This is a genomic window from Streptomyces corchorusii (genome assembly GCF_001514055.1).
Lineage (GTDB): Bacteria > Actinomycetota > Actinomycetes > Streptomycetales > Streptomycetaceae > Streptomyces > Streptomyces olivaceoviridis.
The window spans coordinates 158790-207102 of record NZ_KQ948367.1 but is presented as its reverse complement, the minus strand read 5'-3'; the positions used below and the strand labels follow the sequence as shown (position 1 = coordinate 207102).

At 71.9% G+C, this 48313-nt stretch carries 41 protein-coding genes and 1 pseudogene; 22 read left to right on the top strand and 20 right to left on the bottom strand.

Annotated features, from left to right (window positions below; translation table 11 throughout):
• Window position 1: 1 nt before the first annotated feature.
• Together AQJ11_RS35555 and AQJ11_RS35550 are read right to left on the bottom strand one after the other, a co-directional pair.
• Window positions 2–1111 carry a trypsin-like serine peptidase gene (locus AQJ11_RS35555; protein WP_059265997.1) on the bottom strand — a complete coding sequence of 370 codons (1110 nt, stop codon included), beginning with the start codon at window positions 1109–1111 and terminating at the stop codon, window positions 2–4.
• Window positions 1112–1456: 345 nt separating this feature from the next.
• Window positions 1457–1660, bottom strand: a complete 204-nt coding sequence (locus AQJ11_RS35550) for a hypothetical protein (RefSeq protein ID WP_244218517.1) — start codon at window positions 1658–1660, stop codon at window positions 1457–1459.
• Window positions 1661–1878: 218 nt separating this feature from the next.
• Between AQJ11_RS35550 and AQJ11_RS35545 the strand changes: the two genes are divergently transcribed.
• From AQJ11_RS35545 to AQJ11_RS35535, 3 genes are all read left to right on the top strand, one after another.
• Window positions 1879–3198: an MFS transporter gene (locus AQJ11_RS35545; protein WP_059265995.1), complete on the top strand. Its 1320-nt coding sequence runs from the start codon at window positions 1879–1881 to the stop codon at window positions 3196–3198.
• A gap of 189 nt (window positions 3199–3387) precedes the next feature.
• On the top strand, window positions 3388–4188 hold the full coding sequence (locus AQJ11_RS35540; RefSeq protein ID WP_059265994.1) for an SDR family NAD(P)-dependent oxidoreductase: 801 nt from the start codon (window positions 3388–3390) through the stop codon (window positions 4186–4188).
• A 207-nt stretch (window positions 4189–4395) separates the two neighbouring features.
• Entirely contained in the window at window positions 4396–5196 is an 801-nt protein-coding gene (locus AQJ11_RS35535; RefSeq protein ID WP_059265993.1) for an SDR family NAD(P)-dependent oxidoreductase, read from the top strand.
• Window positions 5197–5619: 423 nt separating this feature from the next.
• Here the strand turns inward: AQJ11_RS35535 and AQJ11_RS35530 are convergent, their stop codons facing one another.
• Complete coding sequence (locus tag AQJ11_RS35530; RefSeq protein ID WP_059265992.1) at window positions 5620–5862, bottom strand: hypothetical protein; 243 nt, start codon at window positions 5860–5862, stop codon at window positions 5620–5622.
• A 155-nt stretch (window positions 5863–6017) separates the two neighbouring features.
• Window positions 6018–6881, bottom strand: a complete 864-nt coding sequence (locus AQJ11_RS35525; RefSeq protein ID WP_059265991.1) for an isocitrate lyase/PEP mutase family protein — start codon at window positions 6879–6881, stop codon at window positions 6018–6020.
• A gap of 307 nt (window positions 6882–7188) precedes the next feature.
• Between AQJ11_RS35525 and AQJ11_RS47085 the strand changes: the two are divergent.
• Together AQJ11_RS47085 and AQJ11_RS35520 are read left to right on the top strand one after the other, a co-directional pair.
• A pseudogene (locus AQJ11_RS47085) lies at window positions 7189–7341 on the top strand (TetR/AcrR family transcriptional regulator); the annotation flags it as partial.
• 314 nt (window positions 7342–7655) lie between these two features.
• A complete protein-coding gene (locus AQJ11_RS35520; RefSeq protein WP_059265990.1) occupies window positions 7656–8582 on the top strand; it encodes an SDR family NAD(P)-dependent oxidoreductase in 927 nt (308 codons plus the stop codon).
• Between the two features lie 331 nt (window positions 8583–8913).
• Here AQJ11_RS35520 and AQJ11_RS35515 read toward each other — a convergent pair whose 3' ends face one another.
• The 4 genes from AQJ11_RS35515 to AQJ11_RS35500 form a co-directional block, all read right to left on the bottom strand.
• The gene (locus AQJ11_RS35515; protein ID WP_237281297.1) at window positions 8914–9525 is read right to left on the bottom strand and encodes a TetR/AcrR family transcriptional regulator; all 612 of its coding nucleotides are present in this window, start codon (window positions 9523–9525) and stop codon (window positions 8914–8916) included.
• Between the two features lie 124 nt (window positions 9526–9649).
• Window positions 9650–10144 carry a MarR family winged helix-turn-helix transcriptional regulator gene (locus AQJ11_RS35510; RefSeq protein ID WP_059265989.1) on the bottom strand — a complete coding sequence of 165 codons (495 nt, stop codon included), beginning with the start codon at window positions 10142–10144 and terminating at the stop codon, window positions 9650–9652.
• 175 nt (window positions 10145–10319) lie between these two features.
• Window positions 10320–13334: a glycosyl hydrolase gene (locus tag AQJ11_RS35505; protein ID WP_059265988.1), complete on the bottom strand. Its 3015-nt coding sequence runs from the start codon at window positions 13332–13334 to the stop codon at window positions 10320–10322.
• Between the two features lie 436 nt (window positions 13335–13770).
• Window positions 13771–14034 (bottom strand): hypothetical protein, encoded by a 264-nt coding sequence (locus tag AQJ11_RS35500; protein ID WP_059265987.1) that lies wholly within the window; start codon window positions 14032–14034, stop codon window positions 13771–13773.
• Between the two features lie 408 nt (window positions 14035–14442).
• Here AQJ11_RS35500 and AQJ11_RS52525 point away from each other — a divergent pair, with 408 nt between their 5' ends.
• Window positions 14443–14616: a hypothetical protein gene (locus AQJ11_RS52525; RefSeq protein ID WP_341846311.1), complete on the top strand. Its 174-nt coding sequence runs from the start codon at window positions 14443–14445 to the stop codon at window positions 14614–14616.
• 53 nt (window positions 14617–14669) lie between these two features.
• On the opposite strand, the gene AQJ11_RS35495 is transcribed toward AQJ11_RS52525, so the two are convergent.
• Window positions 14670–15296: a TetR/AcrR family transcriptional regulator gene (locus AQJ11_RS35495; RefSeq protein WP_208616696.1), complete on the bottom strand. Its 627-nt coding sequence runs from the start codon at window positions 15294–15296 to the stop codon at window positions 14670–14672.
• 168 nt (window positions 15297–15464) lie between these two features.
• Here AQJ11_RS35495 and AQJ11_RS35490 point away from each other — a divergent pair, with 168 nt between their 5' ends.
• Together AQJ11_RS35490 and AQJ11_RS35485 are read left to right on the top strand one after the other, a co-directional pair.
• Entirely contained in the window at window positions 15465–16427 is a 963-nt protein-coding gene (locus AQJ11_RS35490; RefSeq protein ID WP_059265986.1) for a zinc-binding dehydrogenase, read from the top strand.
• Between the two features lie 102 nt (window positions 16428–16529).
• A complete protein-coding gene (locus AQJ11_RS35485; RefSeq protein ID WP_059265985.1) occupies window positions 16530–17543 on the top strand; it encodes a hypothetical protein in 1014 nt (337 codons plus the stop codon).
• A 43-nt stretch (window positions 17544–17586) separates the two neighbouring features.
• Here the strand turns inward: AQJ11_RS35485 and kdgD are convergent, their stop codons facing one another.
• Together kdgD and AQJ11_RS35475 are read right to left on the bottom strand one after the other, a co-directional pair.
• Entirely contained in the window at window positions 17587–18513 is a 927-nt protein-coding gene (kdgD, locus tag AQJ11_RS35480; RefSeq protein WP_059265984.1) for a 5-dehydro-4-deoxyglucarate dehydratase, read from the bottom strand.
• Window positions 18514–18846: 333 nt separating this feature from the next.
• Window positions 18847–20028: an L-talarate/galactarate dehydratase gene (locus AQJ11_RS35475; RefSeq protein ID WP_058085027.1), complete on the bottom strand. Its 1182-nt coding sequence runs from the start codon at window positions 20026–20028 to the stop codon at window positions 18847–18849.
• Between the two features lie 357 nt (window positions 20029–20385).
• Here AQJ11_RS35475 and AQJ11_RS35470 point away from each other — a divergent pair, with 357 nt between their 5' ends.
• Window positions 20386–21264, top strand: a complete 879-nt coding sequence (locus AQJ11_RS35470; RefSeq protein WP_014669559.1) for a LysR substrate-binding domain-containing protein — start codon at window positions 20386–20388, stop codon at window positions 21262–21264.
• Between the two features lie 199 nt (window positions 21265–21463).
• On the top strand, window positions 21464–22861 hold the full coding sequence (locus tag AQJ11_RS35465; RefSeq protein WP_059265983.1) for an MFS transporter: 1398 nt from the start codon (window positions 21464–21466) through the stop codon (window positions 22859–22861).
• Window positions 22862–22953: 92 nt separating this feature from the next.
• Here the strand turns inward: AQJ11_RS35465 and AQJ11_RS51665 are convergent, their stop codons facing one another.
• The gene (locus AQJ11_RS51665; protein WP_244218515.1) at window positions 22954–23667 is read right to left on the bottom strand and encodes a phosphotransferase; all 714 of its coding nucleotides are present in this window, start codon (window positions 23665–23667) and stop codon (window positions 22954–22956) included.
• Between the two features lie 43 nt (window positions 23668–23710).
• Window positions 23711–24820: a hypothetical protein gene (locus tag AQJ11_RS35455; protein ID WP_059266015.1), complete on the bottom strand. Its 1110-nt coding sequence runs from the start codon at window positions 24818–24820 to the stop codon at window positions 23711–23713.
• 189 nt (window positions 24821–25009) lie between these two features.
• Between AQJ11_RS35455 and AQJ11_RS35450 the strand changes: the two genes are divergently transcribed.
• Complete coding sequence (locus AQJ11_RS35450) at window positions 25010–25654, top strand: HAD family hydrolase (protein ID WP_014669555.1); 645 nt, start codon at window positions 25010–25012, stop codon at window positions 25652–25654.
• Between the two features lie 308 nt (window positions 25655–25962).
• Here the strand turns inward: AQJ11_RS35450 and AQJ11_RS35445 are convergent, their stop codons facing one another.
• Both AQJ11_RS35445 and AQJ11_RS35440 read right to left on the bottom strand, forming a co-directional pair.
• Window positions 25963–27423: a sensor histidine kinase gene (locus AQJ11_RS35445; RefSeq protein WP_059265982.1), complete on the bottom strand. Its 1461-nt coding sequence runs from the start codon at window positions 27421–27423 to the stop codon at window positions 25963–25965.
• Window positions 27420–28181 (bottom strand): response regulator transcription factor, encoded by a 762-nt coding sequence (locus AQJ11_RS35440; protein ID WP_059265981.1) that lies wholly within the window; start codon window positions 28179–28181, stop codon window positions 27420–27422. The genes AQJ11_RS35445 and AQJ11_RS35440 overlap by 4 nt, the downstream gene beginning before the upstream one ends.
• Before the next feature lie 408 nt (window positions 28182–28589).
• On the opposite strand from AQJ11_RS35440, the gene AQJ11_RS35435 reads away from it, so the two are divergent.
• From AQJ11_RS35435 to AQJ11_RS35420, 4 genes are read left to right on the top strand one after another with little or no spacing between them, the layout of a single operon-like run.
• On the top strand, window positions 28590–30164 hold the full coding sequence (locus AQJ11_RS35435) for an IucA/IucC family protein (protein ID WP_059265980.1): 1575 nt from the start codon (window positions 28590–28592) through the stop codon (window positions 30162–30164).
• 37 nt (window positions 30165–30201) lie between these two features.
• A complete protein-coding gene (locus tag AQJ11_RS35430) occupies window positions 30202–31896 on the top strand; it encodes an IucA/IucC family protein (protein WP_059265979.1) in 1695 nt (564 codons plus the stop codon).
• Window positions 31893–33119, top strand: coding sequence for a type III PLP-dependent enzyme (locus AQJ11_RS35425; RefSeq protein WP_059265978.1), 1227 nt, complete (start codon window positions 31893–31895; stop codon window positions 33117–33119). The genes AQJ11_RS35430 and AQJ11_RS35425 overlap by 4 nt, the downstream gene beginning before the upstream one ends.
• Entirely contained in the window at window positions 33116–34402 is a 1287-nt protein-coding gene (locus tag AQJ11_RS35420) for an MFS transporter (protein ID WP_244218514.1), read from the top strand. The genes AQJ11_RS35425 and AQJ11_RS35420 overlap by 4 nt, the downstream gene beginning before the upstream one ends.
• A 54-nt stretch (window positions 34403–34456) precedes the next feature.
• On the opposite strand, the gene AQJ11_RS35415 is transcribed toward AQJ11_RS35420, so the two are convergent.
• Window positions 34457–34657: a hypothetical protein gene (locus tag AQJ11_RS35415; RefSeq protein ID WP_059265977.1), complete on the bottom strand. Its 201-nt coding sequence runs from the start codon at window positions 34655–34657 to the stop codon at window positions 34457–34459.
• 136 nt (window positions 34658–34793) lie between these two features.
• Here AQJ11_RS35415 and AQJ11_RS35410 point away from each other — a divergent pair, with 136 nt between their 5' ends.
• Together AQJ11_RS35410 and AQJ11_RS35405 are read left to right on the top strand one after the other, a co-directional pair.
• Window positions 34794–35111 carry a hypothetical protein gene (locus AQJ11_RS35410; RefSeq protein ID WP_159061739.1) on the top strand — a complete coding sequence of 106 codons (318 nt, stop codon included), beginning with the start codon at window positions 34794–34796 and terminating at the stop codon, window positions 35109–35111.
• 74 nt (window positions 35112–35185) lie between these two features.
• Window positions 35186–35743 (top strand): hypothetical protein, encoded by a 558-nt coding sequence (locus AQJ11_RS35405; RefSeq protein ID WP_014669545.1) that lies wholly within the window; start codon window positions 35186–35188, stop codon window positions 35741–35743.
• 125 nt (window positions 35744–35868) lie between these two features.
• On the opposite strand, the gene AQJ11_RS35400 is transcribed toward AQJ11_RS35405, so the two are convergent.
• Together AQJ11_RS35400 and AQJ11_RS47070 are read right to left on the bottom strand one after the other, a co-directional pair.
• The gene (locus tag AQJ11_RS35400) at window positions 35869–36780 is read right to left on the bottom strand and encodes a helix-turn-helix domain-containing protein (RefSeq protein WP_059265975.1); all 912 of its coding nucleotides are present in this window, start codon (window positions 36778–36780) and stop codon (window positions 35869–35871) included.
• A gap of 35 nt (window positions 36781–36815) precedes the next feature.
• Window positions 36816–37556 (bottom strand): peptidoglycan-binding protein, encoded by a 741-nt coding sequence (locus AQJ11_RS47070; protein WP_159061738.1) that lies wholly within the window; start codon window positions 37554–37556, stop codon window positions 36816–36818.
• 590 nt (window positions 37557–38146) lie between these two features.
• On the opposite strand from AQJ11_RS47070, the gene AQJ11_RS35390 reads away from it, so the two are divergent.
• The 5 genes from AQJ11_RS35390 to AQJ11_RS49430 all read left to right on the top strand — a co-directional run bounded on the left by AQJ11_RS35390 (window position 38147) and on the right by AQJ11_RS49430 (window position 43948).
• A complete protein-coding gene (locus AQJ11_RS35390) occupies window positions 38147–39142 on the top strand; it encodes a peptidoglycan-binding domain-containing protein (RefSeq protein ID WP_244218513.1) in 996 nt (331 codons plus the stop codon).
• Between the two features lie 161 nt (window positions 39143–39303).
• Window positions 39304–39720, top strand: a complete 417-nt coding sequence (locus tag AQJ11_RS35385) for a DUF2690 domain-containing protein (protein WP_059265974.1) — start codon at window positions 39304–39306, stop codon at window positions 39718–39720.
• A gap of 363 nt (window positions 39721–40083) precedes the next feature.
• On the top strand, window positions 40084–41367 hold the full coding sequence (locus tag AQJ11_RS35380; RefSeq protein ID WP_079082545.1) for an MATE family efflux transporter: 1284 nt from the start codon (window positions 40084–40086) through the stop codon (window positions 41365–41367).
• A 353-nt stretch (window positions 41368–41720) separates the two neighbouring features.
• Window positions 41721–43643, top strand: coding sequence for a P-loop ATPase, Sll1717 family (locus AQJ11_RS35375; protein WP_059265973.1), 1923 nt, complete (start codon window positions 41721–41723; stop codon window positions 43641–43643).
• A gap of 62 nt (window positions 43644–43705) precedes the next feature.
• Window positions 43706–43948 carry a hypothetical protein gene (locus AQJ11_RS49430; protein WP_159061737.1) on the top strand — a complete coding sequence of 81 codons (243 nt, stop codon included), beginning with the start codon at window positions 43706–43708 and terminating at the stop codon, window positions 43946–43948.
• Here AQJ11_RS49430 and AQJ11_RS35370 read toward each other — a convergent pair.
• On the bottom strand, window positions 43896–47696 hold the full coding sequence (locus tag AQJ11_RS35370) for a serine/threonine-protein kinase (RefSeq protein WP_059265972.1): 3801 nt from the start codon (window positions 47694–47696) through the stop codon (window positions 43896–43898). The two genes, AQJ11_RS49430 and AQJ11_RS35370, sit on opposite strands and share 53 nt — an antisense overlap.
• Window positions 47697–47775: 79 nt before the next feature.
• A partial coding sequence (locus AQJ11_RS35365) for an LLM class flavin-dependent oxidoreductase (RefSeq protein ID WP_159061736.1) occupies window positions 47776–48313 on the bottom strand: 538 nt, incomplete at its 5' end.

Below are 48313 nucleotides of genomic sequence, written 5' to 3'. Positions count from 1 at the left end.
GCTAGCGCGACTGCGCCCAGTCGTAGAGGCGGTGGGCGCTGTCGCCGAACCGTGTGGCGTAGAGCGTGGGGGTCTGCCCGCCCGCGAGTTCCTCGTCGGTGGTGGTGACGCCCACGACGGTGCCGGTGCCGGTGCGGGTGTCGAAGTGGGCCAGGTGCGGGCCACCGCTCGACCCGGCTGACATGTCGCAGCCTTCACCCCACAGCAGGGGGACCTCGGGACCGGGGTGGCTCGTGCCCGCGCAGTGGATCATGCGGGATCCGACGTACTTGTCCCCGGGATCGTTGAGTCCGTAGTCCGGGTACCCGAAGGCGTGGACGAACTCGTCCTCGACGGGCCGGCCGAATCCGATGCGCTGGCTTCCGGTGACGTCCTCGATCGGGCGCCCCCCGGCGGCGGGGTTCGCCACGAGAAGTCCCGTGTCGTAGCCGGCGGCAGCCACGTCCGACGATCCCGTGGTGTCCGGATCGGCGTCCCAGCGGGACGAGGTGGCCATGGTCCTGATGGTGAAGCCGCCGAGCGGTTTCGTTCCGTTGCGATAGCCGGGCACGAAGTAGAAGTTGTGGTTCCAGGTGTCGTCTGCGGAAGGCGAGCCGACGCCTCTCAGGCAGTGTGCCGCCGTGACGACCGTACTGCGGTTGGCGCCGGCGACGACCGTCGCGGTGCAACTGCCGTCGTAGCCGTCGGAGAAGGTGAAGAACAGGCGGCCGACGTTCTTCACCACCGCCCCGCCGTGTGTCCACACCGACCCGGAGTCCGGCGTGTTCGGGGGAAGCGGCCGGGGATCGTCCGGCGTGTCGTCGTCCTCCGGTACGGGGGTGATCTCGGGGACCAGAGCGCCTGCCAGCTTCATCCGCTCGGGGGTCCAGTAGGCGCTGATCCGGTCGCGCTCTTGTGCGGTCGTGGCGCCGGCGTGGGTGGTGGTGGTGTCCGCCGGCGCCGCGCCGCCGCTGGTGGACGAGGGGCTGTGCGGTGAGGTGTCGGCAGCCGCGGCCGGCGTGACCAGGGCGACGACGGCCGCCGACACCGCGACGGTGGCGCCGATCGCGTGCCGGAGGGGCCTGCGACCGCTGTCCTGGTGACCGCGCGGGCGGTAAGAAGGTGTGCGCATGCGCGGGACGCTAGTCACGCGATGTCAGGAAGCGGTCATGGGAATGTGCGGGCGGTGTCTGCACGGCGGCTCGGCGGGTCGGCGGCTCGTGCCGCACGCGGCTCCCGGCCGCGCGACCGTTGCTCGCCCTGTGGCTTCGCGGGCGAAGGGGTGCCGGGCCGCACGTCGGTCGGCTTCGCGGGCAGGAGCGCGGGACTCTTCCTGGTGACCACCGACTCGGTGACCACCGACAGCTCCACACCGCGGCCCGGCGCTGTACGACGACACGAGCCGAGCCTGCTCGACAACGCGGGCTTCCTCGCAGCACAGGTCCCTACTGTGCGCGGGGCCGCTGCGTACGCTCCATCAGTTCCGGGCCGTGCCCAGGACCGGGTCGATCGCCGCGAAAGCGCGGAACTGGTCGAGGTAGCCGTCGACCTCCTCGTCCTGGGGCCCGCGCTCGCCCTCGACCTCGGGAAATCGCAGGTCGCCGCCGGTGACGAGGGACCACGGTTCGGCGAGCAGGGTGGCCGCCGCCGCGAACCCTGACCGTAGAGCGACTTTGTTCACCGTTCGCCAGTGTTGTCCCCACATCCGGCACCGGTTCTGGTGGGTGGATGCCACATCAAGAGCATATGTTAAGGATACCTGTTCAGTTTACCTGTACTATCGGCGCTATGAAGACACGCACATCACCATCGGGCGGTCACTCGGCCGCCGGGGCGGGAGGGCGGTCGAGCGAGGGCAGTGAGGCCGCGAGCCCGGGTTGGCGGTTCACCCTCCCCCTCATGCTCGGGTCGTCCCTGAACCCGATCAACAGTTCCATCATCGCCACGACACTGATCGCCATCGGACACACGTTCCACGCCGGGGCGGCCTCCACCATCTGGCTGGTCTCCGCCCTCTACCTGGCCAGCGCGATAGGCCAGCCCACCATGGGACGACTGGCCGGACTCATCGGCCCGCGCCGCGTCTTCCTGGCGGGCCTGGCCCTGGTCGGGATCGGCGGCGCGCTGGGCACCGTCGCGACGAATCTGCCGACCCTGGTGGCCGCCCGCGTCATCCTCGGCGTGGGCACCTCGGCCGGCTACCCGACCGCGATGATCATCGTGCGCCGCTGGGCCGCCGAGCACGAGCCGGCGCGAACGGGCGGCACACTCGGCGCGCTGGCCATCGCGGCGCAGGTCACCTCGGCCCTCGGTCTGCCGCTGGGCGGCCTGCTCGCAGCAGCGGCCGGATGGCGGATCACCTTCTTCGTCAACGTGCCCCTGGTCGTGATCGGCATACTGATGACGCTCACCTGGGTGCCGCGCGACCTCCCCCGTGCCGAGCGGACCGGCGACAGCACACCACCGCCCCGGCTGGACACCCCCGGAATGGTGCTCTTCTCGGGCACGATCGCCTCCCTGTTGCTCTTCCTCAACGACCTGCACCACCCACGCTGGTGGCTCTGCGCCCTCGTGGTGGTCCTGCTCGTCGCCCTGGTGCTGTGGGAGCGCCGGGCGGACGACCCGTTCGTCGACGTGCGCATGCTGTCGAGGAACAAGCAGCTGAGCGCCACCTACCTGCGGGTCTGCCTCACCTTCCTGCTCAACTACTGCATCCTCTACGGCCTCACCCAGTGGCTCCAGGAGACGCGGGGCCTCTCGGCCATCGGTGTGGGCCTGCTGATCCTCCCGATGTCCGTGTTCGCCGCGCTCATCTCCTTCCCCTTCGCCCGGCACGACCTGGCACGTTCCGCGCTGTACTGCACGGCCGCCGCGTCGGTGATCGGACCGGCCGGCCTGCTGCTGTTCACCTCGACCACCCCGATCTGGGTCCTGGTCCTGATCACCATGGTGTTCGGCGTCATCTCGGGGCTGGGCGTGATCGGAAACCAGGCCGCCCTGTACCAGCAGGCACTCGCCGAGGCCGTGGGCGTCGCCGCCGGACTCATGCGCACGTTCACCTATCTGGGCGCCGTGCTCTCGTCCAGCCTGATCAGCCTCTCCTTCGGCGACCGGGCCACCGACAGCGGCCTGCACACGATCACCTTCGCGCTCCTCGGCCTCGGCGCGGTCCTCCTCGCCATCACCCCGTCGGGAGCCCGCCACCTCAAGGCGTCCTGAGGGCTCCGTTCCCACCACCCTGCCCGGCACACGTGTTCGCCGCTCCGGCCGTGGTCGCCGAAGGAAACACCCGGGGTGCAGGCTCACCCGAGAACCGCACACACTCTCCGCACATGCCCCGCAGGCAGCGGCCCTGCCTCGCCGGGCGCACACTTCGAAGTACACACCTGAAACGGGAAGGGCACACCTATGGATATGCGACTGACCGGCAAGCGGGCCCTGGTGACCGGGTCCAGCTCCGGACTCGGCCAGGCGATTGCCGAGGCGCTCGCCCGCGAGGGTGTCACCGTCGTCGTGCACGGCCGCGACGAGGCGCGCGCCAAGGCCACTGCCGACCGCATCCACGCCGAGGGCGGCCGGGCCGACGTGGCGGTCGGAGACCTGAGCACGTCCGAGGGCGCCGAGGCCGTCGCCGAGAAGGCGCTGTCCGGGGGCACGATCGACATCCTGGTCAACAACGCGGGGGCGTACGACCAGGTCGGCTGGATGGACGCCACCCCTGAGATCTGGGCGGAGACGTACCGGACCAATGTGCTCTCGGGCGTGCGGATGATCCAGAGCCTCGTTCCGCGCATGCGTGAGACCGGCTGGGGCCGGGTCGTCCAGATCGGCGGCGGTCTGGCCGCCCAGCCCATGGCGGCACAGCCCCACTACAACGCCTCGCTCGCCGCCCGCCACAACCTCACCGTGTCCCTGGCGCGTGAACTGAAGGGGAGCGGCATCACCTCCAACACCGTGGCGCCCGGCGCGATCCTCACCGAATCGGTCCGGAACCTGCTGTGGCAGATCGCCCCCGCCCACGGCTGGGGCGACACCTGGGAGGAGATCGAGCGCGCGGCCGCGGAGAGCTGGGTACCCAACGACGCCAACCGCTTCGGACGGCCCGAGGAGATCGCCGCCGCGGTGGTCTTCCTGGCGAGCCCCCACGCCGACTACATCAGTGGCGCCACGCTGCGCGTGGACGGCGGAACCATCCGCTACGTGAACTGACGCGACCGACGCAACGCCGCCGCCCGGCCGGCCCACCCTGCCGGGCGGCGCGTTCTCACCGACGCGGCCACGGCTCGCAAGGCAGCCGCGCCGACGGGCGCACAGAAGTCTGCGTGCGTAGACTTAACAAGTCTACCGGCGTATACTTATCTCCAGATGCTTCCCCGGTCATACCGACGCGGGGAGGTCCGAGAGAAGGAACAGAACATGGACCTGAATCTGAACGGACGCCGCGCGCTCGTCACCGGTTCGAGCGCCGGACTCGGCGAGGCCACCGCGAAGCTGCTGGCGGCCGAGGGCGCGGCGGTCGTGGTCCACGGCCGCGACAAGGACCGCACCGAGAAGGTCGCCCAGGACATCCGCAACGCCGGCGGAACCGCGACCACGGTCCTCGGCGACCTGGCGGACGACGAGGCCGCCGCACAGGTCGCCCGCGCCGCCACCGCCGACGGCCCCATCGACATCCTCGTCAACAACGCCGGCTTCTACCGCCACCTGTCCTGGGCCGAGGCCGCGCCCGACGAGTGGCGCGACACCTACAACGTCAACGTCGTCTCCGGCGTCCGCATGATCCAGCACCTCGTACCGGCCATGCGCGAACGCGGCTGGGGCCGGGTCATCACCATCGGCGGCGGCCTCGCCTCCCAGCCGATGAACACCCACCCCCAGTACAACGCCACCCTCGCGGCCCGTCACAACCTCGCCGTCAGCCTCGCCCGCGACCTCAAGGGCACCGGCGTCACCTCCAACGTCGTCTCCCCCGGAGCCATCCTCGTCGAGGCGACCAAGGATCTCGTCACCGAGATCGGCCCCGCCCGCGGCTGGGGCAACACCTGGGAAGAGATCCAGCCCAACGCGGTCAACGCCCTGATCCCCAACGACCAGGAACGCTTCGGCGACCCCGACGAGATCGCCGGCGCGGTGGCCTACCTGTGCAGCGACTACGCCCAGTACATCAGCGGAGCCACCATCCGTGTGGACGGCGGCCTCATCCGCTCCGCCTTCTGAAATCCACACCCACGCACGGAGCACCGGTGCGGGCACCGGGACGACAACGCCACGGCACCCGCACCGGTGCTCCGTGTACCCCCCTCCGCCACGGAGGACCCGACCCTGGCGGAATCCGGTTGGCGTCCGGCATGCACACGTGTCTGTGGTCCCGCGAACGGCCGGCCGCCCTCATCGCATGGTTTCCGGACCGCCCGCCACCCCTGCACGACCGCCCTTGCTCATTTCATGCAGGTCCACTGCGGGGTCCGATACGGATCCGGACCTGCCCTGGAAGCCCTGGGACGCTTCGACTCGTGGTTCTTCCACGGTGCTGGTGGTGATCTCGAAGAGTGGGCCCGAGAGCTGAACGAGCTGTGAGCTTGGACGACGGTCGGAACGCTCACGCCGACCGAGATAAGGGTGTTCCAGGAGCAGGTGTAATTACTCAGGCAGCAGTCGTGACAGGCCAGCCACCCCATCGGTGCCGTCCGGACCGGCGGCGCGGATCGGGGTGGCCCAGGTGTGGTCGATGCCCTTGCGGCGCAGGTGATCGACGAGTTTGCGGATCGACCAGAGCGTAAAGGGCTTGTCGGGACAGCGCTGCCGCCAGCCGAGGCCAGCTGCATCATCGCCCGCCTGAACCGCACCGAGCTCGTGCTTACGGGCCGGTCTGGCCGCGCTCACGGCGGCCCGTACCGGCCGGCTCCTCCGCGCCGGACGCGGCCCCCGGCTTCAGGTGGCTGGCCGGGCGCCGACGGCGGCGGTACGGGGCCGCCGCAGCCCGGCGCACCCGTGCCGCCGCCGACCGGACACCCCCGGCCGGCCACCCGGAGGGCACCTCAGGTGCCCGGCTCGGTCGTCACCCGCTCGATCGCGTAGAGGTCCTCGAATCCGGCGAGGTCCTGCATCTGCTCGAAGACCGCGAAGGACTCGGCCGCGGGACGCGCGCTCGGCCGCCCGGACCGCTGTTCCCGGTAGGCGTCCCGCAGCGCGCCGAAGGCAGCGGTCTGTCCCGTGACCGGGTCGATGACCAGGGAGTACCCGAGCTCGGACCACTCCCCCGGCGTGTGCAGGTCGAACGACGTCAGCAGGGCCACAGGGCCGGACAGGCGCCGCGGTGCGGCGGCTCGCTGCTCGGCGTTCTCCGGCAGCAGCATGACGGCGTCGGCGCCGGCGGCGAAGTACGCCTCGCAGCGCTCGACGGCCGCGTCGAAGTTCTCGTTCTGGACCGCACCGGTGCGGGCGATGAGCAGCAGGTCCGGGTCACGCCGTGCCGCCACCGCGGCCCGGATCTTCCCCAGCATCACCTCGACCGGCACCAGGTGTTCCACATGGCGGTGATGGCTGGCCCGCTTGGGTGCCACCTGGTCCTCCAGCTCGATGGCATGGACGCCGGCGGACTCCAGATCCCACACCATACGGGTCACATGCACGGCGTCGCCGAAACCGACTCCGCCGTCCACCACCAGGGGCAGCGCCGAACGCCGGCGGATGGCAGCCGCCGTCTGGGCGAGCTCCGTCGTCGTCAGCAGCGCTTCGGAGACGGCGAGCGACAACCCGAGGCCGCCGCCTCCGAGGTATCCACCGTCGAAGCCCAGTTCCTCGCACAGGCGGGCGGTCAGCGCGTCCGGACAGTGCGGGATCATCAGGGGACCCTCGTTCTCCACACGCCGCCGGAACGCCGCGCGTGCCAGGTTGTCCATGTCTCACTCACATCCTTCTCATATGAAGCCCGGCACACCGACGGCCGGACGCGCACGGGGCTTGCGGCGGGGTGTTCCGTGGCTGACGACACACTCAGGCCGTGTCAGCCGGAAAACGGAAACCGGAAGTCGGAAACCGGAGGGTCGAATGCTCCCGAACCGCTATGTCTTCAACTGTAGACTTGTCTCGTCATCCTGACTACACTGGCCGTGTGAAAAGTGACTTGACTCATCGAGGCCCCCCTCGGCGAGGGCTGGTCGGCCGCGCAACGCGGCGGCGACCCGAGAGGCGGTCCTCAGACCCGCAGTCGAGGCCTTCACCCGTTCCGGCTATGACGGTGCCCGCGTGCGAGAGATCGCCGAAGGAGCCGGCGTGAGCGCGATGATGGTGAACCGCAGTTTTGGATCCAAGGAGAACCTGCCGGGTTCGCTCCCTCACACCCGTGACCGGACCCGGTGACCACTCCCGACCCCGGTACTGAACAGCCCCGCTGTCGGCACATCACTTTCTACGGCAGTCGAAACCCGGAACCCCGGAATCCCTGAACCCCGGAATCCGGGATCTTGCCCGCTTCGCCCGCCCACTGGGTCTTCGACCCCGTCACCCGGCGAAGTCCTGCCCCGCCCGTCGCACCGGCACACTGTGCGGCCGTTGCCCGACCCGCGGGACCAACTCGTGCTCATCGGCCCGCACAGCGCCGTACCGAGCCCAGGCGCTGCGCGCTGACGCCTTCGAAGAGCGCGCGAACCAGCATTTCGTACAAGGAGGAAATCATGGCGGAACGAGGACCGTTGGACGGCCGTGTGGCCATCGTGACCGGTGCCGGACGCGGCATCGGCCGGGGCGAGGCGATCGCGCTGGCGGCTGCCGGGGCGAAGGTCGTCGTCAACGACGTCGGTGTACGGGCGGACGGTCACGGGGCCGCCGAGGGCCCGGCCGACGAGGTGGTCGAGTTCATCCGCTCCCAGGGCGGCGAAGCGGTGGCCAGCTACGAGTCCGTGGCGGACTGGGAGGGCGCGGGCCGGGTGGTCGCCACCGCGGTCGAGCGGTTCGGCCGGCTCGACATCCTGGTCAACAACGCGGGGATCGTCCGGCAGCACAAGATCGAGGAGGTGACGGAGGAGGACTTCGACCTGACCATCGACGTCAACCTCAAGGGCACCTTCGCGATGTGCCGCAGCGCGATTCCGGTACTGCGGCAGTACGACGGCGGACGCATCGTCAACACCTGCTCCAACCAGTGGGCGGCGCCGATCGGCAATCCCGAGTACGCCGCCTCCAAGGGCGGTGTCGTGAGCCTGACCTACGAACTGGCCTGGGAACTCCACAGCGACGGCATCACGGTCAACGCCATCGCCCCGTTCGCCCTGACCAGGATGACCGAGGACGCCCAGCAGCGCGACGCCGCGCTCGTGGCCTCCGGGGCCATGAGCGCGCGCCGGGCCAAGGCCAAGGAGGCGCGGGCCGACGCCGGCCTGGTCGCGCCGATCGTCGTCTACCTGGCCTCGGCTGCCGCGGCCGATGTGACGGGCTGTGTCTTCCGGGCCGGCGGCGGCAAGATCGGCATCTACAGCCACCCCGTCGAGACGCGGACGATCTTCCGCGAGGAGCAGAACGGCCCGTGGTCGCACGACGAACTCGTCGACCTGCTGCCACGGACCGTACTCGCCAACGGCAGCAAGGCCCCCCACATCCTGTGAGGCGGACTCGTCGCCGGGCCACGCGCGAACCCTGTCCGAGTGGCCCGGCACGTCCCGCGGCGGCCCGCCCGACGGCCGGCGCGCCGATCGTGACGGCGGCCGTCGAGCCCCCTCACACACGGAGTTGACACACGTAGCTGACACACGTGGTTGGCACACGTGGCCGCCGTCCGTACCGGCCTGCGTGCCGAGCACTGCTCGACCTCATCGGCCTGGACACCACGGGCGGTCGCGGCGCGGCGGCTGGGCCGCAAGAGTGGGCGGGGCTTCCACACGTACGACGGGTGAGCGGTGCCCGGCGGTGCGGTGCGCGGCCGGACCGCTCACGCCGTCACTCCGTCTCGGGGTCGTCCAGGACGACGCGCAGGACCGCCTCCAGGCGGCGGGCGAGGTCGTCGGCGTCGGCCTCGACCAGTGCCGTGTTGCCGATGACCTTCCGCATCAGCCATACCCCCGCGATCACCGACAGGGCCAGCGCGGTGCGCTCTCGCGCGTGGTCGCCGGTGAGCATGCCGGCCAGTTCCCGTTCCACATGGCGCTCGATGCCGGCACGGGCGATCTCGGCCGTGCGCGGGTTGGGCGCGGAACGCAGCATCAGCAGGAAGGGACTGAGATGGTCGGCTCCCGGGGCGGTGCGTTCCACGAGCGACCTGGCGATGTCGCGGCTCAGGGTCGCGGGATCGTCCGTGACGACGGTACGCGGGGCGAACGAGGCGTCCACCGTCTCGGCGAAGAGCTGTTCCTTGGAGCCGAAGTAGCGGTTGACCAGCATCGCCGTCACGCCCGCGTCCTTGGCGATGTCCCGCACGCCGGCACCGTCGTAGCCGACGCGGGTGAAGGCCTCCACCGCGGACCGCAGGATCGCCTCCCGCGTCGCCGCGGCGTTGCGCGGCCTCTTGGCCGCGGGAGGACCGGACGGCGACTGAGGAGACTCACTTTCCATGGCCCGCAGTGTAGCCAAACGCGGAATTCGAGTCTACGGCCGTAGACGAACCGGGTGCCGACGGCTCGCGCGCATCTGAGGCCGCGACAGGAGGCCCCCCGCTCACCCGGAACAGGCGATGCGCTCAGGGGTGCTCCGGAGCGGGCCGGGTGCCTCGGCGCGCCGCGACCGGGGGCTGCGAGTCGGCCAGGCGCTCCAGAAGCGACACGAGCTCGGTCAGCCCCTCGCGTTCGCTGCTGGTCAACGTGCCGTCGATCGCGGCGGTGAGCCAGGCTTCCCGCGCTTGGAGCCAGCGTTCGGCCTCTTCCCGCCCGCGCGGAGTGGCCGTGACCAGGATGCGGCGGCCGTCGTCGGGGTCGGGGCTGCGCGTGACCAAGCCGTGCTTCTCCAGCACGGCCAGGGTCTGTGCCATGGACTGCGGACGCATGTACTCGGCGGCTGCGAGATCGCTCGTCGTGGCGGGTGGCCCGTACACCACGCGGTGCAGAGCGGACAATTGGCTGCGGCTGTAGGGACCGGCGCCCATGCCGGTCTCCGAGCGGATGCGTCCGCGCAGGCGGTCCATGGAACGGACCAGCGCAAGGGCCAGGTCTGCCGAGGGGTTGTCATTCAGCGCCACTCATAAATCGTACAGGTAAACTGCACATTGGCGGGTCGGCACCGCTGGACCCTGAGGGGGTGGCGAGGTCTCGTCGCCGTAGGGAGCGGGAGATGGCGTCCTGGGCGTGTCCCGAGGACACCGAGGAGGGGAAGAGCCCGGGGCGCACCGGCCGGAGCGGGTGCGCCCCTTGATGTCAGGACACCACCGCCTGCGCGTACGGGGCGAGCCGGACGGGGCCGACCAGGCCGTGGTCCTGGCGGGCTGCCGTGCCGAACACGGACGGCTGGGCGACCCGGAGCCGGTTGATGAGCGGGGTCGCCACTTCGATCTCGATGCTGTTGTCGCCGCGGCGCAGGTACGGGCCGACGTCGACGACGGGGTGCAGGCGGTCGACCGCGGGCGCGGAGGTGCCGTTGACGGTGACGCGGACGGTGTCGGAGACCTGCCCGAGTTCGAGGACGGCCCCATGGGACGCGGTCCAGTCGTCCGGCAGGGTGACGCGGGTGCGGTAGCGTCCGACGCCCGCGGAGTCGGCCAGTTCGGGGATCCTCGACCAGGGCGCGAGCGCGTCCAGGGTCAGGGTGCGCTGGACCCGCTCGGTGCGGGTCGCGGCGGAACCGGGGTACCAGTCCTCGACCTCCACCTCCCACGCCGCCGGGGTGATCGGGTCGGGTACGGACGGCAGGGTCGTGGTGACCGTGCGGCCGTCGGACAGGCGGGTGGTGCGGGCGCGGGTGCCCGCCGCGCCCGCCCGCACGGTCAGTCCGCGGCCGGTGAACAGCACGTCGTCGGCGTCCGAGGCGAGGGCGTACGGGCGGTTGCCGTGACGGTCGCCGAACAGTCCGGGGCGCCCCAGCGCGATGATCACCGTCTCCCCCGGCTGGAGCGTGACGCGCAGGGTGACGTCGTCGCCGTCCTGGGTGTAGCGGGCGAGGCGCACCGCCCGGCCCGTCCAGGCGTCGAGGAGATACGGCACCGTGGCCCCGCGGCGCCGGGTGCCGCGCAGGGTGACGTCGTGGTCGATCGCGGCCACCGCGGGCTTGACGGTCTCGGCGTGCTTGCCGTTGCACAGGTAGTAGAAGTCCGCGTCGTCGGTGGCCCGGTGGGCGTTGAGGAGCGTGGAGGAGGTGGCGTAGCGGACGTCGGGGGTGACGCCGAGCCTGGCGAGCGCGTCGCCGACGGCGGCCTTGTCGGTGACGTGGACGACGCCCGGCAGGGCGAGCAGCCGGGCCGTCAGCGCGCGCAGTCGGTCGGTCTCCCCGTCGTCGGGCACACCGGGGGTCTGTGCCTGGTCGAAGGCGCCGAACAGGACGATGGGCAGGCCCGCCTCGGCCAGCTCCAGCAGCTTGCGGGCGTCGGTGACGGCGAGCGTCGGGGCGGAGCCGTAGAAGAAGTCGCCCTCGACGAACAGCGCCTTGTAGGCGGGCCCGTCGGGCGCCAGCCGGCCGCCGGAGACGGTGGCGCTCGGCAGGTCCAGCAGCGGGCCGCTGAGGAACTGGTGGGTCCAGCCGAGGGGGACGCCGGTTGCGGTGAACCAGGACGCGCCGATGCCGGTGGCCGTGTAGCCGGTCTGCCGGAAGACGGCGACGTCGGCGCGGGCGGTGCCCGCTTGCAGCACACGGTGCACGCGGCCCAGGTAGCCGGAGATGTCGTCGACGTGGCCCCAGGTGGGCTGGCGGGGTCCCCACGACTCACCGTAGCCGGGGGCGCCGTTGTACGGGCTGAAGGCGGCGAACCCGGGCCAGCTCGCCTGCGGGGCGGTGGCGTAGGAGAATCCGTGCACGACGGTCTGGTTGACCCCCGCCGCGTACGCGCCGCCCATCGTCCGCAGGAAGCGGTCCCACGTGGTGCTGTACGCCGTGCCGTTGTACGCGCCCGCCTCGCAGGACAGCACCGTGCGCCCGGCCATGTCGCGACCGCCGGCCAGGCAGCGGTAGTCGTCGAGGTTCTTGAAGCCGAGGGACTCGCCCTCGGGGATGTCCAGGATCGCCGCGGAGGCGATGGCGTCGGTCTGCAGTCCGTAGGGCTGCGAGCGCAGGGCCATGTCCAGCGAGTGCGCCCAGGTCTTGAGGGCGTGCAGGTGGTGACGGTTGAACAGGTCGGAGACGGTCTCCCAGAAGTCGTGCCGGATCTGCCGGGTGACCTGGGCCTCGAAGGCGAAGACCTGGTTGCTCTTGTCGAGGACGACGGCGGGCAGGTACGGCAGCAGGGAGCGTCCCGTGCGCTTCTCGAACGCGTCGGGCAACTGCGCGGTCCAGGTGAGGCCCTCGGTCTCCAGTTCCACCGAGTCCTCGAAGAACGCGCCGCCGGCGGCCTTCAGCAGGACCTTCAGCGACGGCGTCAGCAGGGAGTCCCAGTAGTCGGTGACGGCGGCGGTGCCCGCGGGGCTGAAGTGGTCGACGGCGTAGGCGGCGGGCGAGGAGTGCGGGCCGGACTCGGGCTGCTGTCCGGAGCCTCGCTGCCAGTAGGAGATCAGGACCCAGTCGCCGTCCGCGGGCGCGGTCCAGGTGAGGGCGCCGCCGGTGACGGTGGCGGTCAGGTCGCGGACGCTGGCCAGGTCGAGGCCGGTCTCCTTGCGCGTGGAGTTCGCGGGGTCGACGCGGGCGGCCTGGACGGTGAGGAGCTGCCTGCGGGTCACGCCGGGGGCGGCCGGGCGCACGGGTTCCGGGACCGGGCCCTGGTAGGTGGTGCCGCCGGGGACCGAGGCGCGGCCGTAGGCGAGTTCCTGGGCGGCGGCCACGTCGTCGGGGGTGATGCCGGGTACGGCCACGGGCCAGCTCGGGCCGAGGGTGAGGTCGACGGTGAGGCCGCGTCTCGCGGCGCGGCGCAGGGCGGCCTCGACGCCGTCGAGCCACGGTCTGCTGCCCCAGCCGTGGCGGGCGGTGTCCAGTACCGACTTGTCCTTGACGCTGTGGTGGACGGCCGCGATCTCGACGCCGCCGAAACCGGCGTCCGCGATCTGGTCGATCTCGCGGGCGATCTCGTCGGGGTCGACGAGGCCGTCCGGCCACCACCAGCGGAACTTGGGGCGCACCGAGCGCGGGGGGTCGGCGAACCAGTCGGCGGCGGGAGCTGGTCCGGCGCCTGCGGGGAGTGCGGTCGCGGCGGGCGTCGCGGCGCCGAGGGCGGCCACGGCGCCGGCGGCCAGGGAGGTGGCCAGGACCGCGCGCCGCGACATCCCGCCGCGCTGCGAGACGAGTTCATGCATGTGCGCCCCAAAGAGTGAGTCGAACAAGGGGATGGAACGGTGATTGAAACGTTTCAATTCGGTGTAAACGCCGGAACGCTAAGCCCCGCGCCGAGGCGGGGTCAAGAGGTCGGCACCGGTCGATCGCGGGCGCGCGTCAGGCGAGGCCGACGGAGGCGTTGTCGTCCCAGCGGTCCCAGCCGTCCCAGCCGTCGTCGCGCCGCGTGTCGCCGGACGTCGAGCGGGAGCGGCGGCCCGGCCGCCCGGGACGGCGATGGCCATGCCGTCGCGTCCTCCGCGGACCTCCCTTGCGGCGGGCGACGTTCCCTGCGGCGGGCGCTCGGCGTCGGCGGTGTACGGAGGGGGTCGGCCTCCGGTGTCGGCGTCGTCCGCGGCGCCTGTAGGAGCTGGGCGGGGGAACGGGACGCCGTCACCCCGGGGGATTTCTCGCCTCCCGCTACAGGCCGAGCATGTCCTCTTCGAACAGGCTGCCGACCAGGTCGGCATGCGCGGTCCGCCAGGCCGTGTACTCCACCGCCCACGGCTCCCCGTCCACCCAGGCGGACCGCAGCGCATCATCGAACTCCCAGCTGACGACCTCCTCGTCGCCGGGATGTTCCTCGCCGAGATGCTGAAGCAGCACGTTGATCTTCACGCTGGTGGGCGGCGTGCACTGGGTGGCCCACGCGCCGTGGCCGTCGGGGTTCGTGTGATCGCTCATGCCGGTTCAACGACGCCGGAGGCGGCATGGAACGGTGAACCCGGGCGCGGGCGCCGGACGGGGAGACGGGTCAGCCCGGCCCGCACGTGCGCGAGACGCACCCCGCGGCCGTCCTTCCGCAGGTCGCGCACGGGAAGGTGCGGCCGGATGCGGGCGTGCAGCGCAGGCTCGCGGGCGGCACCTCCCCCGTCTCATCGGTCAGGCCGGACGGACGGGCGCAACGGCCGCTGACCAACGGTGGGGACGAAGTGTGCGGGCGGACTCCCGATGTCGCCGTGGGCGTGGCGCACCGCCCGACGGATCGGGTCCAGCACGTGGCGTCGCTGGGGGTGTTGGGACGGGCGCTGTCCTTCGCCGCCGTCGGACTGCCTGAGCCGGCCGACCCCTTCCGCGTCGAGCTGACAGCACCTGACGGAACGGACCTGGGCGTGGGGTCCCGAGACCGCCGCGCAACGGGTACAGGGCGGCGCCGCCGACTTCCGCCTGTGTGTCACCCGGCGTCGCCCCTGGTCCGAGACCGACCTGACGGCGGCCGGCGAGGACGCTCAGAAGTGGCTGGAGGTGGCGCGCGTCTCCCTCTGAACGCGTCGGGTGCGACGAACCCCGAGGCCGTGAGCCGTCCGTGTCCGGCGTGATCAACCGGCTCCCAGGCGTGGTGCCGGCGGCAGCGGCGTGGGCGCCGCCGTCTGCGGTGCGGCGCTGAACGCCTCGATCACGTAAGCGGCGAAGCGGCGGGAGGCCGTGATCCGGGCGGCAGGCGGCGTGTCCTGGAGGCCCCGGTGGGCCATGAGCATGAGGACGAGGTCGTCGACGACGAAGCCGGGGCGCAGCTGGCCGGCCCCCTGGGCGCGGCGGGCCAGTTCGCCGACCGCGTGCACAGTCCGCTCCCGGTCGGCGGCGAAGTCCATGGCCTCGGGGAAGGCCGTCATGAAGGCGTCGGCGAACCCCCGGCTGTGCGCGTGGAGTTCGCAGATCCGCTCGATCAGGGTCCGGAATCCGTGCCACGGGTCGGGGTCCGCGAGGGCGTCGCGGACGGCGGCGTGGCAGGCCCGCCGCTGCTCGGCGAAGGTCTCCGCGATCAGTGCCTGCTTGGTCGGGAAGTGCCGGTACAGCGTGGCGGGGCCGACGCCCGCGTGCCGGGCGACCTCGCGCATGGGCGCGCTCAGGCCCTCCTCGCCGAACACCGCGCGGGCGGCGTCCAGGATGCGGGCCCGGTTGTCGCGGGCGTCGGAGCGCACGGTCTGAGGCAAATGACTGCTCATCGTTTCTCACTTTAGCCAAACGGACGGGGGCGTCCGTTACGGTCCGATGGCGGTGCCGCCGCCCTTCCCCGCACGTCGCCGGTGATCCCCCCGGCCGCGGCGGCCGGCTCGACGCCCACGGCCGCGGCAGCCGCGCGCCGTCCCCCCCCATCGACCCGAGGAGCAGAGATGAAAGCCGTTGTGATCAGGACGTTCGGAGACCCCGATGGCCTGGAGGTCGTCGATGTGCCCGTGCCCGTTCCGGCCCCGGGGCAGGTGCGGATCGCCACGGAGGCGATCGGGGTGGGCGGCGTGGACGCCGTGATCCGCCGGGGAACGCTCGCCTCCTACGGCTTCCGGGAGGGCCATCTCCTCGGCAGCGAGGTCGCGGGAAGGGTCGCCGCGGTGGGAGAGGGGGTGGACGCCTCGTGGATCGGGCGGCGGGTGTGGGCGTTCACCGGTCTGTCCGGTGGGTATGCCGAGCAGGCCGTCGCAGCGGTCGAGGACGTCCTCGCGCTGCCCGGCGGCCTGTCCGGCGCCGACGCGGTGACCCTCGGCGGTTCCGGGGTGGTCGCCCACTTCGCCCTGGAGCGGGCCCGTTTCACGTCCGGCGAGACGGTGCTCGTACGCGGTGCGGCGGGCAGCATCGGGATCACGGCGGTCCAGCTCGCGGCCAGGGGCGGTGCGAGCGCGGTGGCGGTCACCACCTCGTCGGCGGAGCGTGGCGCCCGCCTGCGCGACCTGGGTGCGACCCATGTCCTCGACCGCTCCGGCGAGGGCGGCCCGGAGGCCCCGGCGGGCTTCGACGTGGTGATCGATGTCGTGGGGGGTCCCCGTCTTCCCCTCTTCCTGGACAAGTTGAATCCCAACGGGCGGTACGTGGCTGTCGGTGTGGTCGACGGGCAGCCGCCGGCGGACTTCGGCATGCGGTTGATGGACGCCTTCCGCAGGTCGTTGTCGTTCGCCACCTTCAGCTCCGACACCGTGCCCGGCCCCGACCGGCAGGCCGTACGGTCGTCCCAGTTCGCCGATGCCGCACGCGGGGGCCTGCGCACGGTCGTGCACGAGGTGCTGCCTCTGGACCAGGCGGCCCTGGCCCACCGTGCGATGGACGCGGGGAAGGTGTTCGGCAGGGTTGTGCTGGCGCCCTGAGCGGAGCAGGCGGGCATACGCAGCAGCCGCCTGGTGCTCAGGGTTTCCCGGCACCGGCCGCCTCGGGGATGTCGTCCCGTTCGGGCCCGGAGGTATGTACTCGTGCCGCTGGCCTTGGCGGCGCTGTCGGCGTTCGGCTGGTTGCTGGCCTCCAGGTCGGCCCCTGTCGTCCAACCGCTACAGGTGACCGCGCCTGCCCGGGAGACGATCCCCGGCAACCTGGGCGCGGTGCGCCGCGACTGGGGGCTCGTCGCAGCGGCCTACCTCACGGTCTGGGCCCCCTACGTGGCCGCCTGCGCCGCCAACGAGGGCCGCGGGTCGCTCTTCGGCGCCTTGTACGTCGTGCTCACCTTCCTCCTCGGTGCCGTGCTGTCCGTGTGCAACCTCTGCCTGCTCCAGAGCTACCTCGATCGCTCGCAGCGCATGCTCAAGGAGGACGCCGCCGTGGGCAGCGTGCACGCGGTCCGGGTCCGGTTCGGCACCCCGGTGCGGGAGACGTACCGGTACCCGACCGGGAAGGGTGTCGGCAGGATCGGCGTCAGATCCAGCTGTTTCGTCGAGTTGGTACCCGAGGACGGGACCGGCGGCCAACGGGCCGTCCGGCTCCGGACCACGCACGCCGGTCACAGTGTCGTCGTCAGCGAGAAGCACCTCACCCATGCCGCCGCCCGGCTCGTGGGTCACGGCGGCTGGCTGTGCTGGCCGACCCGGTGGCGGGACATCGCGGGCACGAACAAGGAGCGCAAGGTCTCCGCCGCCTTCGTCTCCGACTCCGGCCATGTGGTGTGGGGCGTGACGCACGAGGAGGACTACGCGCACTACCTGCGTGAGGGTGCGGCACCGGTGTGCCGGACCGACACCGCTCTCACCGTCACACCTCTTCCCCGGCCGTCCCGTTACTTCCCCAAAGTGCACGGCTGGCACCTTGGCGTCGCGGCGGTCGGTGCCCTCCTGGCCGTACCGTTCCTGCTCGATGTCGTCCCGTACTGGGCCCGCTTGCTGCTGGGTGTGTTCTCAGGGGCCTTGGGGCTCTTCGCCGCGATGACGCTGGACGGACAGGGCCTGGACAAGGAACCGTGGAGCGCACGCGAGAGTCTGCATCCGTCGTTGCGGTGAACACGGTCGCTCAGGGAAGGCGGTGTCTCCTTGGGTGCGGGGGTCAGGCGGTGTCGGTGGGCAGTCCGGCGATCAGCCGGGTGAGCTCGTCGAGCTCCGGCGCGCTCAGGTCGGTCAGGGGCGGGCGGACGGGGCCCGCGCTGTGCCCGGTGGCGGTCATGCCGGCCTTGACGATGCTGACGGCGTAGCCGGGCTGCCGGTTGCGGATCTCGGTGTAGGGGAGCACGAAGTCCGTCAGCATGCGGAGGACGGCGTCGTGGCGGCGTTCGCGGACGGCGGTGTAGAAGCCGAGGGCGAAGTCGGGCAGGAAGTTGAAGATCGCCGAGGAGTAGGTGGTGACGCCGAGTTCCAGGTAGGGCAGGGCGAACGTCTCGGCGGTGGGCAGGCCGCCGATGTAGGTCAGGCGTTCGCCGAGGCGGGTGTAGACGCGGGTCATGGTGTCGATGTCGCCGACGCCGTCCTTGTAGCCGATCAGATTGGGGCAGGTCTCGGCGAGGCGGGCGATGGTGTCGGCCGAGTAGACGGCGTTGGCGCGGCTGTAGACGACGACACCGAGGGACGTGGAGCGGCAGACGGCTTCGACGTGGCGGGCCAGGCCTTCCTGGCCCGCCTCGGTGAGGTAGGGCGGGAAGAGGAGGATGCCGTCGGCGCCGGCCCGTTCGGCCGCGGCGGCGAACTCGGTGGCGGTGGTGGTGCCGTAGCCGGCCGGGGCGAGGATGGGGGTGTCGTCGGGGGCGCTGTCCGCGGCGGCGGTGACGACGCGCTCGACCTCGGTGGGGGTGAGGGAGAAGAACTCTCCGGTGCCCCCGGCCGCGAAGAGGCCGCCGACGTCGTACTTGGCCAGCCGGATGATGTTCTCGCGGTAGGCGTCCTCGTCGAAGGACAGGTCGTCCCTGAAGTGGGTCACGGGGAAGGACAGCAGTCCGGAGCCGAGGCGGCTGCGCAATTCCGCGGGGGTGTAGGACGTCATGGGTGTGCCGCTCCTGAAGGACGCAGGGGTGGGTGGGGTGGGGTGCGGGCGGTACCGGCCGGAAGTGAAATGACCGGCCGGCACGGGTGGTTCCGGCCAGAGGTGACATGACCGGCCGGGACGGTTGGTGCCGACCGGAGGTGGAATGGCCGGTCGGGGCGGGCGGTGCCGGCCGGAGGTGGAATGGCCGGCCGGAACAGGCGATTCCGAAACGACAGGTCGGAAGGGTTGGTGCCGGCGCGGGCAGTGCGGCTGTCCGTTGCGCGTGCCGCCCGCGCCGGGACTGGGTGTCCGCCGCGGCCGGAACTCCGCGGCCGACGAGGAATCCGTCCGTCAGGGGCGGGAGCCCACTTCGTGCGAGGCGATCGTCCAGGCGCGGGCCTGGTCGCTGAGGGTGAAGCCGAGGCCGGGCCGGGAGGAGACGTACATGCGTCCGTCGCGGATCTCCAGGCGCTCGTTGAACAGCGGCTCCAGCCAGTCGAAGTGCTCCACCCACGGTTCGATGGGGTAGGCGGCGGCCAGGTGGAGGTGGATCTCCATGGCGAAGTGGGGGGCGAGCTGGAGCTGGTGGTGCTCGGCGAGGGCGGCGAGCTTGAGGAACTGGGTGATGCCGCCGATGCGGGGGGCGTCGGGCTGGATGATGTCGCAGGCGTTGTGGCGGATCAGCTCGACGTGTTCGGCGACGCTGGCCAGCATTTCGCCGGTGGCGACGGGGGTGTCCAGGGACGAGGCGAGCGCGGCGTGGCCGACCGCGTCGTAGGCGTCGAGGGGCTCCTCGATCCAGACGAGGCCGAACTCTTCCATGGCGCGGCCCAGGCGCTGGGCGGTGGGCCGGTCCCACTGCTGGTTGGCGTCGACCATGAGCGGCACGTCGTCGCCGATGTGTTCGCGTACCGCGGTGAGGCGGGCCAGGTCGTACTTGCCGTCCGGGTGCCCGACCTTGATCTTGATGCCGCCGATGCCGTTGCCCAGGGATGCGCTGGCGTTGTCCAGGACCTGTTCGGTGGGGGTGTGCAGGAAGCCGCCGGAGGTGTTGTAGCAACGCACGGAGTCGCGGTGGGCGCCGAGCAGCTTGGCCAGGGGCAGGCCGGCGCGCTTGGCCTTGAGGTCCCACAGGGCGACGTCGAAGGCGGCTACGGCCTGGGTGGCGAGGCCGCTGCGGCCCACGGAGGCGCCCGCCCACACGAGCTTGGTCCAGATCTTCCCGATGTCGCTGGGGTCCTCGCCGATCAGGTTGTCGGCGATCTCGCGGGCGTGCGCGAACTGGCCGGGGCCGCCGGCGCGCTTGGAGTAGCTGAAGCCGATGCCCTCGTGTCCCTGCTCCGTGACGATCTCGACGAAGAGGAAGGCCACCTCCGTCATCGGCTTCTGACGGCCCGTCAAGACCTTGGCGTCACTGATCGGCGTGGCCAGCGGCAGCGTGACTGAGGACAGGCGCAGCCAGGCGATGCGGTCGAGGGTGGCTTCGCCTGCGGTGGGCGCGGCGTGCGCTGTCGTGTTCGTCGTGGTCACCACTTCGTGTCCCTGGGTTGGCGCGGGTTGGACGGGTGCGGGCCGGATGAGATGCGCGGCGGCCCGGTGTGCGAACGTGCGGCGAGGGCGGTCGGCCGGGTGGGGGACGTGGTCCGCCCGTGTGCGGCCTGGAGAGGTCCTGGGCCGCTACGGGAAGCGTCCGCAGAGGTGCTGTCTGCGGCGATCGATCGGGCGATCACGGCGGGGCTGTGCCATGGTGCGTCTCTCCTGTGGCTGCTCTCCGCTGCCGCGGACGGGCGTGCGGGGCGGGAGCGCCGTGTCGAATGGGTCCGACGCTACGGTCGCGATCGATTCACGTCCAACATAAGTTTTGGATGTGGCGATACAAGGAGAGCATCGTTGTTCACATTGACGCAGCTGACGTGTTTCGTGGCCGTGGCGGAGGAGCTGCACTTCACGCGGGCTGCGGAGCGTCTGAGCATGACCCAGCCCCCGCTGAGCCGGCAGATCCAGCTCCTGGAGGGCGAGCTGGGGGTGAGGCTGCTGGACCGCACCAATCGGACCGTGCGGCTGACGCCGGCGGGCCGCTCCTTCCTCGCCGAGGCGCGCCGTATCGTGCGCCAGGCCGAGCATGCCGCCCTGGCGGTGCGGCGGGTCTCCACGGGAGAGGCGGGCTCGATCGCCATCGGGTTCACGGCCGCCAGCGCCTACTCCGCCCTCGGTGAGCTGCTGGAAAGCGCCCGTCGCGCGCTGCCGCGGGTGGAGATACTGCTGCACGAGCTCGTCACCCGCGACCAGTTGGAGGCTCTCAGCGAGGGCTCGCTCGACCTCGGGCTCATCCGCCCGTCCGCAGTCGGTCCCGACCTGACCGCACGCACCGCGGTCCGGGAAGGGCTGGTGGCCGCGCTGCCCGCCGACCACGCCCTGGCCGCCGACGACGGACCCATGGAACTGTCGGCCTTCGACGGCGAGGACTTCCTGATGTACTCCCCGACGGAGGCCCGCTACTTCCACGAGTTGCTGCTCACCACCTTCCGCAGCGCGCAGGTACGGCCGGTGTTCACCCAGTACCTCAGCCAGGTCCACAGCATCCTGGCCCTGGTCAACATCGGCTGGGGCATCGCCCTGGTTCCCGAGGCGGCGGCCGAGATGCGGCCCACCGGAGTCGTGTACCGGCCGCTGCACCTGCCCGGTCATCCGCGGCCGGTCGAACTGGACTACGTGTGGCGCAAAAGCAACGACAATCCCGCGCTGCACGCCCTGCTCCAGCTCCTGTGACCGGGGCGCTCGCCGTCGTCCGACATGTATGTCGGCACGTGCCCGTCACAGGGGTGTCATACAAGGAATGAATGGCAAGCAACAAAATTGGACATGGACGTGAATCGAAAGCGTCTCTACGGTCAACTCAGCCACCGGTTCTGTGGCTCGGACCACACGCGGCAGCGCAGCCGCATCACCTAGGTCTAGGAGACCGACCATGCCCGCTCTCGACCGGCAGGACGAGCCGGCGATCGCCGTCCCCACGGCCACCGCCACAGCAGGCCGCATCAGGTACCTGATTCTGGCCATGCTGTTCGTCGTCACCACGATCAACTACGCGGACCGCTCCACCCTCTCCATTGCCGGCGACTCGATGCAGAAGGACCTGCACATCAGCTCGGGCGAGCTCGGTGTGCTCTTCTCCGCCTTCTCCTGGTCCTACCTCATCGCCCAGATACCCGGCGGCTGGCTGCTGGACCGCTTCGGCTCCAAGAAGGTCTACGGCATCGCGATCTTCCTCTGGTCGGTGCTCACCATGCTCCAGGGCGCCATCGGCTTCTTCGCCGGAGCCGCGGTCGTCCTGCTGTTCATCCTGCGCTTCGCCGTCGGCTTCGCCGAGGCCCCCTCGTTCCCCGGGAACTCACGTATCGTCGCCGCCTGGTTCCCCACCCGTGAACGCGGCTTCGCCTCGGCCCTGTTCAACTCCGCCCAGTACTTCGCCACCGTCGCGTTCGCCCCCCTCATGGGCTGGCTGGTCACCGCCATGGGCTGGGAGCACGTCTTCACCGTCGTCGGCGGCGTCGGCGTCGTCCTGGCCCTCGTGTGGACGAAGGTCATCTACGCCCCCCGCAGCCACCCGCGCATCAGCGACGGCGAACTCGACCACATCCGCGGTGGCGGCGCGCTGGTCGACCTGGACGCCCCCACCGCCGAGGAGGACATGAGCGCCAGGAGCGCCACCTCCGCCAGGCGGAATCTGCGGCACATCTCCACGCTGCTGAAGAACCGCACCACCCTGGGCGTCTTCGTGGGCCAGTACTTCATCAACACCATCACCTGGTTCTTCCTGACCTGGTTCCCCGTCTACCTGGTCCAGGAACGCGACATGAGCATCCTCGAAGCCGGCTTCGTCGCGTCACTGCCCGCGCTGTGCGGCTTCGTCGGCGGTGTCCTGGGCGGCTGGCTCTCCGACCGCCTCGCACGGGGCGGCACCAGCCTCACCGCCGCCCGCAAGATCCCCATCGTCACCGGCCTGCTGCTGTCGACCACCATCATCATCTGCAACTACGTCACCGCGTCCTGGCTGGTCGTCCTGATCATGTCCCTCGCCTTCTTCGGCAAGGGCATGGGTGCCCTCGGCTGGGCCGTCATGTCGGACGTCGCCCCCAAGCAGATCGCGGGCCTCGCCGGCGGCCTCTTCAACACCTTCGGCGCCGTCGCCGGCATCGTCACCCCCCTCGTCATCGGCTACATCCTCGACGCCACCGGCTCCTTCGACCTCGCCCTCGCCTTCGTCAGCGCCTGCGCCGCCATGGCCGTGGTCAGCTACCTCGTCATCGTCCGCGACATCGAGCGCGTCGAACTGCCGGAGCAGGGCACGCCCAGCCGAGCGTGACCTGACAGCCGGCGCCCGCCGAACGGAACCCGCCACACGAGGACGCGGCCTCCGGGAGCGCTGAGCCCGGGGGCCGCGCCGTCGGCCAACCGTCAGGTGCGGCTTTCCACGTACCGGTCGATGGCGTCGGCGTGTTCCTTCGGCCAGTCGATCTCCAGGCGGAGCCAGGACCCGGGGCTCGTGACGCGTCCGGCACGGTCACGCATGCCGCGCTCCGCCCCGCCCCGGGCGCCGACGCGCTCACCGAAACCCCGACGGCCCTCCTCCTCCAATCCGTACGCGTCGAGGAAGGTACGCAAGAGGACCGATTGGCCGTCGAGGGAGCAGGCGATGCCGGCACCGAGCAGCCACAGCCAGGCGGCATGGGCCAGGTCACGCGCGCGAGGACCGGGAGCGGCCCGGTCGAAGTCGAAGGCGGAGACAGGAAGGCCGTCGACGAAGGCGACGTTGAGCGGGGAGAAGTCGACGTGACACACGGTCTCTTCGCCACCCGCGACCGCCGTGCCGGCGGTCGCGTCATGCGGTCTGCGCAGCCACTGCGCGGCGGCGGTGATCTGAGCGGGCGACCAGTCACGTGCCCGGAAGTCGGTCCGCTTCTCACCGTGTTGGAAGCAGAGGATCCCGCGTCTCTCGTCATCGGTTCCGAGCAGCCTCGGTGCGACGTCGAAGCCGACGTCCTCCAGATGCTGGAGCAGCCGGTGTACGAACGGCGAGTGCGGCCCGACCGGCCGCCGTCGACTCCGCCACGAACAGCGGCCTCCCCCACTCAAGGCGACCTGTCCGATACCGGCAAGGTCGACACACACTCCGCGGATCCTGTCCCGACACGCGTCCATCAGCCGGTAGCCGTCACATCGACCGGTCCCGAGGCGACGCACCCGCCCCCCGGTTCCCGAAAGCCGGATACCCCGGCAGCGGTGACGCCTCCCAGTCTCCGGCGACCTCGCGCAGCAGCGTCCGCATCGTCTCCGCGAGTGCCGGGAACTCCTCCAGCCCGCTCGCCATCTCCCAGCGATGCCTGAGCACCTGGCGCCTCGTCGGGGCCGGGCGCCGGGTCCGGTGGAGCGGTCCGTCCTCCACGGTGCTGCGAGGCAGCAGACGCACCGTCGCGTCCACCGTCCACACCGCTGTGGCCTGCCGCATGCCGGCCTGCCACACCTCGTCCTCGGCCAGTGCGGGGTACACACCGACGACCTCCGCGCGATACGCCTGCTCGATCTCCGCGGCCGTCTCGGCCGGCAGGGTGAAGACGCACCAGCAACTGGAGAACGGCATCCGGCAGTACGCGGCCGTCAGGAAGACCGACTGGTAGCAGGCCGCCTCGAAGTCGATCAGCCGTAGCCCCTCCGAGGTGAGCAGGTTGTTGTCAGGGCAGGTGTCACCCGGGGTGAAGGCTGGATACTCCGCCCCACCTGCCGTCCCGATCCGGGCCAACTCCCCGGCGAGGCCCGGAGGAGCCGCGATGGCGACGCGGTCGAGCAGCGCGAGCAGTTCAGCGGCGTTCCTCGCGATCCACGGCTCGTCCTCCCAGGACAACATGCCCTTGTCGTACCGGGACCACAGCCGTCTGAAATCGGCGCGCCGGCCCACCGATCGGGCGGCCAGCCTCCCGAGCCCGCGGGCCCAGAGCAGCAAACCGTCTTCTGCGACGATCGGATCGTTCCCGAGCAGGACGTCCGCCAGGGTCGGTGCGTTCCCGAGATCCTCCATCACCAGCAAGGGAACATCGAGGTCTACGCCCAAGACCTCGGGACCGGCGATCCCCAGCGACAGCCCGGCGGCCTCAGCCGTGAAGCAGCGCAGGGACTCCGGCTCATCGCTGAACGCCTTGACGATCACACTGCCGCCGCCGGCCGTCTCACAACGCACCACGGTGCTGCGCGAACTGCCACCCAGGTCGACCGGGCCGAACAGCTCGGTGTCCAGCAGTTCACCGGCGGCGCGCACGATCAACTCCATCGTGCGCATTCTGCCACCGACGTCCTGGACGACACAGGTCGCCATCCGGCCGCCGGCCGTTCTGGAACGATCACCAAGCAGACGCACGCGCGCTGCGTCGCGGATGTCGGCCGCGCGCGGTCGGTGAGCCGGGCGATGTCATGGGGCCGACTGTGGCCGTCGGCGGACTCGGCCGGGTAGGGTCCGCCCGTGAGACTCGCGATCTTCGACTTGGACGGCACCCTGGTAGACCGCACCAGTGCCTTCGCCGACGCCATAACCACCCTCAGCCACGACCATGGCTACGGGCCCGAGATCGAGTCCTGGCTGCTGACCGAACTCGCCGACCGCGCCGACCGCGCCGACTTCGACCGCCTGCGTGCCGCCTTTCCGATCGCCGAGAGCAGCGACCACCTCTGGCGCGTCTACATCGATCGCATGGCGTCCGCCGTCACGTGCCGCCCCGCCGTGCTCGTTGCGCTCACCCGCCTCAAGGACGCCGGCTGGAGCATCGGAGTCGCCACCAACGGGGCCAGCGACATCCAACGCGCCAAAGTACGGGCCACCGGGCTCGCCGACCTGATCGACGGTATCGCCGCCTCCGGCGACATCGACGTACGCAAGCCCGATCCGAGGCTCTTCGAGCTGGCGGCGGCCCGGTGCGGCACCCAGCTCACCCCCGGCGACTGGATGACCGGCGACAATCCCGAAACCGACATCGCCGGCGGCTACAACGCCGGCCTGCGCACCATATGGGTACGCGGTCGCTCCTGGCCCGACGGACTGGACACCCCCCACCACACCGTCGACGACGTCACCGAGGCGGTCGACTACCTGCTCGCCCACTCCCGGTGAGGACGGACCCGGCCGAAGGGAACGGGAACGGGCGGCGGTGAGCCAAGCCGAGGATCTGCCCGCAGCCCACAGCCCACTGCCCACTGCCCGCTGGGAGTTGTCCCAGCCGGTCTTGCCTGCCTTGCGGGCAGAACGCCGCGGCAGGGGGCTCGGCACCGGTCGGCCGCCGGCCACGACCCGCGCTGTCTGCTGGACGCGGTCCTCGTCACCGTGAGACCGGCGGCCGCTGGCTCCCCGCACGGCGGGCCGCACGCGGAGAGCGCCCGCGTGCCGGGCAGGCCGGGCATGACGCCCCCTCGGGCGTCGAGTCACCTCGCGGGCGTGGAACGGCCTGCGGGGACCACGTCCGCTGAGGTGCCCGGGTGTCCCCGGTGCGCGCGGCTTCCGGCCCGCTGGAGGTGGACGACGGCGTCGAGTCCACCGCCGGGAGCCGCCTCCAGGGTGACCTCGCCACCGCCGGCGCGGGTGAGGTGCCGGACCATCGGCAGGCCGAGGCCCGTGCCGTCGTGGTCGGCGTCGGCGGCTCGCCAGAACCGGTCGAAGGCACGCTGCCGTTCGGCCTCGCTCATGCCGGGTCCCTGGTCGGTCACGTGCAGCTCGGCCATGGGCGGGGTGCGGCTGTCTTCCTTGGGAGCGACGGTCGCCAGGGTGATGGCGGATCCCGGCGGGGACACACGCAGTGCGTTGGAGAGCAGGTTGTCGATGATCTGCTCCAGGGCGCCGGGCACCGCCCACACCCTGACGGCCGCGGCCCCGCAGACGATGAGGTCGACGTCCTGTTCGTCGGCGAAGGCCGCCCAGGTCGCCGCGCGATCGGCCACGACGGCAGGGAGGTCGACTGCCTCCGGCCTGATCGCGGAGTTCTCCAGCCGGGCGAGCGCGAGCAGCCCCTGCACCATGCGACCGAGCCGCTCCAGCTCCCCGAGTGCCTGGTCCAGGCTGTGGTGGGCGCAGGGGTCGAGGTGCGGTTCGAAGTTCTCCAGGCGCAGGCGCAGGGCCGTCAGCGGAGTCTTCAGCTGGTGCGACGCCTCGGAGGCGAACGCCTGCTGGGCCTGGAGCAGGTGCTGGAGCCTGGTCGCGGTCCTCGTGAACGACGCGACGAGGCGGCGTAGCTCCGGGGGCCCCTGGTCGGCGGCCGGTGGATCGGTGATCCGGCCTTCGGCGAGTTGTGCGGTGGCGCGTTCGAGGGCCTGGAGGGGACGGGTGACGGAGCGGGCGAGAGCGAAGCCGATCACGGAGACGGCGGCCAGGACGCCGAGCCCGGCAGCCGCGAGGACCAGCCAGGTGGCGTGGACCTTCGCCGTGATCGGCCCGAGGGGATAGGTGGTCCGCACGACACAGGCGACGGCGGCGGCGGAGCCACCCGGCACGGTGACGAAGAGGACGTCGCCGCCCGCGGACGGGTCGCTGCGGGTGCCGACGGCGGGACGGCCGCGCAGCGCGGCGAGGACGCCCGGCTCGGCGGACAGGTCCTCGCCGGCCGGGGTCCGGGCGGCGGTGTCGGTGAGGACGACGCCCCGGCGGTCGGCGACGAGTACCCGGCTGCCGGTTCGCCGCCCGTACGCGCGGGCGAGTTCGGGCAGGTCGGCCGTCAGCCCGTGCTCCATCTTGTCCTCGCAGACCTCCGCGAGCGTCATCGCCCCCTGCTGTGCCGCATGGGAGAAGCGGGACAGCTCGCTGCGGGCGTAGAAGACGCCGAAGGGCACTTCCAGTGCGAGCAGGACGAACAGCATGAGGCTCAGATGGCTGAGCAGCAGGCGCCGCGTCACCGGGGTGTTCCCCCGCGCGCCGGCACCGCGGCGGACGTGGTGTCGGCGTGGGCCGGTGGAACCAGGCGGAAGCCGATGCCGCGGATGTTCTCGATCCAGGAGGAGTCGCCGAGTTTGCGGCGCAGCGCGGCGATGTGGACGTCCAGGGTCTTGGTGGGGCCGAAGAAGTTCGGTTCCCACGCCGTGTCGAGGATCTGCCGGCGGGAGCAGACCGCTCCGGGGTCCTCCGCGAGGCAGACGAGGAGATCGAACTCCTTGGGTGCCAGGGCGATGGGTGCCCGGTGCAGACGTACCTGCCGGGTGCGGCGGTCGATGGTCAGCGGGCCGATCCGCTGGACGTCGGGCGTCCTGGCCGGTGCCGGGTCAGCCGAGGGGTCCGGTTCCGTACCGGGGGTGTCCGCGCCCGCCGGCCGGGCGCGGCGGGTGACGGCACGGATCCGGGCGACGAGTTCCCGTACGCCGAAGGGCTTGGAGACGTAGTCGTCCGCGCCCAGCTCCAGACCGAGCACCCGGTCCACCTCGTCGTCCCGGGCGGTGATCATGATGATCGGCACGGACGAGCGGGACCGGATGGCACGGCAGACGTCGAGGCCGTCCATGTCGGGCAGCCCCAGGTCCAGCAGCACCATCGCCGCCTCCGGCGCGGCAAGGCCGTCGGCCCCCGTTCCGGCGTGTTCGACGGTGAATCCGAAACGGCGCAGTCCCTCCATCAACGGCAGGGCCACCCGGTCGTCGTCCTCGATCAGCAAGACACGCATGCCGAAAGGCTCACAGACCTTCGCCGAAGGGCGTGGAGCAAACGCCGGAACCTCCCCCGAGCCGGTGATCCCGCACGCTCGGCGTAACCGCGGAAGAGTGCTGCGACGACGACATCCAGGACATGGACAGCGGGGAGTAAGCGGGGAGTCAAGGCCTCGGGTGTCGCGGGTGCGGTCGCCCAGGCGACGGTGGGAAACCGAGGTAAGGGCGGACCGCGTACGAGGAAGTCGGTGCCGGCGGAATCGGCCGGGGGTGGGGGAGGAAATCCGCCGCATCGCGGGAATCCGGGGCTTCCCGCTGTATGTGCTCTGGCAATTCGCTTGATCGTCCTCCCGTAGCGTCGGTCGCACGGCCGGTGCCACCGGGCACCGTGCGGCACACACCCCCACGAGCACCTGGGATGTCCCATGCCCCTCGATGAACTACGCCTCGCGCGCCCGGATCTGGTGGAGCCCTTCACGACCGCGCTCCCGGGGGCACGCGCCACCGTGCTGGGCCGGCTGTGGGGGGCCTTCGCACGAGAACCCGTGCCCGGTGTCCTCGGGCGCCGCCGGGACGCCGGCGCCCTGGTGGTCGAGCTGCGACGGGGCGGCACGCTCTCGGCGGCCGAGTCCAGCGCCCGGCCGTTCGCCGAGGTGCCCGACGACTTCGCCGTATCCGGGCCGGACGGGCCGATCAGCGGGCCGGTGGAGTTGCTGGCCCAGCTGGACCTGCGCACCCCCGCGGCGGAGCGACTGGCGGCCGAACTGGACGACAGCGTCGTCAACCTGGCCCTGGCCCGGGCCGCGAACGCCGCAGGAAGGGGCGCGCCGGAGGACTCTGCGGATGCCGAGCAGGCGGTCGTCGACGGCCATCCGCAGCACCCCTGCTGCCGGACGCGCACCGGCATGTCGATCGCCGACGTGCTCGCCTACGCGCCCGAGCACCATCCGGTCGTCCGGCTGGCGCTGCTCCGCGTCCCGGCCGACCGCTGGCGGGGGGCCGGGACCTGGCCGCGGCACCTGCGGGACGGCGACACGGTCCTGTTGCCGCTGCACCCGTGGCAGCGGGACCACGTGCTCGTGCACCACCCCGACCTGGCCGTCGTGCGGGAGACGATCCCGGCCCGGCCGCTGCTGTCGATGCGCACCCTGGTGCCCCTGGGCGCCCTGCCGGGCTGCCACATCAAGACCGCCCTCGACGTCCAGGTCACCAACTACCGGCGCACCATCTCCCCGGCCGAGGTCGCGGACGGGCCCCCGCTGTCCGACCTCGTCGCGGCCGTCGTCGACAAGGCGGGGTACGGCGGGAGCCTGCGCGTTCTGCGGGAGCTGGGCGGTGGCGCGGTGTGCGTCGACGGGCAGCCGTCGGCGAGCCTCGCGGCGATGGTCCGGGAGTCGACCGAGTGCTGCCTCGACGCCGGGGAGATCGCGGTTCCGCTCACCGCCGTCCACGCGACCGGGGCCGCCGTGGTGGCGGGGGACCCGGTGCGCTGGCTGTCGGACTTCGCCGGGCTGATCCTGCCGCCCGCGCTGACGCTACTGTCCATGGGCGTGGCACTGGAGGCCCACGGTCAGAACACCCTCGTCGTCCTGCGGGACGGGCGGCCGGTGCGGGTGCTGTACCGGGACCTGGACGGCGTACGGGTCAGTCCGCGCCGCCTGGCCCGCTGCGGCTTCACCCTGCCTGCCCTGCTCGGCACCCGCGCGGGCGACGACGCGGAGGCGCTGCGCACCAAACTGTTCGGCGGTCTGATCAGCGGAGTCTTCAGCGAGCTGGTCGACGTGCTCAGCCGGACGCGGGGGGCCGATCCACGGGCGCTGTGGGGCGTGGTGGCCGAGGCCGGCCGCCGGGTGTACGCCGGTCTGCCGGAGCGGGAGGACGAGGCCGCGTTCCTCGGCGACACGATGCCCCTGAAGGCGACCATCGCCATGCGCCTGGCCGAGGACCCGGGCAGGGCGCGGTGGACGCCCGTCCCCAATCCCCTCGCGTCGTGCCGTTGAACTCCGACACCGACCACCGTCCCCCTGGAGCGACCGTATGACCACCGGCACTGCCCCCGGCACCACCGCCTTCGGCGCGAGCGCGCCCGCCACGACAGCCGACACCGTCACTGCCCACACGCTGCTCAACTGCCTGATCCGTGAGGTCTCCGCCCCCGAACACCAGGTGACGGTCGACGGCGACCACCTCCTGCTCCGTCTGCCGCGCCAGGGGATCCTGCTGCGTTCCCCGCTGCGCCGGGTCTCGCTGATCGGAGCGCACCGCTTCGAGGGCCCGGTGCAGCGGCTCGACGGCGACGCCTGGACGACCGTGGGCTGGAGGGAGCTGGCCGGTCACATCCGACGCGAGCTGGAACTGCGCACGGGTGTCGCCAACGAGGAGTTCCTCGCCCAGGTCGCCGACAGCCGGGAGACGATCCGCACGGCGCTCGAAGAGCGGGCGGGCGCGACACCGCACACGGACCCGTACGTGGCGTCGGAGCAGTCCCTGGTGTTCGGCCACCGCTTCCACCCGACGCCCAAGTCCCGCACCGGCGATCCGGCGGACTGGCTGGCGTACGGCCCGGAGACCGGCGCGCGCTTCCGCCTGCGCTACCTGGCCGTACGGCGCCACCTCGTGCGGGAGGAGGGCGAGCTGCACGAGCTGGACGCGCTGCACCCGACGGCCGGCCCGGACTTCGCCGTCCTGCCGGTGCACCCCTGGCAGTTCCGGCTGCTCGGGGAGGACCGGGCGCTGCGCGAGGCCATGGCCCGCGGCGATGTGGCCGACACCGGGGTGAGCGGACCGGAACTGGTGCCGACCGCGTCGGTGCGCACGCTGTACGACGTCGAGAGCGACACCTTCCTGAAGTTCAGCCTGAACGTCCGCCTCACCAACTGCGTTCGCCGGCACGCCCGTTACGAGCTGTCCGGCGCCGTCGCCCTCAATCGCCTGCTCCGGCCCGTCTTCGCCGCACTCGCCGGTCGCTTCCCCGGGTGCGCGCTCCTGGCCGAGCCCGGCTACCGCACACTGGACACGGGCGGCGACACCGCCCTCCTGGAGGGCCTCGGCGTCATCGTCCGCTCCGGCCTGCGCCACCACCTGCGTCCCGGGGTGACGCCCCTGCTCGCCGCCGCGGTGGCGGACGAGTACCCCTCCGGCGCGGCGCACGTCTCCCGTCTGCTCGCCCGCGGTGACGGGGACGTACTGGCCTGGTGGGACGCGTACCTGCGGCTGCTGCTGCCCCCGGTGCTGGCCGCCTACTTCGAACACGGCGTCGTACTCGAACCCCACCTCCAGAACGTCGTCGTGGGCGTGCACGCGGACGGCACTCCGGCACAGATGTTCTTCCGCGACCTGGAGGGCACCAAGCTCCTGCCCGGCCCCCACGAGCGCGCCCTCGCGGACCTGCCCGAGGACGTCCGCGGTCCCCTCACCTACGACCCGGAACGCGGCTGGAACCGGGTCGCGTACTGCCTCCTGGTCAACCACGCGGCCGAAGTGCTCGGTGCCCTGGCCGACCTCGACCCGACCCTGGAACCCGCCCTGTGGGGCCTGGTCCGCGACCACCTGCACGCCTACGCCCGCACCGCCGCCCAACCGCCGCGCCTGCGCGCCCTGCTGTCCGGAGTACCGCTGCCGGCGAAGGCCAACCTGCTCCTGCGCTGGTCCCGCAAGGCCGACCGGCACGCCACCTACGTCCCCCTGACCAGCCCCCTCGGCGCGGACTTCCCCCGCGAGGCGATCCGGTGAGGGCCGCCCTGCTGGACCGCGTCGTCCGGCTGGCCGACGACGACCTGCCCGCGTACGTCTACGACCTCCCGGCCCTGCGCGAGCACGTCCACGCCGTCCGGGCCGCACTGCCGGACCGTGTCGGGCTGCTGTACGCGGCCAAGGCCAACTCCGACCCCCGGGTCCTCGGGGCCCTGGCCGGTCACGTCGACGGTTTCGAGGTGGCCTCCGGCGGCGAACTCGGCCATGTCCGCGCGCTGCTGCCCGACGCGCCGGTCGCCTTCGGGGGCCCCGGCAAGACACCGACGGAACTGGCCCACGCGCTCGACGCCAAAGTGGAGCGCCTGCACATCGAGAGCGAACACGAACTGCGTCTGCTCACGGGCCTGTTGGACGGTCGGACCGTCGACGTCCTCCTCCGCGTCAACCTCCCCGTCGACCTGCCTGCCGATCTCGGCCGGGCCGGCCTGGTCATGGGCGGCCGGCCCAGCCCCTTCGGCATGGACCCCGCGCGGCTGGACCGCTGCCTGGAGCTGATCGCCGCCGTCCCCGGCGTCCGGCTGCGCGGCCTCCACTTCCACCTGGCCAGCGGCCTCACGGCCCCGGCCCACCTGGCGCTCGTCGACGGGACCCTGGCCTGGGCCGAGGACTGGGCGGCGCACCGTCGCGGCGTGTGCCTGTCCGAGGTGAACGTCGGAGGGGGGATGGGCGTCGACTACGCGCACCCGCACCAGGGGTTCGACTGGCCCGCGTTCGGCGCCGGACTGCGCCCGCTCCTGGCCCGCCACCCCGGTCTCACCCTGCGGATCGAACCCGGTCGTTCGGTCACCGCCTACTGCGGGTGGTACGTCACCCAGGTCCTCGACATCAAGTTCAGCCGCGGCCAGGCGTTCGCCGTGCTGCGCGGCGGCACCCACCATCTGCGCACCCCGAGCGCGAAACAGCACGACCAGCCCTTCGAGGTGATCCCCGACGACGTCTGGCCGAGGCCCTGGGACCGGCCGGAGGTCCGCGACGAGCCGGTGACGCTGGTCGGACAGCTGTGCACGCCCAAGGACGTCCTGGCACGCCGGGTCGGGGTCGCACGGCTGCGCGTCGGCGACCGGGTCGCCTTCGCCATGGCCGGCGCCTACGCCTGGAACATCTCCCACCACGGCTTCCTCATGCACCCCCACCCGACCTTCCACCACGTCGAGGAAGCCGAGGTGCCCGACCCGGGCGCGTACGCCCGCCGGCTGCCATGAGCGCGGGCCCCCGCCTGCCGGTGAAGGCCGTACTCACCGTCCGGAACTTCCGTCGCCACCTGCTCGGACAGCTGACGTCCAACATCGGCACCTGGATGCAGCGCGCCGCCCAGGACCTGCTCGTCCTGCACCTCACCGGCGGCAGCGGCAGCGCGGTCGGCATCGTGACCGCACTGCAGTTCCTGCCCCAGACGCTGTTCGGCCTGACCGGAGGCGTCCTCGCCGACCGGTACCCCAAGCGGCGGCTGCTGCTGCTCACCCAGACGGCCATGGGGGCGCAGTCGCTGCTGCTCGGGCTGCTGACCGTCACCGGGGAGGTGACTTTGCCGTCCGTCTACGCGCTGGCCTTCGCCCTGGGCACCGCCACCGCCGTGGACGGCCCCGCCCGGGGCGCCTACGTCTCCGATCTGGTCGCGCGCGAGCTCGTGCCCACCGCGGTGAGCCTGAACTCCGCCCAGTTCAACGTGGCCCGCGCCGTCGGCCCCGCCCTAGCCGGCCTGACGGTCGCCGCCTTCGGCACGGGCCCGGTGTTCCTCGTGAACGCGGCCTCGTACCTGGCCGTCCTCTACGGTCTGGTCACCCTCAGGACGGACGGCGCGGGCGCCCCGGGCGAGCGCGGCCGGCCCCGGCCCGGCCGCACCCGGCTGCGCGACGCCTTCCGCCACATCGCCTCCACGCCCGGACTGCTCCTGCCGCTGGTCCTGATCGCCTTCGTCGGCACCTTCGGCCTCAATTTCCAGGTGACCATCTCCCTGGTGGCGATCACGGCCTTCCACACGGGCGCCGCCGCCTTCGGCTGGCTCTCCGCCGCGTACGCCCTGGGCGGTCTCGCCGGCGCGCTCCACGGGGCGAGCCGCGGCAGGCACCCCACGGTACGCCGTCTGACCACCGCCACGGTCGTCTTCGGGGCACTGGAGACGGCACTGGGTCTGATGCCGGGCTACGGCACGTTCCTGGCCCTGCTGCTGCCCACCGGTTTCGCCGCGGTGACCGTGACCACGACCGCCAACGCGCTGACACAGCTCCATGCCGACCCGCACCTGCGGGGCCGCGTCATGTCCGTCTACTTCCTGGTCCTCCTCGGCGGCACTCCGGTGGGCGCCCCGCTGGTCGGCATGGTGTCGGATGCCCTGGGCGTCCGCTCCACCCTGCTCCTGGGCGGCGTGGTCTCGGCCTCCGCCGCGCTCGTCCTCCCCGCCCTGATCCCGGCGATGACCGCGAGACGCCGTCCGAAGGCCGGATCGGCACCGCCCACGACGGCTGCGGCACCGGCGCCGAGGTGACGCGCACGCCACCTCGGCCGAGGCCAGCACGCCGCGTCGGTCTCCGTCGCCCCTTCAGCGTTTCAGGGCGTACACGTACCAGGTGTAGTACGTGCCGGGGTTGTCGCCGTCGTCCCCGGGCGCGTACTCGCCCAGGGTCCACAGCACGTCACCGCGGGCGTCGTAGCCGATGTCCTCGGGTCCGGGCGGGAGTTCCCAAGAGCAGGTGTAGACGCATCGCCAAGCAGGCCTGCACTCAGCGCTAACGCAATTCATGGTGCTGCCACTTACCGTGAAACGCGTACGCCAGCGAGTGAAACCGAAACCAGCACAGGGGGATTCCTTTTCGATGGACACACGAACTCTCGCCCGCACGGCGGTGGCCGTCTGTGCCGCCGGTGTCGTGTCAGTCATGGCCATGGCACCGGCTTCGGCGACGGGAAATGCCTCGGTGTACACCAATGGCACGGAACGGGGCCGGGTGAACTACTGGAGCGGTACCGACGACTTCCGGGTCTCCGACACAAGCTGCGACGGCCGCAGCGTCTATACCGAGTACCAAAGGGCCCAAGGGAGCACGGTGAGGCTGCATCACAGGGGTGGCTGCGGCACGCACGTGGATTTCCACCGCGCCTTCGCCGGCGGCCAGACGATCAAGTACCGCGTCTGCGTCGACGTTCCTGTCGCCCGTGACATCTGCGGTCCGTGGAAGCGGGACACCACGGGGTGACCTCGCCCCACACCGGCTCAAGACCAGGCGCCGCGGCCGGAGATGCCGACGGCGCGTAGAAGAAGGGGGAAAGAATGAACCGCGTGAAGAGGAACCTGGCCGTGGCGGGCCTCGCGACGTCCTCGCTCGTTCTGGGGTCTTTCGTGATTCCCGCGACGGCATCGGCTGCACCGGCTCGCTGCAACGAGGTCTTCTACTTCAAGGTGACCAAGTTGGGCCGCCCGACGTACAAGAGCATCGGCCCCACGGTCAGCAAGAGGAACGCCGCCTCGACCACCTCCACCCTCAAGTACGCGATCCGCACCGACACGACCCGTTCCTCCACCTATCACCGCGAGGCCGGCGGCAGCCTGGACTGGGGGATCGGCAAGGTGGAGGCGAAGACCAGCTACGACATCGCCAAGACCGTTTCCAAGGGCAGGACGGTGACGAACACCTTGAAAGTGGGGCCGGGGAAGCGCGGTTACACCAAGCCGATGGTCGAGTACCGCAAGTTCGTGATCGAAGAGTACGTCCAAGGGGAGGACTGCCAGCATTCGCTCTACAAGTCCTACGGAGTGCTGAACGGCATCACTTCCTCGATTCACTTCGCGGAATGCGTCTCCAAGGATCCGTGCACCCCGAAGCCGTAGCGCGGGGCGCGGCGCCGCGCGGCGAACGGTCGGGTGGGGAGGTGAGCGTCCCCGCCCGCCGGCGTCGCGCGGGCGTGCGGCCTGGGGGCTCATCACCAGCCGAACCAGGCCCCGGGGAAGCACCGCTAGGGGGTGAAGCACTCTCTGCCGGGACGGTCGGCGGACGCGTAGTAGCAGGCGCGGAGGCGGGAGGGCTGCGGGGCGGCGATCATGGGTGTGGTGACGAGGTCCTCGATGGCGGAGCGCCGCGTCGCCGTGTTGCTGCGGGAGCGCTGGCCCGGAGAACTGATCTCGATGCGGAAGCCGGCGTGGGTGGGCCGGGCACGGATCCAGCCTGCCTGGCACCGGGGGCTGAGGCGCAGTTCGAGGCGGGTCCCGTCCGTGGCGGTGTAGGACGCCAGGGTCTTCGGGTCCTCGCACGCGGTGGTCCTGGGGTCACGGCCGGCACACGACGTCAGCCGGCAGATCGGTGGGAGGGACACCGTGGATGCCGGGGCGGCGTTGTGGGACGTGTGGTAGAGCGCGGCCGGAACGATCATCATGGCTGAAGCGAGGAGCACACCGATCACCGTGACGACGGGGTGTGCGCCGATCTTCTCGGAGGCGGCCAGCAAGAGGGCGTGTACGGGGCCGGGCGTCTGCCGCGGTACCGGCCCCGGATGAGGGCCTGGTGCTCGGGGCGCGGCCTTGCTCGACACGTACCCGGCGGAGGCGGGCAAGACCTCTCCCGGCGCGGTGACGTCCAGGTCACGTCCGCTCCAGACCGCTTCGGCGCGCGCCCACCGGTCCAGGATGCCGGCGTCGGACGACCGCACTGCCAGGCGGAGGGCCTCGACGGCGTGCCGGGGCGGGAACTGCTTGCCGTTGAGGTAGCGCTCCCAGGAGGATGTGCTGATGGCGGTCAGCCCGGCCAGTTCCGCCAGCGTCAGTCCGCTGCGGTCCTTCAGTTCCCGCAGCCCCTCGATCAGGCTCGCGCAGGCCTCCGGCAGAGCGGGGGGCAGCGGGCGCGGGCGTGTTCCCTTCGCGTACTTCTTCATCGTCGAAACCCCCGTTCCGGCTTTCCGGTCAGTGATCACCGCGCATGCCGCAGCAGGCGCCAGGTGTCCTCCCCCACGACACCGTCGGCGGGTATGTGCCCCTGCTCTTGCAGCCGTTCGACCTGGGTCTGTGTGCGGGGCCCGAAGTACCCGTCGACGTCGCCCGGGGACAGCTCGTGGCGGAGCAGCAGGCACTGCACCTCGGCGGCGTCCGGACCGGTGCTGTTGAGCATCACCTGACGGGACGACGTGGTGCTGTTCCCGGCGAACAGCAGATCGCCGTGCCGGGTGTAGTGGCACTCGTACTTTCCGGCACCGGAGCCGGATCCCCCCGCGGAACCGGGCGCCGGGCGGTGGGTGTCGAGGACCAGCGCCACGGAGAGCACGGCGGAGAAGAGGACCGTTCCCCCGGCCAGGGACAAGGCCGCGACGCGAATCCGCGGGCTGCCGGTGCCCGGACCGTTCGTCGCCCGTTCCGTCTGGTGCCCGACGGCAGAAGTGCCTTCCTCAGCCGTCTTCCACGTCTTTTCCGCGGTATCGCGCAACGCCAGCAAGGGACCGACATCCTCGTCGGCGATCCGGGCCAGCGCCTCGACCGCCGCTACGGGAGGAAATGCCGTGCCGTTGAGATATCGGGCCCATGACGAGGCACTGAAATAGGTCTTCGCCTGGAGGGCTTTCAGTGTCAGCCCGCTGTGGTCCTTCAACTGCCGCAGCGTGCTGACGAACCGCCGCCCGTTGTCGTCCAGTGACGGGGGCAGTGCTTTCCACCTCACCCTGCTCCTTCCCGCGGTGCCGCTCCTGCCGAGTATGGCCAGTGCCGGCGCCGGTGCGAGGGCTTCCGTATTTGCACATGTGCCCGCGGACAGATTCCGGTCATCGGCCAACCCGGCGCGCCGTGGCCGGGGGCCGAGCGCTCCCCGGTCGGCGGCGAGGGGCCGCTGGGCTGTCCCGGGACTTCGCAGCGTCGGACGAATCCGCAGGTGAGCGGCCTGAGAAATCCCGGGACGCCGCTGGGTGCCCCGATGCGCTGGTGGTGCGGCCATGCCGACGCCATGCTCGTTTCCGGAGCGAATCGCCACAGACGCCGCGCTGACAACCGCCTTGAAAGGGGACCTGATCCATGCGTGTTTCGACGCGCCCCCGTAGGGCTGTCGTCTTCTCCGCGGCACCCATCACGCTCAAATGCGCGACGGACGGCCGTTCGAAGACCTGTTGAAGGAACACCGTCCGCAACGCGACGACGAGTTTCCGGAATCAATTCGGTCAGCGGAAATCCTGGGCCGCCGGCCGATACCCGGAAATCCCACCCGCGTGAACCTTCCAGGGCCGCACCTCACATCAGATCAGGAAAGGAAGCAAAACCATGCTCACCACTGCCGAGAGGCCCCGCAGGAGCCTGGCCGCGTCCGTGCTCCTCGCCACGGCCCTGGCCGCCGGCATCACGGCGACCGACGTCACCACTGCCGCGGCGACCGCCTTGCCCGGCGCCGCGCGTGCGGGCTCCACCGCCGACACCGCCGTGCGGGCGTCCTGGCCGACGGTCAAGTCCGGCCAGCGCGGCGTGGACGTGGCCACGGTCCAACTGCTGCTGACCGCGCGGGGCTACACCCTCACCGCCGACGGGGTCTTCGGTTCGGGTACCGCCGCGAAGGTCAAGGCCTTCCAGAGGGCGAAGCACCTCACCGCCGACGGCATCGTCGGACCCAACACCTGGACCAAGCTGGTCATGACGGTCAAGTCCGGTTCCAAGGGTGCGGCCGTGAAGGCCGTGCAGCGCCAGCTCACCGACAACGGCTACGCCGTCACTGCCGACGGGGTCTTCGGTTCGGGTACCGCCGCGAAGGTCAAGGCCTTCCAGAGGGCGAAGCACCTCACCGCCAACGGAGTCGTCGACGTCCAGACGTGGGCCGCCCTGGTGAGGGGCGGAGGCGGCACCGGTGGCGGCGGCGGCAAGCTCAGTGACGCGCAGGCCGCGGCACGGCTGAGGGCGGCGGGCATCACCCGTTCGTCCTCGGGCAACTGCACCAACCGCAACAACAAGAACTGCACCAGCCTCCAGGACATCCGGGTCCGCACGGTCGACGGGGTCATCGCGCTGAAGCGGAAGAGCGGCTGCCGGATCGTCATCACCGGCGGCACCGAGGTCGGCCACGCGGGGGGCACGTACAGCCACTGGAACGGCTACAAGGTCGATGTGGCCCGCACCTCGTGCGTCACCAACTACATCCACGGGCACTCCAGGAAGCACCACAAGCGCGGTGACGGCGCCTGGGTGTGGCGCGTCACCTCCGGCGGCAGGACGGTCATCGACTACGCCGACGAGAACTGGGCCAACCACTGGGACATCACGTACTACTGATGCTTCCCGAGGTGCCCGGCCCGCCCCGGATACCGGCCGGGCACCTCCGCCCCCGCCCCGGGCTCGCCACGCCCGCGCAGGCGGCCACCGGGACATCACCCGCCACGGCGGCAGCCACGCCGCCGGCTCCCGACCCCCGATCCGACGTGGAAAGGCATCCCATGAAGCACCTCGCGACCGTCCTCCTGGGCACCGGAGCGCTGCTGGCCGGCGGCCTGGTCGCCGCGCCCTCCGCCTCCGCCGCCACCCACTGCCTCGGTTCCTCCTGCAACGGCCTGAACCCCGGCAAGACAACCTGCGCGGCCGACGCCCGCACCGTGGCCGAGGGCGCCGGTCCGGTCACGGCCATGGAGCTGCGCTACAGCCCCTCGTGCCGGGCCGCCTGGGGCCGCTTCAGGATCAACGCCCCGTCCGGCTCCAAGATCGTGATCAAGAACAGCCGGGGGAAGCAGTACACGACGTACGGCCGCGGCCACTTCTACAGCGTCATGGTCAGCGACAAGAACGTGAAGGCCTGGGCGTGCGGCACGTGGAAGGCCCGGGGCTCCGACAACGTCGACTGCACCGGCAGCTACTGACGGGCGGCACCTTACATCGGCCTGCTCTCCACTGGCACGATCCTCGTCAGCTCGCCGGTCCCGGCGGGCTGACGACCCATGCGGCCCGCTCCCCACATACCCTGATGGAGACGAGCGACTGAAGCGAATGAGGCGTCGCCGCGGCGCTTGCCCTTCTCGCCGGGGACAGCCGTTGTGCCACGCACCGCGCCGACGGAAGGCCAGCGTTCCGGACGGGCCGTGAGTTCCCCACCGGCATCGAGGACTGTCCCGCACGCGCCACGGAGAAGGAGGACGCCGGTGACAGAGCACGGGGACGCGAGGGGTTTACCGTACGCGCCGCCGACGCGGGTAGCGCGGAAGATCGGCCGCCTGGCCGTCCCCATGGCGCTCGGCGATCTCCTTGGCTATCTCACCATGCTGACCCTGGTCGCCATGGTCGGGCGGATGGGAGACCAGGCCCTGTACGTGCGTTCGCTCTTCCTGCCGCTGGGCATGGTGTTCAGCGCGATCAACGCCGCGCTCGCGGTCAGCGCCCAGGTCGCCTGCTCGCTCAGCAAGGGCCGTGAGAAACCCGACGACGTCTTCCCGCTCACGGTGAGCATGACGAAGGTGTGGGTCGTCCTCGGCGCGTCGCTCACCGTCGTGCTGTCGCTGGGCGCCCCCGGCTTCGCCCATCTCTTCGACGTGTCCGACACGGCGCGAGCGGAGTTCGTGTGGTTCCTGCGCTGGATGTCCGTCGTCAGCCTGCTCGGTTCCGGGCCCACGCTGTGCGCGTCCGCGCTGCGCGGCTTCGGGTTCGCCCGGCAGGGGCTCATGCTGACCCTGGTCAGCTCCTTCACCGAAGTCGCTCTGGTGGCCTGGCTCGGCCTGGGCACCGGCCTCGGCATCAACAGCCTGCCCGTCGCAGCCGCCGTCTGCGCCTTGGCCGGTACCTCCGCGGGCCTGTGGCTGATGCGCCGGGCAGGGCTCTGGCGGCCGGGACAACGCGCGCCGTGGCGGCGCGAAGTGCTCGGCCACGTCCGGTCCGTGGGCGTTCCGGTGGGCGCGACGCTCGGCCTCATCTCCTTCTACAGCCTCGCCCTGCTCTGGGTCCTCGGGCCGTACGGCGAGGCGACCGTCGCCGGATTCTCCACCGCGTCGTCCGTGCAGAGCCTGATCCTCATGCCCGGGATCGTGCTGGGTTCGGCCACCGCGATCATCTTCAACCAGCTGCGCGGCGCGGGTGCGTACGCGTCGCTGGGGGTGACGTACCGCGGCGGCATCGTGCTGTCGTTCGCCGTCTTCGCCGCCATCGCCGTGGTGACGTTCTTCGCCCGCGACGCCATCGCCCAGGTGATGACCGGCGACACCGACGCCGCCGCGGTGGCGAGCGAGTACCTGGGCGTCGTGGCCCTGACCTACGCGGTGCAGGGCCCGGTCCTGGTCGCCCTGACGCTCCTGGAACACATCGGCGGCGGGCGGCTCGCGGTCCTGCTGAACGCCGTCTACTTCGGCGGGAACGTGGTCGTGGGCGGCTGGGTCTGCGCCGCGAGCGACAGCCCCCACGGAATGTACTGGACGGTGGCCGTCTTCAACATGGTCGGCGCCAACGTCCTGGTGGCCGCGGGGGCCTTCGTCAACAAGCAGGTGCGGCGAAGCACCCTGGCCGAGGCGGCACCCCTGTGAACACCGGCGCACCCCGGCACCCGGCACCGGGCTCTGGAGCCATGAGCACTACTGGTTCCCGTACTTCGACGTGCCCGCCTACGGCGCCGTCCGGAACCGGCCAGTGCGCTTCGCCCTGATCGCGGGGGACGCGGGGACTCCTGGGTGCTGATGGCGGCGATCCACTGCGTGATCGACGGGCAGAGCTGGATCGCGCTGGAGAACGCCCTACGCTCCCTGCTCGAACGGCGGCGCGGCCCCGCCCGACCGCCCGACGCCGCTGCGGAAAGCGGCGGGAGCCGGCGGGAACCGGCGGCCGCAAGCTGGCATCATGCCCAGCGAGGACCGAGCCGGGCAGGGGAGTTGGGGGATCCATGACGGGGCCGTCGGGTGTAGTGGAGCGCCTCTACTTCGGGCGGGAGGACGCCGAGCGGGACATGTCCGACGGCCTGCTGCGCGAGGGGTTCCTGCGGACCGCCGCCTACGACGCGGCCGTGTCCGGCCGCAAGATGCTCATCATCGGCCGCAAGGGCTCCGGCAAGAGCGCCATCTGCATGCGTCTGACGGCCGACGGCGTCCACCCCGGCGGCACCGCCCTGATCACCCCCGACGACGCGGCGGGCGACGAGATCCGCCGGTTCGAGCTGCAAGGGCTCACCGGTGACACGGCCAAGTCGCTGATCTGGCGCTACGTCTTCGCCGTCCAAGCCGCGCGGCACATCGTCGCCCACGCCAAGCGGGTCCACGGGCTGCGGCGACTGCCCCGCCCGGTCAGGACACTGCGGCGGTTCCTGCGCGCGAACGGCGAGTCCGCGGGCGAGCCCCGTCTCTACGACCGGCTGCTGCACGGTGTGACCGGGCTCCAGACGTCGCTGTCCCTCGAAGCCTTCGGCGTCAAGGCGGCGGTGGATGTGGGCGGTGCCCCGCCGGCCTCCGAAGGCGCCCGCGCCGCACGTCAGCTGGAGGTCGTCGAGCGGGGCGTGGCGGAGGCGTTCGCGGATCTGGACTGCGCGGGCTCGCACGCCCCGCTCCTGCTGCTCGTGGACCAGCTGGAGCAGATCTGGTCGAGCGACCCGGACAGCAACGCCATGGTCATCGGGCTGCTGCTGGCGGCGAAGCACGTCTCGGGCGCGTACGGCAAGGCGCTGCGCTGTCTGCTCTTCCTGCGCGCCGACATCTACGACACCCTCGACTTCAGCGAGGGCGACAAGTTCCACAGCGAGGAACTGCGCATCCAGTGGACCGCCACCGGCCTGCGGGACCTCGCTCTCGCCCGGGCCCGCGCGTCGGCCGGCGCCGAGCTGACCGGCGACCGGCTGTGGCGGGAGGTCTTCCCGCCGACCGTGGGCGGCGAGGACACCGCCGACTTCCTCTTCGGCCGCGCCCTGCCCCGCCCGCGCGACGCGATCCAGTACCTCAACGCGTGCCGGGACACCGCCGTCGAGCGGGGGCACCAGAGCATCCACGAGAGCGACGTCCTGCTCGCCACCCGGCAGTTCTCGGAGTGGAAGCTGCAAGACCTGGCGAAGGAGTACCTGGTCACCCACCCCTTCCTGGCACAGCTGTTCGTGATGTTCCAGAACACCGGCTACGTGGTGATGCGCAGCGCGCTGGAGGCCCGCTTCGACACCGTCGCCGAGACCCTGCACCGCCAGTACCCCGCGTACGCCGAGGGGCTCACCGCGCCCGGCGTGGTCGACACGCTGTACGGGGTGGGCTTCCTGGGGGTGCGGCGCGGCAACGACGTGGTCTACACGGGCGGGGCCCACGTGCCCGTACAGCCGCACGAGACGGAGTTCCACATCCATCCGTGCTTCCGGCCCGCGCTGGGTGCCACCCACGCCATCGACCTGCACCGGTACGAGCCGCAGGCGCTCACCCACCTGCTGCTGCGGAACAGCTCCTACCCCTCGGCGGGGCTCGGCCCCCCGGTCCGCCGTGACTTCACGCTGCTGGAGGAGCTGGAGCGGTCCTGCAACAGCATCCAACGGCAGGTCGGGCGGGCGGTGGGGCTGCCCACCGAGACCCGCGCGCAGCTCTCGCAGCAGGTCGTCCGGGTGATGAGCGACGCTTCCCAGGCACTGCTGCGGCTGCGCGACGGCGAGGCCGTCGACGCCTACGGCCATGTGCTGGCCGCCGCGCAGTACTTCACCACCGTCGCCGCGCAGTTGCTGGCCAGCGGGGTCGACGACGGCAGCGGCGGCAGCGTGGTGCGCAGGATCGAGGACGAGGCCCGGCGGCTGACCCGTACGGCGGGCGGCAGCCACACGGGGGGCGGGGGTTCCTCCAACTCCTGAGTGCCCGCAGGCTGTTGCCGGTCCACTGTCTTCCGTCCCCCCGCGCTGCTACGGTCCGTTCCATGGCCGTCATGATGTGTTCCCGGCAGGGCTGTGAGCGTCTGCTGTCGGTGTCGCGCGTGCCGGGGGGCAACCCGGTCGCCAGGAACGACCCGGAGCACTGGGCCGTGGTCTTCTGGCACTGCGCGAGCTGCCGCGCCTACTTCTGCGACCGGTGCGTGACCCGGCGTGTGCTGCGCAGGCCGGTCTGCGTCAGCTGCGCGGGCGTCCTCGCCAGGCCCGATATCGACGCCTTGCTGAACTGAGCAGCCCCGTCTGCCCCGTCCGCGGCGCGGGCAGCGGACGCGGACCCTGCCACGCCGCGGCCATCCGCTCCAGCTCCGCCCGCACACCGTCCGCCCGCAGCCACCCGTATCCGGCCCGTGCGAGGTGACGCAGCAGCAGGTCCGCGTCGGCCTCGGACCACACCGGCCGTCCGTGCCGGGCCAGCCGGGGGTCGTACGACACCGACTGGAGGCCGTGCGGCACGGGCCGTCCGAACGGCGTGTGCGCGGCGAGGAACGCCTCCAGGTGCGGGCGGGCGCCCTCGTCCCAGTCCGCCGGCTCCCTGGCCTCCAGCTCCCAGTCGAGCTCCCACCGGCGCAGCGTCCGGTCCGTCCCGGTGGAGACCGCGTACCGCCCGTCGGCACTCAGGTGGACCGACAGCACCCAGCGCCGGTGCCCGCCCAGGGTGCGCAGGCAGCGTCCGGCCCGCAGATCCAGCAGCCGCACGGTCGTGTCCCAGTTGGCGGCCAGCGCGAAGCGGCCGTCCGTGTTCAGGGACACCGAGGTCATCGGCTCCGCGTGCCCGTCGCTCCCGACGTGCTCCTCGAAGACGTGCAGACACCGCCCGCCCGCCACGTCCCACAGCGCCACCCGCCCGTCGCCGTTGGCGGTCACCGCGTGCCGCCCGTCCGCGGTGAGCCGGGCCGAGTGCAGGATGCCCAGCAGCGGCGAGTCCGTCACGGCGTCGCGGTCCAGGTCCTCGAAGGTCCGCACGCGGTGGCCGGAGTCCAGCTCCCACAGCCGCGCCCTGCCGCCCTCGCCGCAGGACAGGAGGAACCGCCCGTCGGCGCTGGGGCACACCGAGTACACCCCCTGCCCTCCGTACTCGTAGGCCCGCAGCATCCGTCCGGTCGCCAGTTCCCACCAGCGCACGGACCCGTCCTCCCCGCCGGAGAAGGCGAAGCGCCCGTCGCCGCTGAAGCTCACCGAGCGGACCTTCGCCCCGTGCCCCGTGAGGACGCTCAGGCAGCGACCGGTGCGGACGTCCCACAGGCGGACCGTCCCGTCCTCCCCGCCGGACAGGGCGAGGCGTTCGTCGGCGCTGAGGGAGACTGCCTCGACCGCTCCCTCGTGCCCGTCGAAGGTGCGCACGCACCGGCCGCCGTCCTCGAAGTCCCACAGACGCAGGGTGCCCAGGTCCGCGCACAGGGCGCGCCGGCCGTCCGCGGTGGCGTGGGCCTGCGTACCGTTCGTGGGCAGCTCGACGGTCCCGGCGGGCCAGGCGCCGCGCACCCCCGTCCGGACGGTGACCAGCGAGAGCCGGTGCCAGGCCGCCAGGGCCCGGGTGTCCCGCTCGTGCCCCGGCAGGGCGCGTGCCTCGGTCACCAGGGCGAGCGCGTCCGCGTACCGCTGCCGTCCCGCGGCCGACTCGGCGTCGTCCAGCAGCGCGGCGACCCGGTCGTCGTACCGGGTGAGTTCGGTGTGGGAGCGGGGGCGGCAGATCCGGAAGGGCGCGGTGTACGCGTCGGGGGCGGGGAGCTGCCACAGGCGTACCCGGTGGTCGCCCCCGGTCAGCACCCGCCGCCCGTCCCCGCTCAGGCTCACCGAGGTCACCTGGGAGAAGTGCGCGTCGTAGGTGCGCAGACAGCGCCCGGTGGCGAGCTCCCACCAGCGCAGCGTGCCGCCGATGGCCCCTGTCACCGCGAACCGCCCGTCGGCGCTCAGCTCCGCCGTCCAGGGGGGCCGGGCGTCCGCCCGCAGGGTGCGCAGGGACCGGCCGGTCGCCAGGTCCCACCACACCAGGGCCCGGTCGCCTCCGCCGGTCAGCGCGTACCGCCGGTCGTGGCTGAGCGCGGCCGGCCAGATCGTGCCGCGGTCCAGGGTCCGCACACGGCGGTCCTCCACCAGGTCCCAGAGTACGGTCCGACCGCCCACGAACAGGGCGAGCCGGCCGTCGGCGCTCAGGCAGGCGGCGTTGACCTCGCGGCCCGCCCCGCCCGGACCCTCAGGGGAGTCGACGACCCGCAGACAGCGGCCGGTGGCCACGTCCCACCAGCGCAGGGTGCCGTCCCAGCCGCCGGTCAGGGCGGTGCTCCCGTCGGGGGCGAGGCGGGCGGCGCGGACCGAGCCGGTGTGCCCGGAGAGCCTGCGCAGGCAGCGGCCGGTTCCGGTGTCCCACAGCCGTACGTCGCCGTCGTGCCCACCCGTCAGGGCGAGACGGCCGTCCGGGCTCAGCGACACCGCGTGCACGGCGGCCCGATGTCCCTTGAGGGCGCGCGGGCGGCCGGTGGCCGTGTCCCACAGCCGTACGTCCCCGGCGTCGTCACCGGACAGCGCGCGGCTGCCGTCCGCGCTGAGACTCACCGCGTGCACGACCGCCCGGTGCCCGGTGAAGGTGGCGAGCAGGCGTCCGCCGGCGGCGTGTTCGCGTTCGGCGTGCGCGAGCGCGTCGCGCAGGGCCGTGCCGGCGTCCGCGTCCGCGGTGGCCTCCGCGGTCGCGGACGCCGCGCGCAGGAGGGGCAGGGCGGACTCGTGATCGCCGCGTTCGAGGTGCACGTGGGCGAGGAGGTGGTCGGCGGGCGAGGGCCCTTCCGCGCTCGCCCTCGCCGACTCCATCCGGTCCACCAGCGCGTCGTCCGCGAGCGTGCCGGACCGCCACCTGAGCAGCCCGAGGTTGTACGTGGCCTGCGGGTGCTGCGGGTCGGCGGCGTGCGCCTCGGCCAGCGCGGCCTCCGCCTCCCGCGTCCGGCCGAGGTCGAGCAGGGACATCGCCCGGTTGTTCAGCCCGTCGGCCCGGTGCACGGCGGCGTTCTCCGCCCGGCGCGGGTACGGCCGGGCAACCTCGCGTGCGTACACCTCGGCCAACTCCCCGGCCACCGCCGCCAGGTCGTCGGGCCGCTCCTCGACGCGCTCGCGCAGACAGCGTTCCAGCAGGTCCGCGAGCGCTCCGGGCATCGAGGCCACCGGGGCGTCGGGCGGCGGGCTCAGCCGGTACGCGGCGAGCGCCGCCCCGGCGGCGGACCCCACGCCCCACGTCACCGCCCCGGTGAACATCTCCAGCACGCTGACCGCGAAGCTCCACACATCGGTGCGACGGCTCAGGGGCGCGCCCCGCACCTGCTCGGGTGAGGCGTACGCGGGCGTCATCCCGCCGTGCGTGACCAGAAGCGTCGCCGCGTCCAGTGCTGCCCCGCCGGGTGCTGCCCCGTCGGCCACTCGGTCCGAGGGCGTCGGCCGGGTGCCGAAGTGCCGGGCCCGCGCGAGCCCGAAGTCGGTGATCTTCGCGGTGCCCCGCCGGTCGAGCAGCACGTTGCCCGGCTTGACGTCCTGGTGCACCACCCCGCTGAGGTGGGCGTGCGCCAGCCCTCGCGCCACCTGGACGGCGATGTCCAGGATCCGGCCCACCACCTCGTCGCGCGCTCCCCGGTAGAGCCGGCCGTCGTCGATCGACTCGCGCAGGCTTCCGCCGTCCACGTACTCCGCGAACACCCGCGGCACCCCGCCGATCGTGCGCACGTAGTGGCATCCGCACAGGTGCGGGTGGAGTTCCAGCCCCACCCACGTCTCCGCCTCGCGGACGAAGCGTTCCTGGTCCGCCTCGTCCCGGAAGAGCTCCGGACGCGGGCTCTTGACGGCGAGATCGGTACCCCACCCCAGGTGCCGCACCCGGTGCACGCGCCCCATGCCGCCCTGACCGAGGGCACCGGTCACCTCGTACACCCCGAGGACCCGGTCACCGACCCGCCAGTCCCGCCACTCCCCCACCGCTGCCGCCGCCCCCTGCCGCATGGACTCAGCGTAATGCGCCGGGCACGGCAGGGACCCGTGAACGAGCCCCGGGACCCACACGTCCGGAATCTCTGCGATGTCACCGGCTCCCGGCGCCGGCGAAGGGCACCTGGGCCGGGGGAACGGCCCGCTGTCCGTCCGGGTGCTGCCACTGGCCCTGTGCCTGGAGCCGGGGCAGGACGCCCTCGCCGAACCAGTAGGCCTCCTCCAGGTGCGGATACCCGGAGAGGACGAACTCGTCGATGCCGAGGGCGTGGTACTCCTTGATGCGCTCGGCGACCTCGTCGTGGCTGCCGACCAGCGCCGTGCCCGCGCCGCCGCGCACCAGCCCGATGCCCGCCCACAGGTTGGGGTGGATCTCCAGGCTCTCCCGGCTGCCGCCGTGCAGCGCGAGCATCCGCTGCTGGCCTTCCGACTCACTGCGCGCGAGACCCGTCTGGACGGCCCGTACGGTCTCCGGGTCGAAGCCGTCCAGCAGCCGGTCCGCCTCCGCCCAGGCCTGCGCGGAGGTGTCCCGGGTGATGACGTGCAGCCGGATCCCGAAGCGCAGGGTACGGCCGTGCTCCGCGGCGAGCTTCCGGACCCAGGCGATCTTCCCGGCGACCTGCGCGGGCGGT

Excerpts from the sequence above, each read along its gene's own strand:
- AQJ11_RS35555 (WP_059265997.1), bottom strand. The coding sequence starts at position 1,111 with ATGCGCACACCTTCTTACCGCCCGCGCGGTCACCAGGACAGCGGTCGC.
- AQJ11_RS35545 (WP_059265995.1), top strand. The coding sequence starts at position 1,879 with ATGCTCGGGTCGTCCCTGAACCCGATCAACAGTTCCATCATCGCCACG.
- AQJ11_RS35540 (WP_059265994.1), top strand. The coding sequence starts at position 3,388 with ATGGATATGCGACTGACCGGCAAGCGGGCCCTGGTGACCGGGTCCAGC.
- AQJ11_RS35535 (WP_059265993.1), top strand. The coding sequence starts at position 4,396 with ATGGACCTGAATCTGAACGGACGCCGCGCGCTCGTCACCGGTTCGAGC.
- AQJ11_RS35525 (WP_059265991.1), bottom strand. The coding sequence starts at position 6,881 with ATGGACAACCTGGCACGCGCGGCGTTCCGGCGGCGTGTGGAGAACGAG.
- AQJ11_RS35520 (WP_059265990.1), top strand. The coding sequence starts at position 7,656 with ATGGCGGAACGAGGACCGTTGGACGGCCGTGTGGCCATCGTGACCGGT.
- AQJ11_RS35515 (WP_237281297.1), bottom strand. The coding sequence starts at position 9,525 with ATGGAAAGTGAGTCTCCTCAGTCGCCGTCCGGTCCTCCCGCGGCCAAG.
- AQJ11_RS35505 (WP_059265988.1), bottom strand. The coding sequence starts at position 13,334 with ATGCATGAACTCGTCTCGCAGCGCGGCGGGATGTCGCGGCGCGCGGTC.
- AQJ11_RS35500 (WP_059265987.1), bottom strand. The coding sequence starts at position 14,034 with ATGAGCGATCACACGAACCCCGACGGCCACGGCGCGTGGGCCACCCAG.
- AQJ11_RS35495 (WP_208616696.1), bottom strand. The coding sequence starts at position 15,296 with ATGAGCAGTCATTTGCCTCAGACCGTGCGCTCCGACGCCCGCGACAAC.
- AQJ11_RS35490 (WP_059265986.1), top strand. The coding sequence starts at position 15,465 with ATGAAAGCCGTTGTGATCAGGACGTTCGGAGACCCCGATGGCCTGGAG.
- kdgD (WP_059265984.1), bottom strand. The coding sequence starts at position 18,513 with ATGACGTCCTACACCCCCGCGGAATTGCGCAGCCGCCTCGGCTCCGGA.
- AQJ11_RS35465 (WP_059265983.1), top strand. The coding sequence starts at position 21,464 with ATGCCCGCTCTCGACCGGCAGGACGAGCCGGCGATCGCCGTCCCCACG.
- AQJ11_RS35455 (WP_059266015.1), bottom strand. The coding sequence starts at position 24,820 with ATGGAGTTGATCGTGCGCGCCGCCGGTGAACTGCTGGACACCGAGCTG.
- AQJ11_RS35440 (WP_059265981.1), bottom strand. The coding sequence starts at position 28,181 with ATGCGTGTCTTGCTGATCGAGGACGACGACCGGGTGGCCCTGCCGTTG.
- AQJ11_RS35435 (WP_059265980.1), top strand. The coding sequence starts at position 28,590 with ATGCCCCTCGATGAACTACGCCTCGCGCGCCCGGATCTGGTGGAGCCC.
- AQJ11_RS35430 (WP_059265979.1), top strand. The coding sequence starts at position 30,202 with ATGACCACCGGCACTGCCCCCGGCACCACCGCCTTCGGCGCGAGCGCG.
- AQJ11_RS35420 (WP_244218514.1), top strand. The coding sequence starts at position 33,116 with ATGAGCGCGGGCCCCCGCCTGCCGGTGAAGGCCGTACTCACCGTCCGG.
- AQJ11_RS35415 (WP_059265977.1), bottom strand. The coding sequence starts at position 34,657 with ATGAATTGCGTTAGCGCTGAGTGCAGGCCTGCTTGGCGATGCGTCTAC.
- AQJ11_RS35410 (WP_159061739.1), top strand. The coding sequence starts at position 34,794 with ATGGCCATGGCACCGGCTTCGGCGACGGGAAATGCCTCGGTGTACACC.
- AQJ11_RS35405 (WP_014669545.1), top strand. The coding sequence starts at position 35,186 with ATGAACCGCGTGAAGAGGAACCTGGCCGTGGCGGGCCTCGCGACGTCC.
- AQJ11_RS35400 (WP_059265975.1), bottom strand. The coding sequence starts at position 36,780 with ATGAAGAAGTACGCGAAGGGAACACGCCCGCGCCCGCTGCCCCCCGCT.
- AQJ11_RS35390 (WP_244218513.1), top strand. The coding sequence starts at position 38,147 with ATGCTCACCACTGCCGAGAGGCCCCGCAGGAGCCTGGCCGCGTCCGTG.
- AQJ11_RS35385 (WP_059265974.1), top strand. The coding sequence starts at position 39,304 with ATGAAGCACCTCGCGACCGTCCTCCTGGGCACCGGAGCGCTGCTGGCC.
- AQJ11_RS35380 (WP_079082545.1), top strand. The coding sequence starts at position 40,084 with ATGGCGCTCGGCGATCTCCTTGGCTATCTCACCATGCTGACCCTGGTC.
- AQJ11_RS35375 (WP_059265973.1), top strand. The coding sequence starts at position 41,721 with ATGACGGGGCCGTCGGGTGTAGTGGAGCGCCTCTACTTCGGGCGGGAG.
- AQJ11_RS49430 (WP_159061737.1), top strand. The coding sequence starts at position 43,706 with ATGGCCGTCATGATGTGTTCCCGGCAGGGCTGTGAGCGTCTGCTGTCG.
- AQJ11_RS35370 (WP_059265972.1), bottom strand. The coding sequence starts at position 47,696 with ATGCGGCAGGGGGCGGCGGCAGCGGTGGGGGAGTGGCGGGACTGGCGG.